Genomic DNA, 54788 nt, shown 5'->3' on the forward strand with positions numbered 1-54788 from the left:
GGGATCCTGCCACTCGGGTGACGCCCTGGACAGCACGTGCGTGTTACAGGCCACTCGCCTGCAACATTTTTGCGTCAAATGACGCGTTCTGGCACAGAATCTTGCGTGATTTGGCTCAGATCACACAGCATCTGCACATATTGCGCACGAATGGTTACTACCAGCTAGTACTTTCTTGATCAGGATTTGATCACGACGGTGCTGGTCAGCGTGTTCTGTCGACCATCAGACCCGCCACCAGGGCGGTCCAGCCGGTCTGGTGCGTCGCCCCGAGACCCTCACCGGTGTCGCCGTCGAAGTACTCGCTGAAGGTGACGTGCCTGCGCCAAAGGGGTGATTCGGAGGCCTCGACGCGTTTGCCGTCCGCCGGCCTGCGCCCGTCGTGGTCGGGCAGGAAGAGCCCGACGAGCCGGTCGCTCAGCTCGTCCGCCACCTGGCCCGCGGTCACCCAGCGTCCGGAGTGCGTCGGCATCTCGACCTGGAACATGCCGTCGTGGAACGCGCAGACCGTGCGCAACGCCTCGACCAGCAGCGCGTTGGTCGGCAGCCAGACCGGCCCGCGCCAGTTGGAGTTGCCACCGAACATCGGCGTGTGCGACTCGCCCGGCTCGTACCCCATGCGGTGGTCCTGGCCCGCGACCTTGACCTCGAGCCCCTCGCGGTGGGCGGCGCTCAGGCTGCGGATCCCGTGCGGCGACAGGAACTCCTGCTCGTCCAGCATCCGGTGCAGCACGCGCTTGAGCTTGCCCTCGTCGAGCAACGACACGAACGCGCCGCGCTCGTAGTGGAACGTGATGAACTGCCGCAGCTCAGGCCGTCGCTTCAGCAGGTGTTCGAGCCTGCTGGTGAACCCGTGCAACTCCTCCAGCACCCACGGTTCGAGGACGGCGGACGCCAGCAGCGGGATCAGCCCGACCATCGACCGCACGCGCACCGGCTCGGACTCGACCGAGCCGTCGTGGTGGCGCCTGGACACCCGGTCGTAGCAGAACCCGTCCTCGTCGTGCCAGATCCCGCCGCCGTGCGACCCGAAGTGCGTGAACGCCTCCGCGATCGACAGGAAGTGCTCGACGAACTTCGTCGCGACGTCCTCATAGGACTCGTCGTCGCGCGCCAGTTCCAAGGCGATCTGCATCAGGTGCAGGCTGTACGCGGCCATCCACGACGTGGCGTCGGACTGCTCCAGCCGCCACTCGCCGAGCATCGGCTCCGACCGGTTGACGGGCCCGATGTTGTCCATGCCGAGGAACCCGCCCTCGAACAGGTAGCTCCCGTCGGCGTCCTTGCGGTTGACCCACCACGAGAAGTTGAGCAGCAGCTTGTGGAAGACCTTGGCCAGGAACCCGCGGTCCCGGCTCCCGTCCGCGCGGTACACCTGCAACGCCGCCCAGGCGTGCACCGGCGGGTTGACGTCCCCGAACTCCCACTCGTAGGCCGGGATCTGACCGTTCGGGTGCATCATCCACTCGCGGCAGAACAGCAGCAGCTGCTCCTTCGCGAACGCGGGATCGACCAGCGTGAACGGAATCGTGTGGAACGCCAGGTCCCAGGCCGCGAACCAGGGGTACTCCCACTCGTCCGGCATGGAGATCACGTCGGCGACGTCGAGGTGCCGCCAGTGCACGTTGCGCGCCTCGGGGGTGCGTCGTGAGCTGGGTGCCTCGGGCTTGGTCGGGTCGCCGTCCAGCCAGTCCCGCGTCCGGAACCGGTAGTGCTGCTTGGTCCACATGAGACCCGCGAGCGCCCGCCGCAGCACGTGCTTCTCTTCTTGGCTCGTCTGCGGTGCGATCGCGTCGTGGAACTCGTCCGCCTCGAGCTTCCTGGCGGTCATCGTCTCCGCGAAGCTCGGCCCGAACGGGTCCAGGTGCCCGTCCCCGCCGACGAGCCTCAGCCGGATCGTCACGGTCTCGCCCGGCTCCACCGGGTCGAACGAGTACCAGGCCGCGAACTTCGTCCCGGCCGCACCGGCGTCATCGGGTCCCACGACCTGGCAGGCCGACGTGCTCCCGCCCACCACGTAGTCGCAGATGCCGTCCTTGGCCCACGGCGACGGGTTGCGCTCGGCCCCGAACAACGCCATCTCGTTGCTCTCGTTGTCCGTCATCAACATCGACGGACGGTCGTCGAGGTGCAGCGTGTACCGGCCGAGGTTGCCGTGGTCGGCCGTGACCTTGCGGCCGGCCGTGGTGCTCGCGACGAGCTGGCACGGCCGCTGGTCCCGCCCCCACGCCCACGTGTTGCGGAACCACAGTTGCGGCAACAGGTGCAGCGGCGCGTCCTCAGGACCGTGGTTGGTGGCGCTGATCTCGACGCAGATGTCGTCCGTCTCGGCCTTCGCGTACGTGACCTGCACGTCGAAGAACCGGTTCTCGTCCAGCACACCGGTGTCGCTCAGCTCGGGCTCGCGGTTCTCCCGGCCGGCGTGGCGCGCCATCTCCCGCAGCTGCCCGTACGGGAACTCCCTCTGCGGATACCGGTAGACCATCTGCATCCACGAGTGCGTGGGCGTCCCGTCGGTGATCCACCAGTGTTCCTTGACGTCCTCGCCGTGGTTGCCCTCTTCGTTGGCGAGGCCGAAGTACCGCTCCTTGAGGATCGGGTCCTTCCCGTTCCACAGGGCGAGCGCGAGGTTCATGAACCCGTGCACGTCGCAGATGCCGGCGATGCCGTCCTCGCCCCAGCGGTAGGCACGGGACCGGGCGTGGTCGAACGGGAACGAGGCCCACGCGTCACCCTCGGGCGAGTAGTCCTCGCGGACCGTCCCCCACTGGCGACCCGACAGGTACGGCCCCCACAGCCGCCACGGCGAAGTCGGTGAGTCCGACTCCGCGAGACGCGCCCGTTCCGCTTGTTCGCCCATCGCCCCAGTGTGGGACACCAGCGGGGACGCCTGGTCGGGCGCACGTCTTGTCTGAGTTTTTCCTCACTAAAAGACGGGTGGAATGGCGGCCGGGTGTGCCCTGAACGGCGCATTTCGATCGTGCCCGTACGAGCGGACGATGCACGGGTGACCGAGGACGAGGTCTTCGACGAGGCCGTCGAGGTGGCGCTGGAAGCACCACCGGGCGAGCGCGAGGCGTTGCGGGCCGTGTTGCGCGATGCCAAGCCGTGGATCGTCGCTTCCGCGCGTGCGCACCACGACCGCTACGCGAAGCTCAGGGGCAGGAACCTGCGTGCTCTGGCGCTCGCTCGCATCGCGGCGAGGCGCCCGTTCCTGTGGCGCTGCGTGCTGCTCGTCGTGGTTCCGGTGACGGATTGCGTGTTCTGGTCCCTGCTGTTCAAGTACGGGGTCAACGGCGACCCGGCGCTGCCCGTCGGCCGCAACGCCGCGATCGCCGCCGGGATCGCCGCGCTGGTGCTCGGGGTGTCGTACCTGACCGTGATCGGCAGGACGGTCGCGTGGTTCTGGGGAGTCCTCGGGCTGAGCTGCATCACCCTCACCGCCCTCATCGTGAACCTCGCCGCGGTGTTCGTGTGGCCCTGGCCCTGGGTGCTCGCCACCGCGCCGCTCGGGCTCGGGCTCATGTGGGGAGCGGGCATGCTGATCGAGGTCACCACCGCGGTCCTGCCACCGGCGATGATCGCCGGCAGGACCGCCGCGACGGACCAGGCGCTCAGGGAATGGCGGTCGGCGATGCTGTACGACGGCGTCCTGCCCGCACTGCGCGCCGAGCTGGGCGGTACCCGGATCGTGCCCGGCACCGAGCTGAGGTTCGACGACGCCCGGAACCTGCACCGGGGCGGGTCGCTGATCAGCCACCAGCCGGTGCCCGCCGGCAGGGAGCTGGCCGACCTGGTCGACTCCCTCGACGGCGGCAGCTTCGCGCTCGCCGGCCCGCGCGGCTCCGGCAAGACCAACCTGCTGAGGGCCTTCTGCCGGGGCGCCTACCGTCGCCGGGGCCAGGCCGCCGACCTGAGCGTGCTGGTCGCGGCGCCGGTCGACTACGTCCCGCGCGAGTTCGTGCTGCACCTCTACGCGCAGACCTGCCACGCGGTGCTCGCCCACCTCCGCGAGTCCGCTCCCAAGATCGTCTGGCGCCGCCGGCACGACGGACGGGTCCAGCTGGCCAAGGCGGCGCAGCGCGGTCTGCGCGACATCGCCTACGTCCAGACCCTGACCGGCGAGACGAGCGGCAAGTTCGGCTTCCGGGGAGCCGAACTCGCCTACAAGCGCGCGACCAGCCTGACCGGCCGCCCGCCGACGTATCCCGAGGTGGTGGACGACTTCCGCACGTTCGTCCGCGACGTGGCCCGCACGCTGGACCCGGTGCGCGTGGTGATCGCCATCGACGAGATCGACCGCATCGGCGCGGGTGAGCCCGCCCGCAGGTTCCTCAACGAGATCAAGGCCGTGTTCGACGTGCCCGGCTGCTACTACCTGATGTCCGTGTCCACCGAGGCCCAGCACGACTTCGAGCTCGCGGGCATGGGCCTGCGCAGCGTTTTCGACAGCTCGTTCGACGAGGTCGTCCGGGTCGACTACCTGGACTTCCAGCTGGCCCGCGGCCTGATCAGCAGGTCGGTGGAGGGGCTGCCGGAGGTGTTCGTGGCGCTCGCCTACGCGTTCTCCGGCGGGCTTGCCCGGCAGCTGAGCCGCTCGGCCCGCGCGATCGTCCGCCAGCCGCGTGGCAGTGCGCTGGCCGCCGTGACCGAGAAGCTCGTCGCCGACGAACTGGACCGCGTCTGCAAGACGACGGGCGACGCGCTGACCGCGCTGGACGACCGTGACGGCGTGACGAAACTGCTGCGCGTGCTCGCCGATCCGGACCCGGACCTGCACGTCCTGCGCGACCGCGTGCAGGGCGCCTACTCCAAGGAGCACACGGCCATCGGGGACCTCGCGGACAGGGCGGCGGCGCGCATCGCGTTCCTCGCCGCCGTCCGCGACCACTTCACCGACCTGACCGAGGTCGTCCCCGCGCAGGTCGACGCACTCGCGAGAGCGCGTCGCTACGCGGGGAGCAACCCGGCGACGGGGTTGGCGCTGCTGGAGGAGTTCAGCTCTGCTTCGACTGCGCGTCCAGCACCAGAGCGATCGCCTCGGTGACCCTGGCCGCGTGCGCGAGGTGCAGCCACTCGTCCGGCACGTGGCAGTTCGAGTCCGGTCCGATCACGCCCGTCACCACGAACTGCGCGTCCGGGTAGGCCTCGTGCAGCAGTCCCATGAACGGGATCGAGCCGCCGAGCGACACCGTCCGCCACGGCGCCCCGAAGATCTCCTTGCCCGCCTCGTCCAGGGCTTCCGACAGCCAGGGCGCGAGCTCGGGCGCGTTCCAGCCGTCGGCGGACTCGACCCGGGACAGCTCCACGGTCGCGTTGTAGGGCACGTCGGTCGTGAGCTTCGCCCGCACCGCCTCCAGCGCGGCGGTCGCGTCCGCCGTCGGCGGCAGCCGGAACGACAGCACCAGCGAGGTGAAGGGCCGCAGCACGTTGCCCGCGTCGTCCGGCAACGGCAGCCCCTCGGCGCCGGTCACCGACAACGTCGGCCGCCAGCCGGAGTTCAGCGCCAGTTCGACCTCGTCGGAGGACATCGGCTGGAGGTCGCCGACCCGGGGAACCGGGTCCCACAGCGCACCCGGCGCGGCCGCGACGGCGTCGCGAACCTCGGCGAGGCGCCCTGCCGGGATCTCGACGTGCATCTCCGGCACCAGGATCTCGCCGGTCTCCGAGTCCTCGATCCGGTCGAGCAACTGCCGCGCGATGCGGAACGACGAGGGCACGATGCCCGAGGCCATGCCGGAGTGCAGTCCGCCCTCCAGCACCCGCACGGTGGCTGTGACCTGCACCAATCCACGCAGCGACGTCGTCAGCCACATCCGGTCGTAGTCGGAGCCGCCGGAGTCCAGGCACACGACGAGCGACACCCGGCCCAGGCGGTCCGAGAGGTGCTCCAGGTAGGCGGGCAGATCGGGCGAACCCGACTCCTCGCCGGTCTCCAGCAGCACCACGCACCGCGCGTGCGAACCGCCGGCCGCGCGCACGGCCTCGATCGCGGCGATTGCGGCATAACCGGAGTAACCGTCATCAGCGGCGCCGCGTCCGTAGAGACGTCCGTCACGCAGCACCGGGGTCCACGGACCGAGCCCTTCACCCCAGCCACCCACCGGCGGCTGCTTGTCCAGGTGTCCGTAGAGCAACACGGTGTCGTCGGAGGAGTTACCGGACGCGGGCACGTCCACGACGAGGAGAGGCGTGCGTCCCGCCAGTTGGACGACGTCGAGCTGCGCGCCGGGGATCGAACGTGACTCGATCCAGAGGCGCACGTGCTCGATCGCGGCCGCCAACTCTCCGTGTTCTTCCCAGGCGGGATCGAACGCGGGAGAGATCGCCGGCACGGCGACGAGCTGAGACAGGCTCGGGACGATGTCGTCGTCCCAGAGCGTCCTGACGGTGCTGGTCACAACTGAGCGGTCCACCTCTCGATCCTGTCACGACTCCGCCTCCGCCCGCGTCCGTAGCCTCTTCCCTGAGACCTCGAACAGAGTTAACGATCGGTAACCGGGACAACGACGTCCGATAAACGGACGGCCTAGTCGGAGGACAAAAGGTCGAACTTCCGACTGTTGTCGCTGATCAGACCGTTGACTCGTGTGTTACGAAGTGGGACGGGTCTCACCAACTCGGGTGAGGCCGTGTCAGGATGTGGTCGTAAGCCACCGTCACCGTCGACGGCTGCCTCCGGCCCCACAGGGTTGGCGGCGACCGCCGACGTCGCCGCACGAGGTCGTCACGAGCGATCAGGCGGTCGGAGTAGACAGAGGAGAAGGCGCATGTCGTCCCCTGAGCAATGGACGCACCCTGAGCCGGATGCAGCGCCGGCCGCCACTGCCGCGAAACCGACGGCGGAACAGGTGATCGCAGGCTTGCGAGCGACCGACGAGGGCGGTGCCGACCTGGTGCAGCTGCTCACCCCCGAGGGCGAGCGGGTCAGCCACCCCGACTTCGACATCGACATCACGGCGGAGGAGCTGCGCGGTCTGTACCGCGACATGGTCCTGATCCGCCGCGTCGACCGCGAGGCGAACGCGTTGCAGCGCAAGGGCCAGCTCGGCATCTGGGTGCCGCTGCTCGGCCAGGAGGCCGCCCAGATCGGCGCCGGCCGCGCGATGCGTCAGACGGACATGGCGTTCCCGAGCTACCGCGAGCACGGCATCGCGTGGACCCGCGGGATCAACCCGACGGAGCTGCTCGGCATCTTCCGCGGCACGGACCAGGGCACCTGGGACCCGGTCGAGAAGCGCTTCCACCCGTACACGATCGTCATCGGCAACCAGGTCCTCAACGCGGCCGGGTACGCGATGGGCCAGAAGTTCGACGGCAAGGTCGGCGACGACGAGGGAGAAGCCACCATGTGCTTCTTCGGCGACGGCGCGACCAGCCAGGGTGACGTGCACGAGGGCTTCGTGTGGGCCGCGGTCTACGACGCGCCGCTCGTCTTCTTCTGCCAGAACAACCAGTGGGCCATCTCCGAGCCCACCGAACGCCAGTCGCGGCTGCCGCTCTACCAGCGCGCCCGCGGCTACGGCTTCCCCGGCATCCGCGTCGACGGCAACGACGTCCTCGCGACGCTCGCCGTCACGAAGTGGGCGCTGGACGAGTGCCGCCACGGCAACGGCCCGATCCTCATCGAGGCGTTCACCTACCGGATGGACGCGCACACCACCTCCGACGACCCGAGCCGCTACCGGCTGTCGGACGAGCTCGAGATGTGGAAGCTCAAGGACCCGATCGAGCGCGTGAAGGTCTACCTGGTCCGCCAGCAGTGGGCCGACCACGACTTCTTCGACGGCGTCGAGGCCGAGGCCGACAAGCTGGGCGAGGAGTTGCGCGAGTTCTGCACGAACATGCCCGACCCGCCCGCTGAACGGATCTTCAGCAACGTCTACGCCGAGGGCAGCCCCGTCCTCGACGCGCAGCGCGACGAATTCCTCGACTACGTCTCGGGTTTTGCTGGAGGTGAGCACTGATGGCTGCTCCGACCATGGACCGTTCCACGGCCGCTGCCCCGGCGTCCCCGGTGCAGACGCTCACGATCTCCAAGGCCCTGAACCTCGGGTTGCGGGCTTCGATGGAAGCCGACCCCAAGGTCATCATGATGGGCGAGGACATCGGCAAGCTCGGTGGCGTCTTCCGCATCACCGACGGCCTGCAGAAGGACTTCGGTGAGCAGCGCGTGCTCGACACGCCGCTCGCGGAGTCCGGCATCATCGGCACCGCCGTCGGCCTCGCGATCCGCGGCTACCGCCCGGTGTGCGAGATCCAGTTCGACGGCTTCATCTTTCCGGGCTTCGACCAGATCGTGTCGCAGGTCGCGAAGCTGCACTACCGCACCCAGGGCAAGATCAAGCTGCCCATGGTGATCCGCGTTCCGTTCGGTGGCGGCATCGGTGCGGTCGAGCACCACTCGGAGTCCCCGGAGTCGTACTTCGCGCACACCGCCGGCCTCAAGGTCGTCTCGTGCTCGAACCCGTCCGACGCGTACTGGATGATCCAGCAGGCGATCGACTGCGACGACCCGGTGCTGTTCTTCGAGCCGAAGCGCCGTTACTACGAGAAGGGCGAGGTCGACACCACCGCCACGCCCGGCGAGCTCTTCGAGTCGCGCGTGCTGCGTTCCGGCACGGACGCGACGCTGGTGGCGTACGGCCCGATGGTCCGCACGTCGCTCGACGCCGCCGCGGCCGCCGCGGAGGACGGCACCTCGCTCGAGGTGATCGACCTGCGCACGCTGTCGCCGCTCGACCTCGCGCCGGTCTACGACTCGGTGCGCCGCACCGGCCGTCTGATCGTCGTGTCCGAGGCGCCGTCCGAGTCCTCGATCAGCAGCGAGATTGCAGCGAAGGTCCAGCAGGAGTGCTTCTACTCCTTGCAGGCACCGGTGCTGCGGGTGACCGGTTTCGACACCCCGTACCCGCCGTCGAAGCTCGAGGAGGAGTTCCTCCCCGACCTCGACCGGGTGCTGCACGCCGTCGACCGCTCTCTCGCCTGGTAAGGGGACAACCGGAAATGCCGCAGTACAAGCAATTCCCCCTGCCCGACACGGCGGAGGGGCTGACCGAGGCCGACATCCTCACCTGGCACGTCAAGCCGGGCGACACCGTCACGGTCAACCAGATCATCGTCGAGATCGAGACGGCCAAGGCCGCCGTCGAACTGCCGTGCCCGTGGGCGGGCGTCGTGACCGAGCTGCTGGCCGAGCCGGGCCAGACCGTCGAGGTGGGCGTCCCGATCATCACGATCGACACCGACCCCGGTGGCGCGGCCGCCCCTGCCGCTCCCGTTGCGGCAGAGGCGAACGGCACCTCGTCCGGCAAGATCGGCGAGGAGATGCCGGGCGGCCGCATCGCGACGCTCGTCGGCTACGGCCCGAAGTCCGGTGCGGCGAAGCGCCGTGCCCGCAAGGACTCCGCGCCCGCCGCTGCTCCGGCCGCCGCCGTCGTGGCACCTCCGGCTCCTGCTCCTGTCGTGGCGCCGCCTGCTCCTGTCGTGGCGCCGCCTGCTCCGGTGGTCGTCGCTGCTCCGGTGCAGGCACCGGGCGGGTACGTCCCGCTGGCCAAGCCGCCGGTCCGCAAGCTGGCCAAGGACCTGGGCGTCGACCTGCACGCCCTGACGGGTTCCGGCCCCGGCGGCGTGATCACCCGCGAGGACGTCGAAACCGCCGTCTCCGCCCCGGCTGCTCCCGCCGCTGTCGCGTCCTATGTGGACAACGGCACGCGTGAACGCCGGGTCCCCATCAAGGGCGTCCGCAAGGCCACCGCCCAGGCGATGGTGGACAGCGCGTTCACCGCACCGCACGTCACCGAGTTCCTGACGGTCGACGTGACCCCGATGATGGAACTGCGCGCGCGCCTCAAGAACGCGCCGGAGTTCCGCGGCGTGAAGCTGACCCCGCTGGCGTTCTGCGCCAAGGCGGTCGTCCTCGCGGCCCGCCGCACCCCCGACGTCAACGCGACGTGGGACAGCGCCGCCAACGAGATCGTCTACAAGGACTACGTCCACCTGGGCATCGCGGCAGCCACGCCGCGCGGCCTGGTGGTCCCGAAGGTCCGCGACGCCGACCGCATGTCCCTCAAGGAACTCGCGGTGGCACTGGACGAACTCGCCACGGTCGCCCGCGACGGCAAGACGTCACCGGCCGACATGATGAACGGCACCATCACGATCACCAACGTCGGCGTCTTCGGCGTCGACACCGGCACGCCGATCCTCAACCCGGGCGAGTCCGCGATCCTCGCCCTGGGCGCGATCCGCGACATGCCGTGGGTGGTCGACGGCGAGATCAAGGTCCGCAAGATCTGCCAGCTCGCGCTGTCGTTCGACCACCGCGTGGTGGACGGCCAGCAGGGTTCGCAGTTCCTGGCCGACGTCGGCGCACTCCTGGCCGAGCCGGGCATCGCGATGACCTACTGAGAACCCGGAAACGGGGTGCCCTTCCGTCGTTTCGAACGACGGAAGGGCACCCTGTTTCCCTTGTGCGCTACTGGATCGTGCCGGTCAGCGCTTCCATCCGCCGGAACTGGCTGATGGTGCCGACCGCGGTGAGGATGCCGGCCCCGTTGCACCGGTACCCCATCCAGCCGAGGTCAGCCACGTGCGCCTCCGCGCAGGTGGTCCGGACGGTGCTGCCGAACCTGATCGCCTCGATCCGGCGGAACTGTCCGGTGGTGCCGACCCGGCCGACCCGTCCGTCTCCCATGCACAACGTGGCCTGCCAGGCCACGTCCTGGACGTGTGCCTGCATGCAGGTGTGACCGCCGGTGTTGTTGCCGAAGAACTCGACTGCCTCGAGCCTGCGGAACTGGCCCGTCGTGCCGGCGAACGCCCAGCTGCCGTCGTCGCTGCAGTCCCAGCCCATCCAGCCGAGGTCCTGGACGTGGCCGCGGAAGCAGACCACGGGGGCCGCGCTCAGCCCCAGGTCGGTCGGGGCGTTCACGGTACCGGCAGGCTCCGGGCCCACGGCGCCGATGCTGACCGGAGCGTCCCACGACTCGTCCGCCGCGCTCGCGGGTGAGGCGGGAAGCAACGTGGCGATTAGGCAGGCCGCACCCAGCGTCAATTTCAGTGCACGCGAAAAACTACCCATCAATTTCCCCCAGAAAACGTCGGGAAGCACGCCGAAGAGACCTTCTCCACGAAGGTCGCGAATCGGCTTTGCCCCCCAGGCAATCCCAACTCGATCAAAATTCCACAGGTCGAGCCGTGTCGTCACTCGGTCATTCGGGGCAATCGTCCGGGAGTCCCTCGTTCGCGTGAAGTTGATCGAGGGCTCCCTCTGCACTTGCGGGACGCCACCGGATGACGTGCGACGCTGGCTTCATGATCGAGGACAACGGCGGGTACTTCATCGGCTGGGGCACGTTGAGTTTGATCAACGCGGGCCTGGCGCAGGCCAAGGGCCGCAGCGGGCTCGCCTGGTTCCTGCTGTCGTTGCTCCTGGGGCCGATCGCGACGTTCCTGATCGTCGTCATGGGCCCGTTGGTTCCTCGCCGCGAACCTTGAGCCATTTCGCGGGCTTCGGGCTGATCTCGAACGTTCCGCCGGTCACGGCGTTGTCCCGCCACCACACGAACTGGTGCTCGGGGTCGAGGGACCTCAGGAGCACAGTGCACTCCACCAGGGTGCAGGCCTCCACGAAGAGGAATCCGAGCGAGCCCCGGTCGGCGTCGGCACCCAGCATCTCGGTGAAGTTCAGCGTGCTGTCCGTCAGGGCCGAGTGCTCGATTCGGACGGCTGCGGTGTCGACGTTCATGTCTTCCGCCTGCAGCTCACTGCTGACGAACTCGCAGCGGTCGAAGTGCAGCCGACGACTCCGCAGTTCGCTCCCGCCCAGGTCGATCGTCGTGCGGTCGAAGGTGCAGCCGACGAAATCCGAGGGCCGCCCGGCGAAGACCGCGTCGCGGAAGTTGACGACGGTTTCGGTGAACGTGGCGCCGGTGAACCGCAGTGGTCCGTGGAAGACGGTGCCGTCGAACGACGTGAGTTCACCGGTGAACTCGGCGCCGTCGAAGATCACCGGACTCTCGAACCTCAGGCCGCCGAAGTCCGCACCGTCGAACTCGAAGCCGCTGAAGTCGAAGGTCAGCGCTGACCAGGAGACCGCTTCCCGCTGTCCGTCGAGCCTGGACCGCATGGCTCGGAAGATCTTGGTCACGACCTCGGTGTCGTCCTTTGCGAGTTTGGCGGCGTCGATCAGGGTGTCCACGCACATCTGTCGCTGTGCTTCCCAGTCGTCGGCGAGGGAGGCCATCGCGGAGACGCCGGCGACGCGCAGACCGATCTGCTCACCGGCAAGCAGTTCGGCCGCGACCTTGAAGCGTTCGTAGAACAGCTTGGTGTGCTCGCGTTCCTCCTGGTTGAGAGCGTGCAGGTGCGCCGCCTCCGTGACGCGCTGCTTGCGGTAGTTCACCGCCAGCGCCACCACACCGCCGAACCCGGCCACCACGGCGAGCCCGATCTTCAGCAGGTCCAGCATCTCGGTCGTCGTGAACGCGGCCTGCTTCGGCATCGTCGGCCAGCCGAGCAGCCACAGCAGCCCGCCACCCGCCGCCGCAGCCACGAGTGCCGCGATCAGCAGCCAGCTGACGATCGACGTCCAGACCGGGGACTGCGCCTCCCGCCTGCTCCGCTGCCAAAGGCGCAACAGCAGCCACATCGCGAGCGCCCCCAGCGCCCAGTACTGCCAGGTGATCGTCCCCACACAGGTGATCGTGCCTCATTCGGGTTGACCCTCCAGCAACTGGAGGGTTCACAGTAGTTCTCGTGACGCGCTACCAGATCGGTGAGCTGGCCAGGATGACCGGACTCACCGTCCGCACCATCAGGTTCTACTCCGACTCGGGCCTCATCCCGCCCGCGGACAGGACCACCGGTGGCTACCGCACCTACGACGTCGAGGCCGTGGCGAGGCTGAAGCTGGTCCGGACGCTGCGAGACCTGGGCGTGGACCTGCCGACCGCCGGCCGCGTGCTGGCGCGGGAGGTGTCGGTGACGGACGTGGCGCGGGCACACGCGGACGCGATCGACGCGCAGATGAGGACGTTGCGGCTCAGGCGAGCCGTGCTGCGCGCCGTCGCCAAGGGAGGGGAGATGGAACTGATGAACGAACTGGCTCGGATGTCGGACGAGGAGCGCCAGCGCATCCTCGACGACTTCTTCGAGGAGGTGTTCGGGCCGTACGAGCTGGATCCGCAGTTCGAGCAGCACATGCGGTCCGTGCGCGTCGAGCTGCCGGACGACCCGTCGACCGAGCAGCTGGAGGCGTGGGTCGAGCTCGCGAAGCTCGTGCAGGACCCGGACTTCCGCGCGACCGTCAAGCGGATGTCGCAGCAGCACGAGGAACAGCGCCGCAGCGGCAAGGACATGAGCCCGCCTGGGGACAACCAGATGGAGGCGTTCAACTTCGCCATCGCCCAGGCCCGCGAGGCGCTCGACGCCGGCATCGCGCCGGAGTCCGCCGAGGCGCGGGCCGTGGTGGACCGCGTCAACGCCAACTGGGCGCGGGCGCTGGACCTGCCGAACGACGAGACCCTCGTGGCGAAGCTGCGCGAGCTCTCCGACTTCGCCGACCCGCGCGCCGAGCGCTACTGGGTGCTGATCGCGAGGATCAACGGCTGGCCCGCCATGCCGGACCACTCGCGCGAACGCGCCTGGCTGCGCGAAGCCGGCCAGCCCTTCGGCTAAACACCTCTGAACCTGCGGGAACCAGCTGGGCGCCCAGCTCGTTTCCGTGGCAACGAAGGGGGATCGTCATGTCCGCACTGTTCGAGATCTTCGGAGCCGTCCTCGGCGAGACGTTCGGCCAGTCCGAGGAGGACCGTTCACGCGGCGACGCCGATGTCCTCATCGACGGCGAGTGGCAGGAGGGCGAACTGTTCTTCGGCCCCACCAAAATCATCTGGGACGAACGCATCATCTTCAGCGACGCCGAAGGCCGCGTCGAGCAGATCGTCGACCAGGACCCGCCGCACCCGAACTTCGTGGTGCTCCGCTTCCGCCGCCCGCACGACGTGGTCCACCTGGCCGTGCACCACCGCGAACTCAAGCGCGTAGGCGCAGTCCTGACCCTGCCGCTCTAACGCAGCCCTTTGACGACGTTCCGCAGCTCGGCTTCCTTGCGGTACAACGTGGGCACCGCCTTGGTGACCTTGGACAACAACACCGTCTGCTCCACCGGCGCCACCGCGTCCCAAGTGAGCCCACCAGGCTTGGCCAACTGCTCCACCAACCCGATGGCGCTCTTCGCCGTGTCCGCGGCCACCGTCAACTCGGTCCTGCCGGCCCGCAACGACTGAGCCTCGACCACAGCCGCAGCATCGGTGATCGCCTTCACCCGCCCGGGCAACGTGCAGGGCACCTCAGGCGAGTGCAACCCCTTCCGCAACTCCACAGCGGAGTTGTTGGCCCGCTTCACCGCATCCAGGAACCGAGTGCCCTCGGCAGTGGGCACGGCCAACCCCTCACCGACCACAGCGGCGTTGACCAGACCGTCCTGTGTGGACAGCGCAGCGAGCGCCCCGTCCCACTCGACGGTCACCGGCGTCCCCTCGGGCAACAACTCGCCGAGGAACTTCCGCGACTCCGCGTACAAACACTCGTCCGCGGCAGGAGCGACAACGTTCGCGAGCTTCACGGTCACGACCCGATCGCCCTCGCGCACCTCGACCGCACCGGCGTCGACCACCCGAACCACCTGGCTGACCACTGGTCCAGGCTCGGGCCGGTCCACGAGCACCACGACGCAGGCGCTGCCTGCGGCCCCGACCAGGACCGCAGCGGCCATCAACACATCCGGGAGCACCACGATCCCCCTAACGCCGACCTACTGGGCTGATCGGCGTAGTGGAACCCCGCGTTACTCCTCGCGGTCGGCAGCTCACAGCCAGCTGATCGGAGTTGGGCCGATGGGGTGCTCGGCAACGCCCAGAGTTGCGTCCTCGGTGAGCCCGGCGATGGGGAACGACAAGCCCACAAACCCGGGAGACGAGATGTCCTGGACCTGCAACAAGTGTCGCCACACCAACCGCGACGATGACGCCGCGATCTGCGGGGGTTGCCGCAAGACCAACCCCGCTCGCAACCCCCACAACCCGCACACGCCTCAGCACCAGTCGCTGGGCAGGGTCACGTGCCCGCACTGCGGCTACTCGAACGCGAGCGGCCAGGACAAGACCTGTTACAGGTGTGACAAGCAGTTGAGATCGAAGCGCTGACGGCGTGGGCTCGCCGTGACGGCGAGCCCACGCTCAGCTCACTTGATCTGCATCCCGGAGATCATCCGCGACACCACCAGCCGCTGGATCTCCGAGGTCCCCTCGAAGATGGTGAAGATCTTGGCGTCCCGGTGCATCCGCTCAACGGGGTGCTCCCGCGTGTACCCGGCCCCACCCAGGATGTGAATGGCCCGCTCGGTGGCCCAAACCGACACCTCAGAGGCCTTGAGCTTCGACATCGACCCCTCACCGGCGGTGAACGGCACGTTGTTGCGCCCCATCCAGGCCGCCCGCCACACCAGCAGCCGCGAAGCGTCGATCTCCATCCGCATGTTGGCCAGGTCGAACGCGATCGACTGGTTCTCGATGATCTTGCGCCCGAACGCCTCGCGATCCTTCGCGTACTCCAAGGCGTAGTCGTAGGCGGCCCGAGCGACACCGACAGCCATCGCGCCGACGGTCGGACGCGTGGTCTCGAAGGTGGCCATCGCAGCCTGGCCGCCGGCCTTCAGCCCCTCCCGGGCACGGGCGAGCCGGGCCTCCAGCCGCTCGCGTCCACCCAGCACGCACCGCCCAGGCACCCGAACGTCGTCCAGGAAGACGTCGGCCGTGTGCGAAGCACGCATGCCGTGCTTCTTGATCTTCCCGGGCGACGACAGCCCGGGAGTGCCAGGGGGAACGATGAACCCGGCCTGCCCGCGCGATCCCAGGGCAGGATCGACGACAGCGGTCACGACGTGCACGTTCGCGATGCCGCCGTTGGTGGCCCAGGCCTTCTGGCCGTTCAGCACCCACTCGTCGGTCGCCTCGTCGTAACGAGCCCGCGTCCGGTACCCGGCCACGTCGGAACCCGCCTGCGGCTCGGACGCGCAGAACGCCGCCAGCTTCGGGTCCGACTCGTCGCCGAAGCACTCCGGCACCCACTCGGCGAGCTGTTCCGGCTCGCCGCCGGCGAAGATGCCGGCGACCGCGAGACCGGTGCCCATCAAGGACAACGCAATCCCGGCGTCACCCCAGAAGAGTTCCTCGGTGGCGATGGGCAGGGACAGGCCGATCGGGTCGGCGAACCAGGTCGCGAGGGCCTCGAAGCCGTAGAGGCCGATCTTCGCCGCCTCCTGGATGACCGGCCACGGCGTTTCCTCGCGCTCGTCCCACTCGGAGGCCGCCGGCCTGATCACGTCACGAGCGAAGCCGTGCACCCAGTCGCGCAGGTCGGTCTGGTCTTCGTTCAGTTCGAGCGAGAAGCCACCCACAGCGCAGAACCCTTCTCCGTCAGGCCTTCGGGATGTTGAACAGGCTCATGAACCCGGCCGCGAAGCCGAGGTCGCCCTTCACCTTCAGCTTGCCCGTCATGAACAGCACGGGGGCGGAGGCGTTGCCGGTCGCGAGCTTCAGGAAGTCGGCGGGCGTCAGCGTCACGATCGCTCGGGCCTCGCGCGTCACGCCCTTGTTGATCGAACACGTGGCGTCCTCGATCACCGCTTCGTAGACGTCTTCCAGCACGTGGAAGTGCACGACGGCACGGGTGGCGCCCGCGCGGTCCGCGCGGAAGTGGACCTCCATGCGGCGGAACACCTCGTCCAGCACCCGCACGCGCAGAGAGGCATCCGCCACGACAGCCTCGATCTGGTCCTTCGAGGCGCGCGAGATGATGCGGGCGAAGTTGGACGGGTCCATCTTCGCCAGGTCGAGGTCGGCGCCGCCGTCGGCCAGCGCGCCCAGGGCGTTCAGCAGCGCGGCGAAGTCGTCGCGGCCCAGCTTCTTCGGGTCGATGCCGCGGGCGATGACGTCGATGTCCACGTCCTTCAGCGCCGGGTCGTCGGGCGAGACCTGCTGCAACGTGCTGATCAGCTCGGCAGGACTGAGCTTCGCGATCGCCTCGGTGGTGAGGTCGAGCGTCATGCGGAACACCTCCTGGTACCTACTCGCGAGTAAGACTACTCACCAGTAGATTGAGCGGCAAGCCGATCGGATAATCTTGCTGCTCCGAACCGAGGGGTAGTGATGCGCACAGAAGGTCGAGCCAAGCGCTTGCCACGCGCCGTGCGTGAGCGGCAGATCATGGACGCCGCCGTCGACGTGTTCTCGCGGCTCGGCTTCCACTCGGCCTCGATGGACGAGATCTCCGAGGTCGCGGGCATCTCCAAGCCGATGCTCTACGCCTACCTGGGCTCGAAGGAAGAGCTGTTCGCGACGTGCATCCGGCGCGAGGCCACCCGCATGATGGAGGCCATCGCGACGGGCGTCGAGCCCGACCAGGAACCCGACGTGCAGCTGTGGAGCGGCCTGCGCGCGTTCTTCGGGTTCGTCGGGGAGAACCGGGCGAGCTGGCAGGTGTTGCACCGGCAGGCGTCGGCGCAGGGCGGTCCGTTCGCGGTGGAGCTCACGGACATGCGCGGCCGGGCGGTGTCGCTGGTCGCGGCACTGCTCACCCAGTCGACGAAGGCTCCGGCGACCAAGCTGGAGGCCGAGTCGCTGGCCGCCGCGCTGGTCGGGGCGGGCGAGTCGCTCGCGGACTGGTGGCTCGACCACCCGGAGGAACCCGCCGGGGTCGTCGCGGCCCGCCTCATGAACCTCGTCTGGATGGGCTTCGGCAACCTCGTCGACGGGAACGTCTGGCACCCGCCGTCACGACGGTGAGTTCTGGGTCGAGCCGAGCAGGTGGGGCCCCTTGCCCCACACGGCGAACTCCCAGCCGGTAGCGCCCTCCACCGCCGAGAACTCGACGCGACCGGGGATGAACAGCGGCTTCTTGAACCGGACGTCGACCGTCACGGCCTCGGGCAGCCGTCCCTCGAGCGCGGCGACGCAGCGGGCCTTCGTCCACATGCCGTGGGCGATGGCTCGTGGGAAGCCGAAGACCTTGGCGCCCAACGGGTGCAGGTGGATCGGGTTGCGGTCGCCGGACGCCGTGCCGTAGCGCCGCCCGATGTCCGCGGGCACCTTCCACACCGCGGACCCGGCCGGTCGTTCCAGCTCCTCGCCCTGGCCGCCGGAACCGCCCGAGCGGCGCAGGTAGGTCGAAACCCCCTCCCACACACCGGAAACCGACGTCACGACGTCGACCTGGGTGCCCTGCGGGTGGGGGCGCAGGTCGCGCGCGGACACCGTGATCTCCAGCCGCTCGTCCGACGTCAACGGCCGCGACTGCGTGATCCGGTTCGCCACGTGCACCAGACCCGGCAACGGGAACGGGAACCCGGCACCGGACATCAGCTTCATCTGCAGCGGGAAGCCAAGCACGTGCGGGTACGTCAACGGCAACGCGTCGCGCAACCCGAACCCGCACACCGCGTTGTAGGCGGCGAGGTGCTGCAAAGACACGTTCAGCACGGCCGACACCGGTTGGGCGGCCAGCGTTTCCCCGCGCCGGAACGACGTGAGGGCCGCGCGCAGCAACATCACGCCCCCAGCAGCATCTGGCCGCACACGCGCACGACGTTGCCGTTCACGCCACCGGAGCCCGGCGAGGCGAACCACGCCACCGTCTCCGCCACGTCGGACGGCAGCCCGCCCTGCGACAGGCTGTTCATCCGCCGCCCGACCTCGCGCGTCGCGAACGGCACCGCCGCGGTCATCTTCGTCTCGATGAAACCGGGCGCCACGGCGTTGATGGTGGCTCCGCGAGCAGCGAGAACGGGCGCGAGCGTCTGCACCATGCCGATCACGCCGGCCTTCGACGTGGCGTAGTTGGTCTGGCCGACGTTGCCCGCGATGCCCGCGATCGACGACACCCCGACGATCCGGCCGCCTTCGCGCAACACGCCGCCGTGGATCAACGCGTCGTTGACCCGTTCCTGGCAGGCGAGGTTGACCTCCAGCACCGCGTCCCACTTCGCGGCGTCCATGCGCGCCAGCGTCTTGTCGCGCGTGATGCCCGCGTTGTGCACGACGACGTCGACGCCGCCGTGCCGTTCCAGCAGGTACGAGGTCAGCCGGGCGGGATCGCCGGTGATGTCGAGCTGCAACGCCGAACCGCCCACGGCGTTCGCGACCTTCGACAGCTCGTCGCCGGCGGCGGGGACGTCCAGGCACACCACGTGCGCGCCGTCGCGGGCCAGCGTCGCCGCGATCGCCTCACCGATGCCCCGCGACGCGCCCGTGACCAGCGCGACCTTGCCCTCCAGCGTGCCGGCGGAGGCGTTGCCGGTGACGTGGACGACCTGCCCCGACACGTACGCGGACCGTCCGGACAGGAAGAACCGCAGCGTCGACTCGACGCCGTCCTCGGCACCGTCCGCGACGTGGATCAGGTTCGCCGTGCCGCCGCGGCGCAGTTCCTTGCCGACCGACCGCACGAACCCCTCGAGCGCCCGCTGCGCCACGGAGTCCGGCGACCTCCCGATGACGATCACCCGCCCGCACGGCCCGAGCTGCGTGATCGTGGGGTGGAAGAACTCGTGCAGCTGCTTCAGCTCGCCCACCGTCCTGATCTCCGACGCGTCGAACACGAGCGCGCCGTAGGGGGCTGCACCGGTTTCGAGCTGCTTCAGGAAGGGCAGCCTGTCAGCGCCGCCGACCAGCACGGATGTGGCCAAAGCGGCGTCGCGGCGCAGCGGGTGGGGGTTCGGCAGGCCGAGCCTGCGGACGAGCTGGCGGCCCAGCCCCGACGTTGCGAACTTCTGGTACCTGTCCACGCCCCACAACCTACTCGCTAGTAAGTCTACCCGCTAGTAGGTAGTATGGCGGCATGCGCGTAGCGATCATCGGCGGCAACCGCATCCCGTTCGCCCGCTCGAACGGCCCGTACGCCACCGCCTCGAACCAGGACATGTTCACGGCGGTGCTGGACGGCCTGGTCAGCCGCTTCGGCCTGCAGGGCGAACGACTCGGCGAGGTGGTCGCGGGAGCCGTGCTGAAGCACTCGCGCGACTTCAACCTCGTCCGCGAGTCGGTCCTCGGCAGCAGGCTCAGCCCCGAAACCCCCGCCTACGACCTCCAGCAGGCGTGCGGCACCGGCCTGCAGGCGATCATCGCCGTGGCCAACAAGATCGCGCTCGGCCAGATCGAGGTGGGCATCGCGGGTGGCGTCGACACCACCAGCGACGCCCCGATCGGCGTGAACGAGAACTTCCGCAAGCTCCTGCTGGAGTTCAACCGGACCCGCAAGCTCAGCGTGCTCGCCAAGCTCAGGCCCAGCCACGTCGTCCCGCACCTGCCGCGCAACGGCGAACCGCGCACCGGCATGTCGATGGGTGAACACGCGGCCATCACCGCCGCGCAGTACGAGATCACCCGCGAGGCGCAGGACGAACTCACCGCCCGAAGCCACCAGAACCTGGCGCGTGCCTACGACGAGGGCTTCTTCGACGACCTCGTCACCCCGTACCTCGGCCTGACCCGCGACCAGAACCTCCGCCCGGACAGCAGCGTCGAGAAGCTCGCCAAGCTCAAGCCGGTCTTCGGCGACACGATGACCGCCGGCAACTCGACCCCGCTCTCCGACGGTGCCTCCGCGGTCCTGCTGGCCACCGAGGAGTGGGCTGCCGCGCGCAACCTCCCGGTGCTGGCCTACCTGACGTTCGCCGAGACCGCCGCCGTCGACCACGTGCACGGTGACGAGGGCCTGCTCATGGCCCCGGTGCACGCCGCGCCGCGGATGCTCGACAAGGCGGGCTTCACGTTGCAGGACTTCGACTTCTACGAGGTGCACGAGGCGTTCGCGTCGCAGGTGCTCGCCACGCTCGAGGCCTGGGAGAAGGAACTCGGCGAGGTCGACAGGTCCAAGCTGAACGTCAACGGCTCCTCGCTGGCCGCGGGCCACCCGTTCGCCGCCACCGGTGCCCGAATCGTGGCGACCTTGGCGAAACTGTTGCACCAGAAGGGGAGTGGCCGGGGCTTCGTGTCCATCTGCGCCGCGGGCGGTCAGGGCATCACGGCGATCCTGGAGCGATGAGTTCCGGCAGCCCGCGAGGTCTGCACCTCCGAACCCGATCCGGAGAAGGATGGCGACCATGACCTTGCGGGCAGTGCTGGAGTCCCACCGCGACACCGTTCCCACCTCGGCGGCTTTGGTCCTGAAGGGCGACGACGTCGAGTTCGCGGCGGTCGGCGAGGCGCGCGAGGCGGTCTTCCCGATCGCCTCGATCGCCAAGCCGATCGTCGCCACCGCCGCCGCGCTCCTGGTCCGCGACGGCGAGATCGCGCTCGACGACCCGATCGCCCGCTGGCTGCCGGAACTCGCGGCCCCGCTGGTCGTCCGCACGCCGGCCGGCGAGATCGACGACCTGGTGCCGCTCACCCGCCCGATCACCGTCCGGCACCTGCTGGCGTCCCGTTCGGGCTGGGGCTTCACCGCGGACTTCTCGTTGCCCGCCACCACCAAACTCTTCGAGGTCGCGCACCTGCACGGCCGCCCCGACCTGCCGCCCCCCGGCGACTGGCTGAAGAGTCTGGCCACCGTCCCGCTGCTGCACCAGCCGGGAGAGGGCTGGCTGTACAACACGTCCTACGACGTCCTCGGCATCCTGATCGACCGCGCCACCGGCTCGCTCCCGTCGTTCCTCGCCGACCGCTTCTGCGCACCCCTCGGCATGACGAGCACGAGCTTCCTGAGCGACGTCCTCCCGTCCGGCGCCGGTGGTCTTCAGTCCACAGTGGACGACCTGCTGGTGTTCTTCCGCCACCTGCTCACCAGCGACCTGCTGCCGGACCTCGCCACCGACACGACGTCCGCGGCCGAACGCGCAGCAGCGCACGTCTTCCTCGAAGGGCAGGGCTGGGGCTGGGGCGGCAGCGTCGACGTCGCCCCGGTGGACCCGTGGAACGTCCCCGGCCGCTACGGCTGGGTGGGCGGCTCCGGCACGGCCGCGCACGTCGTCCCCTCGCGGAGCGCGGTCACCGTCCTGCTCACCCGAACAGCCATGACGAGTCCCACCCCGACCGCGATCATGCGCGATTTCTGGCGCTACGCGGCGGACTAAGGCTTGCCCAAGTAGACGGTCCCTCATGCACACTCAGAGTGTCGTTTCGCAACGACACTGGGGGTGGGATGCAGGACCTGCAGGTTGATCCCGTGCAAGATCCGGTGCTGGCGCGCGCACTCATGGGGACCCTCCGCGACGAGTGGCGCCCGGCCGCCGACGCGCTGAGGTCGGCCCGCGAGTGGGAGCGCCGCGCCTACATCCTGCTGGTCCTGGCGGCCGCGGCCCGCCGCCGTGCCGCGTGGCTCACCAACTGGCTCACGGCCCGCCCGGACGACAGCGACGCGGCGGCGGTGCAGCACGCCGTGGAGTCGCTCAACGGCCACTAGGGCTGCATGGCGGCGTAGAACTTCTTCGCCAGCTCACGCACGGCCGTTCGGCACTGCTCGCCCTCCGCGCCGCCGGTGAGCGCGACGGTCAGCACGGCGTTCTCGTCGAGAGCTTCCAACGCACAGGCCGAAGCTCGAGGCTCCCGCCAGCGCGCGTCCGACCCGATGCCCACGCCGCCGTCCTTCTCCCACGACGAGGTGCGGTCTGCGAAGTACCTCTTCGCGTTGTCGTTGCCGGACGTGAACCCGGTGGCGTCGTCCGTGTTCTCCCACGAGCGGATGGCGAAGACGACCGCCTGCTCGGCTGTCTTGTACGTGCAGGTCCTTGCCCAGGAGCCAGCGCCCGGCTGTTGGTCGCCGTCCGGTTGCGGGTCAGGAAGATCCGCACCCACCTGCTGCCGGACGTCCGCGCAACTCCTCGTGTTTTCGGCCGTGTACTTCACCGGTGTCGCGGAGCCGCCCGGCTTCATCGAAGGTGTGGACACCGGCGTCGACGCCGAGTCGAACTCAGGCGTCTCCACGCGTTTGGCGCTGCAGCCGGCGAAGAGAACGGCCGAAGTGACCAGGCCGACGACTGCCCTCACCCCTTCACCGCCTGTGGCCAGCCCTGGTTGGGCAGCGCCTTGTCAGTCGTCATGCTCAGCAGGTCCCGCACCTTGCTGAGCGCCTCGACGAACCGCTTGGCGATGCCGACCAGGTTGTTCAGCGACTGGGTGACGAGATTGCCGATGGCGCCCGCGAGGTCCTTGACCGAGAACACGATGCCGACGACGGTCGCGCCTTCGATCGCGGCCGTGACCAGCGCACCGAGGAACTCGGTCGCCATCTTCGACAGCTCGGTCATGTACTCGACGTTGTACTTGGCGATGTCCATCAGCCACTTGCTGACACCGTCGGCCTTGGTCGAGATCGCGTTCATCGCGTCGTTCTGCGCACTGAGCTTCTGCGAATACACGGCGGCGGCCTCGCCGGACCACCGAGCGGCCAGGTAGGTGTCACCCGGCACGTGGCTGAGCCCGTTCATCGGCTGCTGGACGTTCTCGACCCAGTTGAAGGACTGCAAGATCAGTGACACGACCGGTGTGTGGTGCTCCACCGCGGTCCTGATCAGCTTGAACAACTTCTGCATGGCTTCGCCGATGGCGTCGAGCGCCGGGTTGATGACGAGCATCGCGGGACCGAGCACGAAGCGCCAGTCGTTGATGTGGTCGACGCCGGCGTTGAACCTGTCGCCGCACTCGCGAGCTTTGTCTTCGAGCCCCTGGAAGCCGCGCTCGAACAAGTTGGTCAGTTCACCTGCACTGCTCATTGGACTGTGCTCCCGCTAGCCGTAGAACTCGCGAAGTTCGATCTCGTTGACGCTCTCGGTGCGGTCGTACTCGTCAGCGATCTTCCGTAGCACGTCGTCGATCTGGTTGAACTCGGTGACGGCTCCGCTGACGCACTTCTCGATGTACGCGCGGAACTCCTCGTACTGACCCGCTTCGAAAACAGCGTTGGCGATCCCGGCACCCAGGGTTGCGAGGTCGCCCACGAAGAACGCCGGTGCGGAGAGGTACGTGTCGCGCACGGCCTGCACGATCGGCTCTGCTCTGTCGACCTTCCCCTGCCAGAGCTTGGCCTCTTCGCGCAGGTCCTGGGTGACGATCTCGTAGCCGGCCATGTCAGTCTCCCCTGCCGAGGACGCGGAAATCGGTGTAGTAGTCGTCGTCTCCCTCGTCGCCACCGGTGCGCGGCCGCGGGGTCGGGCGCGGACGTTCACCGGGGTCGACGCCGAGACCGGCGCGCACGAAGAGACGCAGGACGTCCTCGGCCAGCACGGTGTCGGACGGGTTGTCGAGTGCTCGCGGGTCGCCGTTCAACGAGATCGGCCCGCCGCCGCGCAGCTGCATCGACAGGTAGCCGAGTGGGCTGCGGATCTCCGTGACGTCCGTCGACGCCGGTGCCTGCTCCCGGCGGCGGATCGCGTCGTACTCGGCGTCGATTGCGTCGAGCCGGGCTCGCGTGCTCGCCATCCACTCTTCGAGCGGCGTGTCCGTGGGGTCCGGTCTCTGCGTGGGAGGTGCGGGCTGGGTGTGGGCGTCTGGACCGCGGTGAGCGGACTCCACGGCGATCGAGCGCTGCACAGCCGTCACGTACGTGTTGTAGACGGTGGCGGGGAAGGCTTCCGGTCGCAGCTTTTCGAACCACCGTCCGCGAATGCGCACGTCGGTCACCATCTGGCGCCTGTCCACGACGACGGTGATGATCCCCGCCGGGTCACGGGCCTCGTACGTGTCGGCCAGCTGAAGGGCGACGCCGCCGGGATGGGTGAGTTCGGCCAGCCGCGCTCTGATCTGCGGGTTGTCCGGGACGCTCAGCTTCGCCAGCTCAATACGCCCAAGCGGCACAGTGGATACCCCCGAATTCCGTAGCGATCACTGGTACGGAACGACGATAGCGAGTCGCGGAGGGGGACGCAGACGATTTGGGTGATCAACTGATTGCTTTGGGTGAGCTAGTCCAGCAAGGTCCAAGCCGCCGTACATGTAGCCGAAACGGTGATCTGCTGCGCCTTCAGGTTCAGCTGGTCGACCATCCCCGCCGGCCCGGCCATCTCGAACGACGCCGCCCCGCTCATCATCCGCGGTGAGTAGTGCGCGCCACCCTCCGTGTCCCCGATGCGCAGCAACGGCCCGAGCCGCCGCCCCAGCGCCGACGCGTACCCCTCGGCCCGTCGCAACGCGTCGGCCACGGCCTCGCGCTGCGCCTCGCGGATCGCCTCGGTGTCGTCGACCAGGGTCCACGACGGACCGTTGATCCACGACGGCTCGGCCTGCACCAGCTCGGCGAGCAGGGCGTCGAGGCGTTCCAGGTCCTTCACCCAGATGACGTACTGCTGCGACGCGCGGCTGCCGACGCGCGTGTTGTTGTCCCAGTTGTCGTGCGCGGACAGCTGCCGCGACCGCACCTCGAACTCCTCGAGCAGCGGCTCCACGGCGGAGATGCGCTGGTTGAGCGTGCTCACCGCCTCGGCGCGATCGGCACCGAGCGCCTCGAACGTCACGTCCACCTGGGCGCGGTCGGCGGTCCGTTCGACCTCGCCGGTCCCCTTCGTCACGACTTCAGCCATGTGATCCAGCGAACCGGTACGGCCCACCATCCGCAACTATTAGGCCGTATTGTTCAATCACTAGATAAACGTAGAGAGCGGCATCCGGCCGCAATCCGAGCGATGTCTGCGCGTCTCTACGAAGGCCGCTAGAAACGCGGATACGGTGCGAGCCATGGACCCGGTGCGCAACCCGTTCGTTCCCGGTGCAGGCCAGCGGCCTCCTGAGCTCGCCGGCCGGGACAAGGAAGTCGGTGCGTTCGAGGTGGTGCTCGAACGCGTGGCCCGCGGCCGTCCCGAACGCAGCCTCGTGCTGACGGGGCTGCGGGGCGTCGGCAAGACCGTGCTGCTCGGCGAGCTGCGGTCGATGGCGCTGAAGCGCGGCTGGGGTGCGGGCAAGGTCGAGGCGCGCCCCGACGCCGACCTCAGAAGGCCGCTGTCCGCGGCACTGCACCGCGCGATCCGCGACCTCGCCGTCCGCCACCGCGCACCGGACCGCGTCGAGTCCATCCTCGGGATCCTCAAGGCGTTCGCGCTGCGGGCCGCCCCGGACGGCGCCAAGCTGCGCGACCGTTGGCAGCCCGGCATCGACGTGCCCGCGGCGAGCGGCCGCGCCGACTCCGGTGACATCGAGATCGACCTCGTCGAGCTGTTCACCGACGTCGCCGAACTCGCGCAGGACGTCGGCACGGGCGTGGCGCTGCTCATCGACGAGATGCAGGACCTCAAGCCGGACGACATCAGCGCGTTGTGCGCGGCCTGCCACGAGTTGTCGCAGCTCGGCGCGCCGCTGGTGGTGGTCGGGGCGGGGCTGCCGCACCTGCCCGCGGTGCTGTCCGCCAGCAAGTCGTACTCGGAACGCCTCTTCCGCTACGTCCGCATCGACCGGCTGAGCCGCGAGGACGCCGACCGCGCCGTGCTCGCCCCGGTCGACCGCGAGGACGCGGGCATCACCGACGAGGCACTGGACGCGCTGTTCGACGCGTCCGGCGGCTACCCCTACTTCATCCAGGCCTACGGCAAGGCCGCCTGGGACGCCGCGCCGGCCGATCCGATCACCGCGCTGGACGTCTCCGTGGCCGCTCCCGAGGCCGACGCCGAGCTGGCCGTGGGCTTCTTCGGCTCCCGGTACGAGCGTGCGACGCCCGCTGAACGCGAGTACCTCCGGTCGATGGCCGAGTTGACCGACGGAAAGGACGCGGGCGTCAACACCGCCCAGGTGGCCGACCACCTGGGTCGCAAGCCGTCGTCGCTGTCGCCCGCGCGGGACTCGCTCATCAAGAAAGGCCTGGTCTACAGCGCGGAACGGGGTCAGATCGCGTTCACCGTGCCGCACTTCGGGCGGTTCCTGCTCGGCCGTGAGGAGTGACGGCGGCCACCTACAGTTGTCCGGCCGTCCACGTTGTCAGCCGATGATTCATCGGCATGTGCCCCACCTCACCGGATAATCGCGTGCTTTCACGCGCGTGAAGGTGCATACTTGGGTTACCAACCAAACAGACCTCACAGAGGGAAGTGCAGACCGAGATGAACTTCGCAGCGAAGCTCCGCGCCCGTCGTGCCGAGGCGCGCAACCGGAAGGCCGTGGCTCGCGCGATCGACATGGCGACCACCCCGTCCATGCGTCACGAGCTGATGGCCATCGCCCAGGCTCAGGTCACCACCCTGCGCTGAATCTGAAGAAGACCCGGCACTCGCACGGCGCCCCGTTCGCGAGTGCCTCCCTACGGGAACCCCTGGAGCACCTCCCGCGCTCCAGGGGTTTCATTCTGTTAAACGTGATCCACGCCACAGTACGATGGCGTTGTAACAGCGCACGTCGGTCCGCCGATGTCACTGTTGACCTCGCGGTGCTGTCGGACCCCCGACCTGGCAGCACCGCGAGGTTTCTTGTTTGCTGGGGGACATGAAGATCGCCGTGCTCGGCACCGGCCTCATGGGTGCCCCCATCGCAGCCAACCTCGCCGCGGCCGGACACGACGTCCGGGTCTGGAACCGCACGCGTGCGAAGGCCGAACCGCTCGCCGCTCGGGGCGCCACCGTCCTCGACACACCCGCCGAGGCCGTCGAAGGCGTCGAGGTCGTGCTGACGGTCCTCAACGACGGCCCCACCGTCACCACCACCATGCAGGCCGCCGCGCCGTCACTGCCGCACGACGCGGTGTGGGTGCAGGCGTCCACGGTCGGTGTCGACGCCACGGAGGACCACATCGCGCTCGCCCGGTCGCTCGGGCTGGAGTTCGTGGACGCACCGGTGCTCGGCAGCACCAAACCGGCGGCCGAGGGCAAGCTCGTCGTGCTCGCGTCCGGCGCCGAGGGGCTCCGTCCGCGCGTGCAGCCCGTTTTCGACGTGATCGGCGCACGCACGATGTGGGTGGGCGAGGCCGGCCAGTCGTCCCGGCTGAAGCTCGTCGCGAACAGCTGGGTGCTCGCGCTGACCGCCGCGGTCGGCGAGGCCGTGTCGCTCGCGGAGGCGTCCGGGCTCGACCCGAAGCTGTTCCTGGAGGCCATGTCCGGCGGTGCGATCGACACCCCGTACCTGCAGATGAAGGGCGGCGCGATCATCGCCCGCTCGTTCGACCCGGCGTTCACCGTGGAGAACGCGCTGAAGGACGCCCGCCTCGTCGGTGAGGCCGCGGACCGGGCGAAGGTGCGCCTGGACGTCGCACAGGCCTCCGCCGAACGCCTCAAGCGCGCGGTCGACGGTGGTCACGGCGACAAGGACATGGCCGCGTCCTACTTCGCGAGCTACGAATAACCCCCGACGATCGGCGGGTCCGGCGGGGCGTGCGGGCTCAATAGTTTGGCCTGTGTGAACAGACTCGCACGCTCCCTGCTGGCGTTCGGCCTGGCATCGGCGCAGGTCGTGGCCACCGCCGCAGTCGTGTCCGCCGCACCCGACATCAAGGACCGCATCGCCGCCATCCCCGGCGTGCGGATCATCAGCGAGGGGACGTCCGGCACCGCGCGGACGTTCGTCCTCGGCATCCAGCAGCCCGCCGACCACCGCAGGTCGCGCGGGCAGCGGTTCGAACAGCGCTTCTCCTTGCTGCACAAGGCCGAGTCCAAGCCGATGGTGCTGCACACCACCGGCTACCACCTGCCCGGCTCGGTCAGCCCGTCCGAGCCCGCCCGGCTCGTCGACGGCAACCAGATCAGCGTCGAGCAGCGGTTCTTCTCGCCGTCGCGGCCCGCGCCCGCCGACTGGGACGACCTGAACATCTGGCAGGCCGCCAACGACCACCACCGGATCGTGCTGGCGTTCAAGAAGATCTACGGCGCGAAGTGGCTGTCGACGGGTGCCAGCAAGGGCGGCATGACGTCGATCTACCACCGCCGGTTCTTCCCGCGCGACGTCGACGCGACCATCGCGTACGTGGCGCCGAACGACGTGGTGAACGACCGCGACGTCTACGGGAAGTTCATCAGGGAGGTCGGCGACGACCCGTCGTGCAACCGCCGCCTGGAAGGCGTCCAGCGCCAGATCCTGGAGCACCGCGACGAGTTCGTGGCGCGCCTGGAAGCCAAGGGCTACACGTACGAGCAGTTCGGCAACGCCCACCGCGCGCTCGAGGTGCTCGTGCTCGACACGCCGTTCACGTTCTGGCAGTACGGCACGCAGTCGCAGTGCGCGCTGGTGCCGGGCGCCGGTGCGTCCGTGGACGACCTGTGGAAGTTCATCGACGCCACCGTGGGCTTCGACTTCTACACCGACGCGGGCGTGGCGCCCTACGACACCTACTACTACCAGGCGGGAACGCAGCTCGGCTGGCCCGAGGCCGACGAGTCCGCGGTGCGCGACCTGTTGCGCTACCCCGGTTCCAGCGTGCCGCGCACGATGGTCCCCGCGTCGGTCGAGTTCCCGCGCTTCGACAAGCACACCATGGCCGACATCGACCGCTGGGTGCGCCACCAGGGCTCGCGGCTGCTGTTCGTGAACGGCGAGAACGACCCGTGGAGCGCCGAACCGTTCACGCTCGGCCGCGGCACACGCGACTCGCTGTCGTTCACCGTCCCGGCCGGCAACCACGGCGCGAACATCGCCCGCCTGCCCGAAGCGGACCGTGCCGCGGCGACGGCGGCCGTCCTGCGCTGGGCCGGGGTTTCCGCCGCGCCGCGGACGTTGTCGGTGCCGGCGTCGGCCGAGGAGGGCCCCGACTCGCTCGAAGCGCTGCGGGCTCGCCGGGGCTGAGGCACGCTGGAGGCGTGCAGCCGTTGCTCGTGGTCGACGCAGCCAACGTCGTGGGGTCGGTCCCCGACGGGTGGTGGCGCGACCGGGCGGGCGCGGCTGAACGCCTCCGCGACGCGCTGCGGGGCCGGGACGAGGAGGTGGTCCTGGTCGTGGAAGGCAAGGCGCGCACCGTTCCCTCGATCCCCGACGTCCGGGTCGTCTCCGCCCCGGGAGAAGGCGACGACACGATCGTCGAGGTGGTCCGCACCGAAGGCGCGGGCCGTCCCGTGACGGTGGTGACCGCCGACCGGGAGTTGCGCGCGCGGGTGATCGCGCTGGGAGCCGAGGTGGCCGGACCCACCTCGATCCCGCGCCGTTAGAGGCGGAAGAGCCGTTCCAGCACCTGCGCCACGCCGTCCTCGGTGTTGGGCGGCGCGTGGTTGCGGCAGGCCTGCTTCACCACCGGGTGCGCGTTGCCCATCGCGTAGGCCGTGCCGGCCCACCCGAGCACCGACAGGTCGTTGGGCATGTCCCCGAACGCGACGACCTCGCTCTGCGCGATGCCCCTGGTGGTGCACAACGACTCGAGCGTCGCCGCCTTGGACACCCCGGGCGGACTGATCTCCAGCAACCCGAGCCCGCCGGAGTGCGTGACCGACACGTGCTGTCCGACGGCCTCCCTGGCGACCTCCATCATCTGGTCGCTCTCGCCGTCCGGTGCCCAGGCGAGCATCTGCACGACCTGGTGCGCCTCGTCGATGACGTGGTCGAGCAACTCCAGTGTCCGATGTGGATTGCCGGGCCCGAAACCCTGGAAACCGGGCTCCGCCAACACCTCCAGCCCGGTCTCGACCGCGATGCCGACGTTCGGGATCACCTCGGCCAGCGCCTCCGACACCTTGCGCACCACGTCGAACGGCACCGTCTGCGCGTGCGTGATCTCGCGGTTCGTCAGGTCGTAGATCATCGCCCCGTTGGAGCAGATCGCGGTTCCGGTGAGGTTCAGGTCCTGCACGAACCGCGGCGGCCGCGCCGTCACCACCACGACATCGGCGCTGACGGCGTCGAGCGTGGCGCGCGTGCGGTCGCTCAACACGCCACCGGGGTGCAGCAGCGTCCCGTCGAGGTCGGTCGCGATCAGCCTGATCATCGCCCGATTATCGGGGCCGTTGCTCGCGGGCGAGAAGACCTGAGACGGTCACCTCCGTGGTGCGGCGCACGACGTCGGCGAAGTCGACGCACATGACGGCCAGGGCCGGATCGGCGGCGTAGGCGTCGAGAACCGCCTGCGGGGGTCGGCTGCCCGGCCAGGCGGCGACCGCGATCAGCATGACCGTCTGCATCAGCGCGGCGGCGTCCTCGTCGCCCAGTTCGGGCAGGTGCCGTGCGGTGAGCCGGACGAGCCCCTGCAGGTAGCCGTGGACGGCGCGCTTGTGCCGCAACGCGGTCTCGGCGGAGATGTTGCGTTCCAGCACCGTCGACTGGGCGCTGATCAGGTCGCACAGCACCGGGCGGCGTACCAGGGAGGAGGCCAGGAGCGCGGCCAGCCGGTCTCCGCGCTCACGGGCGGAGCCGTCGCCGCCGACCTCCGCGGACTCCAGTTCGGTGATCCACTCCGCGACCTCCGCCTCCAGCAGGTCGAGCAGCACGGCCTCCCGGGACTCGAAGTAGCGCAGGACGTTGGCCTTGGCGAGGCACACCCGGCGGCTGAGCGCGGTGAGGGTCAGGTCGGCGACCGGCACCTCGGTGAGCATCGCGGCCGCGGTGGCGAGGATCTGCCGCCGCCGTTCGCCGCGCTGCTCGTCGGTCCGCGCCCGCTGGAAGCTCATGTCCCGCATGTTACAGACCGACGGTACTTTACTAAGAGACCGATGGTCCGTTATATTGGAGGCATAAGAGACCGGCAGTACTTAATGGGGAGCGGCCATGTACGAGGTTCCTGACCAGCACGGCAAGCGCATCGTCGTCACCGGAGCGAACAGCGGCACCGGCAAGGAGGCGGCCAAGCGCCTCGCCGGAGCGGGAGCCGAGGTCGTGCTCGCGGTGCGCACCGAGGCCAAGGGCGAGCAGGCGAAGGCGGAGATCCTCGCCGCCCACCCCGGCGCCGTGCTGGAGGTCCGGCGGCTCGACCTGGCCGACCAGTCGTCGGTGCGCGCGTTCGCCGAGGAGCTGACCGGGCCGGTGGACGTGCTGGTCAACAACGCGGGTGTGATGAACGTGCCCGCGCGGACCGAGACCGCCGACGGGTTCGAACTCCAGATGGCCAGCAACTTCCTCGGCCCGTTCGCGCTGACCGCGCTCCTGCTGCCGACGCTGCTGGCCGCACCCGCGCCGAGGGTCGTGACGATGGCCAGCGGCGCCGCGTACCGCGGCCGGATCGACCTCGGCGACCTGCAGTCCCGCCGCCGGTACAGCCCGACCCTGACCTACGCGCACTCGAAGCTGGCGGACCTGCTGCTGATGGTGCGGCTGGCCGACCTCGCGGCCGAGCACGGCTGGCCGCTGCTCTCGGTCGGCGCGCACCCCGGCTACACGCGCACCAACCTGATGACCTCGGGTCCGCACCTCAACGGCGGCAAGCCCGGTCTCGTCGAGTCGATCGGGTACCGGGTCGTGCCCTCGCAGGGCGTCGAGCAGGGCACCGAACCGCTGCTGTTCGCGGCGGCCGATCCCGGCGCGGTCGCCGGCGGCTACTACGGGCCGCGCTGGGCCCTCGTCGGTCCGACCAGGCCCGCCTCGATGCCCAAGGCCGCGCGGGACAAGGCGCTCGCCGCCCGCCTGTGGGCCGAGGCGGAACGGCTCACCGGCACGTCGGTGGAGGCGGTGACGCGGCGGTGAGAATTTCGGGCAGGATCGAATCATGACTCACCGCGTTGACGACATGCCGTTGCCGCTCTGGCTGCCGGAGTCCGGCTCCGGCCCCGGCATCGTCCTGATCCAGGAGATCTTCGGCCTGGACGCCTACCTCACCGGCATCGCCGAGAAGCTCGCCGCGCTCGGCTACGTCGTCGCCGTCCCCGAACTCTTCCACCGCTTCCAGCCCGGCTGGGTGGGCGAGCACGACGAGGCCGGCATCGCGAAGTCGATGGAGGTCGTCGGCAACCTCGACTTCCCGCTCGCCGTGCAGGACGTCGTGAAGTCCGTCCAGTACCTGCGCGGCCTGCCCGAGGTCACCGGCGGCGTCGGCGTGTTCGGCTTCTGCCTCGGCGGCACGCTGGCGTACTCGGCGGCCGTCGCCTCCGACCCGGACACCGCCGTCGCGTTCTACGGTTCGGGCGTGCCGGACCAGATCGGCGCGCTGGACCAGGTGTCGTGCCCGATCCAGTTCGTCTTCGGCACCGAGGACTCCTTCATCACCGAGTACCAGAAGGTCGTCGACGCGGTCGAGGACCACGACCACGCCGAGGTTCACCTGGAGCCCGCCGGGCACGCGTTCCTCAACCACCTCGGCCCGTGGTTCGACGCCGCTGCCGCCGACCGCGCGTGGGACATCTCCGTCCAGTTCCTCGCGCGCACGTTGCCCGCCTGAGGTTCATCGGCTTCACGCGATGCACGGCACCGCGAGCTGCTGCGAGAAGAACCTCTCCAGCGGCTTGCGGTGCAGTCGCCGTTCGACGGCGATCAGTTCGTCCCGCCGGTAGTGCCGCACCTGGGTGCGCGTGACGACGAACCCGTTCCTGCTCGTCGTGGGCATCTCGTCGTAGAGCAGCGCGTGTTGTCCTTGCGTCACAACGACGTCCGCGAGTCCGTCCGGGATCTCCCCGGCCCGCGTCGCGATGGTCGCGGCGAGCGCGTCCGGTCGGTTGCGCAACCGGCGGTGCGGCCACGGAACCCCGTGGTGCTCGGCCTCCAGCGTCCGGTGCAACGCCCGCGCGGCGTGCCGGATGGCCTTGATCGAGTCGCCCGCGAGCACGTGCACCCCGGGACCGTCCAACGCGGTGTCGCGCCGGAACCCTGTGCACACGATCACCTTGTCGTAGCGCAACTCGCCGGTGCCGTCGATGGAAGCGACGAACCCGTTGCCGTCCTTGACGATCCGCTGCACGGTCCGCCCCACGGTGTGCGTGAGCCGTGCCGTGGCGGCGATGTGGTCCGCCGTCTCGAACGCACTGGGCCCGCGCCCGATGATCAGCACCCGCTTCCCCGCGTACGCGGTCGGGTCGGTCGAGGCGCTCGCGTACGTCTCCGCGTGCTCGACACCGGGAATCGTGGGCAGGTGCGGCTTCTTGCCGGTGGCCACGACGACGTGCCGGGCCCCGAACGCCTTCGGATCGCTGACCTTCGTGTTGTAGCGGACGTTCAACGGCCGCGCGAAGTCCTCCAGGTACCGCACCAGGTCGTCCGCGCCGGGAAAGGACCGCTTGCTGTACCGCGCGAACGGCGGCCCGTCGAACAACGAGTTGTCGTCCGTGGAGAGCACGCGGTGCCGCGGGAACGTCCGGAAGAAGCTCGCCGGCTCCGGCCCCGCCTCGACGACCAGGTAGTCGCGCCCCGCCTCGTGCAGGAACCGCCCCATCTGCAAGCCCGCTGGACCCGCACCGATCACCAGGTACTCCACCATCACGCACCTCCCGGCGTCCTCTACGCCGAGCATGGCGAAAAGGTTCAGGCGGGCGGCCAGAGTTCCATGATGCGGTCTGGCAGCGGGTTTCGCCGAAAACCGTCTCGCTGGGCGAGACCGGGTTTTTGTCGGTGCTGCCTGCCATGATCACCCGCATGGGCACCTGGGACATCGGACACTTCGACAACGACGCCGCCGCGGACTTCTCCGGCGCGCTCGACGACGCACCGCAGAACGAGCGCGAGGCCATCATCCGCACGGCCTTGGTCACGACCATCGAGACCGAGGGCTTCCTCGACAGCTACGACGCGTGCAAGGTCATGGCCTCGGCCGCCCTGATCGCCGCGCAGCTGCCGGGCGGCACCCCGATCGTCACCTCGTACGCCCCCGACGAGCCGATGCCGGTGTTCTCGCCGGAGTTGCGTCCACTGGCGGTGCGCGCGCTCGACCGCGTCTTGGAAAAGGACTCGGAGCTGGCCGAACTGTGGGACGAGACGGAGTACGCGGAGAAGTGGCGGCAGAGCGTCGCCGAGCTGCGGGCGGTCCTTCTCACCTGATGGACGCCGGAACAGCGCCGAGGACGTGCGCGACAGGATCGTGCTGTTCGACTTCTTGACCTTCTACTGCCTGTAGGTCACCTTCTCCAAGTGCCGAACGCGCTGGCGCTGCGGAGCGCTTCGGCGAATCCGTTGCAGCGGTGACCCTCGTTGGCCAGGATGTCGAGCAGGTCGTCGACGGTGCGCGGTGCTCGTCTGTACCGAGACACCTGTCGCCGGAGCGCTGCGATCACCAGTTCAGGGGCGAGATCGAGTTGATCGAGCAGGAACTCGTCCTGGTGCAGCACTTCGATGTCAAAGCTGCTGACGGCAGCAGCCGGGAAGTCCTTCAGGTTCTCGGTGATCAGCAACTCGGCTCCGCCGCACACGGCTGCCGCGAGAACGTGCCGATCCTTGGGATCGTTCTCCATCGCCTCGACGAGGTGCTGATACCCGGTCACCTCGGCGTCGGGAAAGTGTCGTCGCATCTGCCCAAGCCTGTGAGCCACCTGGTGTTCGGAGGCGCCTCGTTTGCGCAAGTTCCGATCGAGCTCGGCCAGCACGTCGGTGGACCAGAGCGGACGATAGACGCCGCACTCGCTGATCGTCAGCAGCGTGTCGCACAGGTAGGGCTTGAGAAGGACGCACGTGTCGATGAAGACGGGAAGCACTGATCACCTGAGGTCGTCGTTCGTCGGCAACCGTTCGAACGGCGTCTCAAACGGGAGGTCGTAGAGGCCGCTGTCCTCACCGTCACGGACCATCTCGTCCAGTCCTGCGGCGCGTGCTCTGCGGGAACGGTCCTGGTAGGCGAGGAGATCCGCCAAACGGACTCGGCGATGCCTGTTGGGCTGTTCATACGGGATCTCGCCCGCTTCCAGCAGTCGCACCAAGGTCGGCCTGGAAATGCCCAGCAGGTGTGCGGCTTCGCTGGTGGTGAGAATGGTGTGCTGAGGGGCAACCGTGATCGCCAAGCCCCGCGACATCGCGAACACGACGTCCCGCAGCACGTCGAAGATCTCCGGTGGTAGCGGGAGATGAGTGCCATCGGGTGCGACGAGTGCGGCGGTCTCGTTCCCTGAGCGAGTCAGCGCGGCAACCCACGCGGACAAGCTCTCCGGCCGCGCCGGGGGCAGCACCGTTCGCTCACTCGCGCCTGCCGTCATGTGGTCATGCTAGCTCAAAACGAACAAAACGAAAGCAGTCCACCTGATGGACGCCGGAACAGCGTGACCGTCCACGGTGTTGGATACGGCCGTGACGACTGCCAAGCGCCGTGCCCGTGTCCGTGCTCCCGAACTGGCCGGACGCGGCTGGCTGAACACCGGTGGCGAGAAGGTCAGCCTCAAGGACCTGCGCGGCAAGATCGTGCTGCTCGACTTCTGGACCTTCTGCTGCATCAACTGCCTGCACGTCCTCGACGAGCTTCGCCCGCTCGAGAAGGAGTTCGAGGACGTCCTCGTCACCATCGGCGTGCATTCGCCGAAGTTCGTGCACGAGGCCGACCCCGAGGCGCTCAAGGCCGCCGTCGAGCGCTACGAGGTGCACCACCCGGTCCTGGACGACCCGGAGCTCGGCATGTGGGAGCAGTACGCCGTCAAGGCGTGGCCGACGCTGACGCTGATCGACCCCGAGGGGTACGTCGTGCACGTCGCCGCTGGTGAGGGGCACGTCGAGGCGCTCAGGACGATCATCGGCGAGCTCGTCGAGGAGCACGACGCGAAGGGCACGCTCCACCGCGGCAGCGGTCCGTACCAGGCTCCGGAACCGCAGAACACCACGCTGCGGTTCCCGGCCAAGGCGATCGTCACGCCGAGCGGCACCATCCTGGTCAGCGACTCGGCCCATCACAGCATCGTGGAGCTGGAGGCGGACGGCGAGACGGTCGTCCGCCGCATCGGCACCGGTGAACGAGGCCGGGAGGACGGCCTGAACCCGTCCTTCTCCGAGCCCGCGGGCCTCACCCTGGTCCCGAACACGCACGGCTACGACGTGGTCGTCGCGGACACGGTCAACCACCTGCTCAGAGGCCTGAACCTCGACACGGGCGAGGTCACGACCCTCGCGGGCACCGGCGAGCAGTGGCGCGACGGCGAGACGGACGGGCCGGCCGACAAGATCGAGCTGACCAGCCCGTGGGACGTCGCGTGGTGGAACGGCGGCGTCGCCATCGCCATGGCCGGCAACCACACGCTGAGCTTCTTCGACCCCGGGACGAACACCGTCGAGCGCCTCGCCGGCACGACCGTCGAGGGCATCAACGACGGGCCGGCGGACGGCGCCTTCTTCGCGCAGACCTCCGGGCTGGCCGCGGACGGCGAACGGCTCTGGATGGTCGACTCCGAGACCAGCGCGTTGCGGTACCTGGAGAACGGCGAGGTCACCACGGTCGTCGGCAAGGGGCTGTTCGCGTTCGGGCACAAGGACGGTGACGCCGGCGAGGCGTTGCTCCAGCACCCGCTGGGCGTCACGGTGCTCAAGGACCACTCGGTCGCCATCAGCGACACCTACAACAACGCGATCCGCCGGTTCGACCCCGAGACGAACACGCTCACGACCATCGCCACGGACATCGCCGAGCCGTCCGACGCCCTCGTCGTCGACGGCGAACTCGTCGTGGTCGCGAGCGCCGCGCACCGCCTCGAACGGTTCGCCGCCACGGCCGTCAAGGTCGACGGCGAGGCCCACGAGGTCAAGCGGCCGTCGACCGACATCGCCGCGGGCAGCTTCGAGCTCGCGGTCGTCTTCACGCCGCCGACCGGCACCAAGCTGGACGAGCGGTACGGGCCGTCGACCCGCCTGGAGATCACCAGCTCACCGCCCGAGCTGATCCTCGAGGGCGCGGGGGTCGGCACCGAACTGGTACGCGCGTTGCGGATCAACGATCAGGTCACGAACGGCGTGCTGCACGTCGTGGCGCAGGCCGCCAGTTGTAGTGACGATCCGGCCGACGAGCACCCCGTCTGCCGCCTGACCAGGCAGGACTGGGGTGTGCCCGTTCGAGTCGTTGCCGATGCACCTACCCGGCTCCCGCTGCTCATGGGCGGCATGGACGAGGAGGGTCGGCAAGCCACGTAGACTCCCGGGGTGCCTGATGTCAAGCTAGAGATCCAGATGCTGTACGACCGTGTCATGGTCCGCATCTCGCCGGAGGACGGCGAGCGGCGCTCCAGCGGAGGCATCGTGATCCCCGCTACGGCCCAGATGGCGAAGCGGTTGGCGTGGGGTGATGTGTTCGGAGTCGGTACCAGCGTGCGCCACGTGAAGGTCGGCGACCGGGTGATGTTCAACCCGGAAGATCAGCTTGAGGTCGAGGTGCAGGGCACCACGTATCTCGTGATGAGGGAACGCGATCTGCACGCGGTTGCGACTGAGCTCACCGAGCACGGTACTGGTCTGTACCTATGAGCCGCCGGTTCGTGATCTGCGCCTGATAGCTACACACATATGCCACCTCAGGAGAGACAGGGCAACGGGGAGAGCTGTGCCGTACGACGCTGACAAGACGAGAGCGATGCCTCCGGTGGGTCCCGGCGGCACGTCCTCGGAGCAGACGACCAAGATGTCGCCGGTCCAGGTGGACGCCTCGACCGAGGCGTGGCCGTCTGAGGAGCCGGACGCGAACGAGCCGACCGTCACCGCGGCCGTGCCCGGTGTCGGTTTCCCGGCCGGCGAGGACGCCACCGAGTACATGAGGCCGGTGGCGCCGCCCGAACCGCCGACGCAGCAGGTGCCGCCGCCGCAGATGCCCGAGGACTCCAGCGTCTACGGGCCCGTGATGATCGAACCGGGTGAGGACGAGGCGAAGCCGGGGTTCAACCGGAAGCGCGCGCTGATCGTGGCAGCGGCCGTGGTCGGCGCGTTCGGCCTGCTCTACGGCCTCGACATCCTCGTGTCGAGCGGCAACGTGCCGCGCGGCGTGACGGTGGCGGGCGTCGACGTCGGCGGCCTCAGCCACTCCGAGGCCGAGAAGAAGCTCCGCGACGAGATCGGCCCGCGCCTCGACAAGCCCGTGGCCCTCAAGGCCGGTGACGTCACGGCCGAGCTCGACCCCAAGGCGGCGGGTCTGGAGCTCGACTGGAACGCGACGATCGATCGTGCCGGCAGCCAGCCGCTCAGCCCGTTCACGCGCGTCACCTCGTTCTTCACCAGCCGCGAGGTCGGTGTCGCCACGAAGGCGGACGACACGAAGGTCTCCGGCGCGCTCGAGGCCCTGCGCCCCAAGCTCGACCACGAGCCGATCGAGGGCACCATCAAGTTCGAGGGCGCCACCCCCGTCGCCGTCGAGCCGCACGCGGGCCAGAAGCTCAAGACCGAGGACGCCACCGGCGCGGTCGTCGCCAACTGGGCGTCCGGCGGTCCCGTCGACGTCCCGATGGACTTCACCCCGGTCAAGACGACCAAGGAGGGCGTCGAGAAGGCGCTCAACGACATCGTCAAGACCGCCGTCTCCGGCCCCGTCGTCATCAAGGGCGAGGGCAAGGACGCGACGCTCACGCCGGAGATGATCGGCGCCACGCTGGCGTTCGCGCCGGCCGACGACGGCTCGCTGGCGGTCACGCCGAACAAGGACAAGCTCGCCGAGGTCACGACGCCGCAGCTCAAGGACACGATCAAGGAGGGCAAGGACGCCGAGATCGTGTTCGAGGGCGGCAAGCCCACCGTCAAGCCCTCGGTGGACGGCCTCGACCTCGACTGGGACAAGAACCTCCAGCCGTACTTCGACACGCTGAAGAAGACCGACGGCCGCGAGATCAAGTTCGAGTACAAGCACACGCCCGCGAAGGTCACCACCGAGCAGGCGAACAAGATGGGCATCAAGGAGGTCATCGGCGAGTTCTCGACCGGTGGCTTCGCCCCCGCCTCGGGCGTCAACATCCGGGTCGTGGCCGAGAAGGTCAACGGCGCGATCGTGAAGCCCAAGGAGACGTTCAGTCTCAACAAGTACACGGGTCCGCGCGGCACCGCGCAGGGCTACGTCGAGGCGGGCATCATCGAGAACGGCATCCCCGGCATGGCGGTCGGCGGTGGCATCTCGCAGTTCGCGACCACCCTCTACAACGCGTACTACTACGCGGGCATGAAGGACGCGGGCCACAAGGAGCACAGCTACTGGATCACCCGGTACCCGAAGGGCCGCGAGGCCACGGTGTTCATGGACGGCAACGGCAACAGCCTGATCGACATCGCCTTCACGAACCCGGACGACACGGGCATCGCGATCCAGACGATCTGGACCGGCTCCTCGATCACGATCAAGCTCTGGGGCACCAAGAACTACGACGTGACCGGCTCCACCAGCGGTGACTTCAACCCGACCCAGCCGCAGGAGAAGAAGGTCAGCAAGGCGGGCTGCACGCCGAGCAACGGTGCTCCCGGCTTCTCGGTGACCGACACCCGCACGATCACGGACCGCCGCACCGGCCAGTCGCGCAGCGAGTCGCGCACGGTCCGCTACGACCCGCAGTTCAAGATCATCTGTGAGCCGCCGCCCGGAGGCTGACACAAATGCTGGTTCAACAGTGGCCACGCGCGGGTATTCACCCGTTCGTGGCCACTGTTGCGCATGAGGCGAGAAGACACCCCGTCGTCCAGACGCTGGGGCGCGCGGGGATGGTTTTGTACGGGGTCGTGCACGTCCTGGTGGCGTGGCTCGCGATCCAGGTCGCGTTCGGTGACTCCGAACAGGCCGACTCGAAAGGCGCGGTGAGCGACATCGCGCAGGGCGGCGTGTGGTTGCTGTGGGCGCTGGGCATCGGCCTGGTGTTCTTCGCGCTCTGGCAGCTGCTGCTCGCGTTCGTCGGTTACACCTACATCGGCAAGAAGCGGAAGCGCATCTCGAAGCGCATCGGCTCCGCCGCCCGCGCCGTCACGGCGACCGGTATCGCGCTGGGTGCGTTCAAGTACGCCACCGGCTCCGGCGGGGGCGGTGACCAGAACCAGCAGCAGCAGGAACTCACGGCGCAGGTGCTCGCGTTGCCCGCCGGGCAGTTCCTCGTCGGCGCCGTCGCGATCGGCATCCTCGCCATCGCCGGCGTGATCATCTACAAGGGCATCAAGAAGTCCTTCGAGAAGGACCTCGACATGGGCAAGGCGCCCAAGTGGATCGAACCGGTCGGCAGGATCGGCTGGATCGGCAAGGGTGCCGCGTACGGCGTGATCGGTGTCCTCGTCGGACTGGCCGCGATCAACGCGGACCCCCAGCAGTCCGGTGGCATGGACAAGGCCCTGAAAACGTTGGCAGCACAGCCTTACGGCATGTTCCTGCTGTCCGCCGTGGCGATCGGCATCGCCGCGTTCGGCGTCTACTGCTTCGCGGCGGCCCGCGCGCTCAAGGAGTGATGCCGGTCCGCGGCCGTCTGCGCCGCCACCGTCATCGACGACAGCACCTGACCCGGCGCGACGTAGAAGACGTTGGGGCTGCTGACGTCCGGGCCCCAGCCGGGCCCGCCCCGCAACAGCAGGAGGTCGCCGGGACTCGTGGTCATCCCCTCGAACCACGAGTCCTGCGCGACCCCGGTCCGTTCCCACACGATCCTGGCCTTCGTGCCGCGCTTGGCCCTCTGGTACACCTCGGCGACCCGCGCCAGCTCCGCCTCGGGCGAGACCTCGCGCAGCTCGTCCATGTGCCGCCGGTACATGAACCACAGCTCGTCCTGGCGCACGTGCCGGTTCTTCAGGCGGCGCAGGACGACCACCGCGAGCGCCACGACACCGACGCTCGCGCACGAGATCAGCAGCTCCAGGAACACCGGCCAATCTTTGATTCCGAACGAGGAGCTGTCAACTGACAACGAAATCAGGATGCGTGATGTGAGTCGCTCACGCTGACGTCCGCCTGACGTCGAGTCCTGAGGCGAGCAGGTCCGGGTCTGCGGTCCAGCCGTCGGCCCCGAAACCCGCAGCGCTTGTGCACCTTTCCCTGTCTCTGCTCGCCCTTGTGTCTGGCAATGGGCAGTTCCGAATTCGTGCTCGGCGGGCCGCTCGTGCTCGCCGGGTGGCTTGGCCTGGACCTGCTCGTGACCGGGCCGATCTCGTTGCTCCGCCTGGTGTTCGTGCTCGGCGCCTCGTCGTTCGCGACCGGAGCACTCACGATGGCCGGCTCCTACGCCACGGCGGCGTTCAACATCGGCGCCGCACTCGGGCCGGTGCTGCTCGCCTGACAACTGAAAACGGGTCCTGTCACCTCGGGCAGGAGGTGACAGGACCCGTAGTCCGTTGTGGCGCTTAGAAAACGCTCTCGTCGATGTCCATCAGCGCGTTGTCCGTGGACTCGGCGATCTTGCGACGCGAGCTGAGCTCCGGCAGCACGTTCTTCGCGAAGAACGACGCGACGGCGATCTTGCCCTCGTAGAACGCCTTGTCCTTGGCGGACGGGGCGCCGTCGAGCTTCTGCAGCGCGACCTCGGCCTGGCGCAGCAGCAGCCAGCCGACGAGGACGTCACCCGCGGTCATCAGCAGGCGGACCGAGTTCTGGCCCACCTTGTAGAGGTTGCGGACGTCCTCCTGCGACGAGGTCAGGAAGCCGACCAGGGCGCCGAGCATGCCCTGCAGGTCCTCGAGACCCTGCTTGAGCAGCGCGCGCTCTTCCTTCAGCCGGCCGTTGCCGCCCTCGTTGTCGAGGAACGACTGGATCTCGCCGTTGATGAACGCGAGCGCCTGGCCCTTGTCGCGGATGATCTTCCGGAAGAAGAAGTCCAGCGACTGGATGGCCGTGGTGCCCTCGTACAACGAGTCGATCTTCGAGTCCCGGATGTACTGCTCGATCGGGTACTCCTGCAGGAAGCCCGAACCGCCGAGCGTCTGCAGCGACTGCGCGAGCTGCTCGTACGCGCGCTCGGAGCCGACGCCCTTGACGATCGGCAGCAGCAGGTCGTTGACCTGGGCCGCGAGCTTGGCGTCGTCGCCGCCGAGCATCACCTTGTCCTGGAACGTCGCGGTGTAGAGGTACACCGCGCGCAGGCCCTCCGCGTACGCCTTCTGCAGCATCAGGCTGCGGCGGACGTCCGGGTGGTTGGTGATCGTGACGCGCGGGGCGGTCTTGTCCGTCATGCGCGTGAGGTCGGCGGACTGGACGCGCTCCTTGGCGTAGGACAGCGCGTTCAGGTAGCCGGTCGACAGCGTCGCGATGGCCTTCGTGCCGACCATCATGCGCGCGTACTCGATGACGTCGAACATCTGCGCGATGCCGTCGTGCACCTCGCCCAGCAGCCAGCCCTTGGCGGGCGTGCCGTGCTGGCCGAACGTCAGCTCGCACGTGGTGGACGCCTTGATGCCCATCTTGTGCTCGACGTTGGTGACGAAGGCGCCGTTGCGCTCGCCCAGCTCACCGGTCTGCGGGTCGAAGTGGAACTTCGGCACGAGGAACAGCGACAGGCCCTTGGTGCCGGCCTTCGCCTCGACGCCGTCGCCCTCCGGACGCGCGAGCACCATGTGCATGATGTTCTCGGTCAGGTCCTGGTCGGCGGACGTGATGAAACGCTTCACGCCCTCGATGTGCCAGGAACCGTCGTCCTGCTTGATCGCCTTGGTGCGGCCGGCGCCGACGTCGGAACCGGCGTCCGGCTCGGTCAGCACCATGGTGGCGCCCCAGCCGCGGTCGATCATCAGCTGCGCCCAGTGCTGGTCGCGCTCGGTGCCGTTGTTGTAGACGACCGTCGCGAAGCTCGGGCCCGCGAGGTACATGTAGATCGGCGGGTTGGCGCCCAGGATCATCTCGGACGCGGCCCACGCCACCGAGGGGGGCGTGCCGAAGCCGCCCAGCGCCTCGGGCAGGAACATGCGGTACCACTCGCCGTCCCACACGGCCTTGTACGACTTCTTCAGCGACTCCGGCAGCGTGGCCGAGAAGGTCGCGGGGTCGTACTTCGGCGGGTTGCGGTCGGCGTCGGCGAAGGAGTCCGCGAGCGGACCCTCCGACAGCGTCTTCATCTCGGCCAGAACGCCGCGCGCGGTGTCCTCGTCGGACTGCTCGAACGGCCCCTTGCCGAGGTGGTCCTGCACGTTGAAGACCTCGAACAGGTTGAACTCGAGATCCCGGACGTTGCTCTTGTAGTGGCCCATCTCGTCGCTCACTCCTCAGGGTCGCGGCGCCTTCGCCTTACTGACCGGTAACAACAGAGTATTACCCGGCAGTAACCCCGGCAAGGCCGACCACCCACTGGTGGCGAAGCAGACACTCCTTCAAGCGACCTGAATCGGGCATGAGCGCCGGTCAGACGCGTATCGGGCGCTCGGGGACCATCTCGAGGAGCGCAGGGTTCGTCCGCTCGGCGAAGCCCACGCTGCGCGGCAGCATGACCGATTCGTAGGCCCGCACCCCGTCCCGGACACCGTGCCCGGCGATCGCGAGCGCCAGGTCCGCCGCGTCCTGCATCGCGAGGTTCGCGCCGACGCCCAGCGGCGGCTGGAGGTGGGCGGCGTCGCCGAGCAACGTCACGCCGGGCGTGTTCTCCCAGGTGTGCGGCACCGGCAACGAGTACAGCGGCCGGTGGATCAGGTCGCCGTGCAGGAACGCCGTGAGCGACGGGTGCCAGTCCGCGTAGAGGTCCAGCAGTTCGGCGTTGGAGGGCTTCCAATCCGCACGCGCGCGCAGGCACGCGTACGCGCGGATCTGGTTGCCGCTGTTGCGCTGCGACCAGATCATCAGGCCCTCGCCGTCGGCGACCATCGTGCCCTGGCCGGTGAGTTCCAGCAGTCCTGCGTCGTCGTCGTGCCGGATCTCGACGAACAGCACGCCGGTGTACTCCGGCTGGGCCGGTGAGACCGCCCCGCGCACCCGTGACCAGGCGCCGTCCGCGCCGACGACCAGGTCGAACGTGGCTCGCGAGCCGTCGGCGAAGGTGACCTCGCCGCCGGGTGCGGCAGAGGCGATGCCGAGTCCCCAGGTGACGGTGCCCGGCGTGAGCGAGTCGAGCAGGAGCGTGCGGAGCTGGCCCCGGTCGATCTCCGGCCGGAAGTCGCCCTCCGCCGGTTCGTGCTCGACCAGCGCGGCCGTCACGTGGTCGACCCTGCGCTGCTCCTGGCCCTCGAACCGGGCGAGTGAGCGCCACTGGTCGAACAGGCCGGCGGTGCGGACGGCGAGCTGGCCGCTGTCGGCGTGCAGGTCGATGGTGCCGCCCTGCTGACGGGCCTCCGGCGAGCTCTCCCGCTCGAAGACGGTGACGTCGTCGAAGCCCTGCAGTTGCAGGACGCGGGCGCAGGTGAGGCCGCCGATGCCGGCCCCTGCGATGGCGATGCGCGGTGTGGTCATGCCACCGATGAAAGCGTATTCGCTACAAAAGTGCAATCACTACACTTTTGAAGTGGCTCAACTCGCACGGTAGGATCGAGCGGTGACCGAGCCCGGCCGCCGTGAGCGCAAGAAGCAGCAGACCCGTCAGTCGATCGCCGACGCGGCACTGGAGCTGTTCCTGGCGCGCGGGTTCGACGACGTGGGCGTGAAGGAGGTCGCCGACCGCGCGGACGTGTCGGTGACGACGTTGTTCAAGCACTTCCCGAGCAAGGAGTCGCTGCTCTTCGACGAGGACGCGGAGATGGAGTCGTCGCTGGTCAGGGCGGTGCGGGAACGTCCTGGCGGCCAGTCGGTCCCGGAGGCGCTGAAGCAGCACTTCGTGGGTGCGGCCCGGGGTCACGCCGACCACCCGTTGTTCGCGTCGTTCGTGCGGCTGGTCGAGAGCACGCCCTCGTTGCGCGCCTACCAGCGCTCGATGTGGACGCGCCACGAGACCGCGCTCGCGCACGCCATCGCGCAGGACATCGGCGCACCGCTGGACGACGTCAGGTGCGCCGGCCTCGCCCGGTTCGCGCTGGAGTCCCGCGACGTGATCTTCGGACGGCCGGACCGCGAGCAGGCGGCGGAGGCGTTGTTCGGGCTACTCGAACGCGGCTGGGCGGCCGATCAGCAGACCTGACCGGTAGGCGAGCGACACCGCGTGCGTGCGGTCCCGTGCGCCGAGCTTGCGCAGGATGCCCTTCACGTGGGTGCGCACGGTCTCGGTCGAGACGACGAGCTCGGCGGCGACCTGCTGGTTCTCCAGACCCTCCGCGATCAGCGTGAGCACCTCGTACTCGCGCTTGGACAGCGTCGGCCGGTCCTTCGGCCGCAGGTCGGGGTGCACGTAGCCGCGCGAACGGCAGGTCTCCGCGATCACCCGCACGATCTGCTCCGGCTGGGCGCTGCGCGGCACGACGCCGCGGACACCCGCCTCTAACGCGGTCGTCACGTAGTTCGCGTGCGAGTGCGCGTCGCGGACGAGCCCGACGACGAGCAACGTCGGGTCGCGGTCGACCAGCAGCCGCGTGACGTGCCCCACGGGGTCGAGCACGGAGTCGATGAGCAGCACGTCCGGGCGGAGTTTCTGCTGGAGGCGCACGGCCGCGTGCGGATCGCCGGTCGCCCCGAGCCAGCGCAGCCCAGGAGTGCGCCTGACCAGTGCGGACAGGCCTTCGCGGTACAGCGGGACCGGATCGATCAGCGCGACGCCGGGGGCAGGCCTGGCGGGCGGGAGCATCAGCACCTCCGTTCGTGCATCCAGAGGAGTGACGCCGTTCCTCCTTCCGCGTGACGCGGAATCAGGCCGGGAATGGGGCCGGGAATGACAATCGGACAAGACGGTTCATGTTCATGAACAAGGGTCACGAATGTGATTCAAGACCGCCGAAACCCTTCCGTTACCCGGCAACCGTCTCGTAAGACCTACGTCACATATCCCGTGCGGGATGTGCCAGGTTCCGCCGCCCCCGAGGCCTGGTGCGCTCTCGCGGGCACACGTGTGTGCACGCAAGGAGGTCACATGGGCACCCTCGATTGGGTCGTGGTTGTCGGCTATTTCTTCGTGATGGTCGCGATCGGGCTCTGGTCGCGCGGGCGAGTCCAGAACATCGCCGACTTCTTCACGGCCGGCGGCAAGATGCCGTGGTGGTTGTCCGGCATCTCCCACCACATGTCGGGCTACAGCGCGGTCATGTTCGTGGCGTTCGCCTCCGAGGCGTACCGGCTCGGGCTGACCGTTTACGTGTGGTGGTCGCTGACCATCGGCATCGGCGTGGGCATCGGTGCGTTCCTGTTCGCGCCGCGGTGGAACCGGCTGCGCTCGAAGCACGACGTCAAGTCACCGCTCGAGTACCTGGCCAAGCGCTACAACCTGCCCACCCAGCAGGTCATGGCCTACGCGGGTGCGCTGCTCAAGGTCGTCGACATCGCCGCCAAGTGGGCGGCCGTCTCGATCCTGCTGCGCGGCTTCGCGGGCGTCCCGATCACCTGGGGCATCATCATCATCGGCCTGGTCACGATGGTGTACTCCGTGCTCGGCGGCCTGTGGGCCGACGCGCTCACCGACTTCGGCCAGTTCATCATCCAGGCCGCTGCGGGCTTCGCGATGCTCTTCGCCGTCGCCGGCACCCTCGGCTGGGACTTCCCGATCACGATCTGGGACAAGCTCCCGGAGAGCCACAGCGACCCGCTCGCCGGTCCGTACACCTCGACGTTCCTGATGGCGCTCTTCCTGATCAAGACCCTCGAGTACAACGGCGGCATGTGGAACCTGGCGCAGCGCTACATGGCCGCGCCGTCCGGCTTCGCGGCCAAGCGGTCCGCGCTGCTCTCGTCCGCGCTGTGGCTCGTGTGGCCGCTCGTGCTGTTCTTCCCGATGTGGGCCGCGCCGCTGATCGTGCCGGGCCTCGAAGGCGCGCAGGCGGAGAACGCCTACATCGAGATGGGCAAGCAGATGCTGCCCGCCGGCATGATCGGCCTGGTGCTGGCGGGTTTCTTCTCGCACACCATGGCCATGGTGTCGTCGGACGCGAACGTCATCGCCGCCGTGATCAACCGCGACATGCTGCCGCACATCTGGAAGAAGGTGAAGACGTTCTCGGCGGACAACCAGCTGTTGCTCGCCCGGATCACGACCTTCACCTTCATCGGCGTCAGCATGATCATCGCGATCGCGTCGGGCGGTCAGGGCTTCGTGCTCAAGGTGGTGGTCGACCTCGTCGCCGCCACGATGGGCCCGATCGCGATCCCGTTGATGCTCGGCCTGCTCCCGTGGTTCCGCAAGATCGGCTCGACCGCGGCGATCGCCTCGGTCGTCGGTGGCCTGGGGATGTGGGCGTTCCTCTACGTCTCGCAGATGAACAAGGCCGAGTGGGTCACCAAGGGCGTGCTGGTGTCGTGGCCGCTGCTGCTGTCGCTGGTGCTCTACCTGGCGATCGGTTTCCTGAAGAAGGAACCGTCCACCGAGCGCGACGCACTGCTCGACTCGCTCAACTCCGATGAGCCGGAACCGGAGAGGGTGAAGGCGTAAGCCTTTCGTTCCGCATGATCCTCGCGGCGGCGCACCCGAACAGGGTCGCCGCCGCGAGCCACACGTAGGGCATCGGCGTGCCGGTGTAGGTGCCGGCACCCGCGGCGAGCACGACGGTCGCGCCGCTCACCACGCCGATCGTCTGGCTCACCGGGAACTCGCTGCGCAGCACGGTCCACACAGCGACGGGCACGAGCAGGAAGCCGTAGGCGAACACCCGCGTCAGCAGGTTGGCGTGGTCGGTGATCTCGTACTGGAGCGCCGGCAACGCGAGCAGGGTCAGCGCCACGCCGAGGGCGAGACCCTTCAGAACGCTCTTCACGCTTTGTCCTTGCCAGGAACGCGTCATGCGGTACAGGACGCACGTGTGGCGCATCGGTTCCGTGGCGTGCGTCATCGTCACGAGACTCTCGACCGCTCCGCATGCACAGTGGATGCATGGGTAAGTGGTCTCCCGCAGACGACGCGGAACTCGCCACCGGCTGGCGGCTCTGGCTGGAGCTCAGCGACCGCGTGTGGCCGGACCCGTCGTGGGACGGCACCCCGGCCGACGCCATCCGCCAGGTCCGCGCACTGCTGACGGCGTGCGAGGAGATCCGCCTCTCCTACCTGGCCGAGACCGCTCGGCCGTCCATCGCCCTGTTGCAACTCCTGCAGTCGATGTCGTTCGTCGCGTCGTTCGCCGTCGACCTGTGGCACGACGACACACACCCGTTGGACGTGGAACGCGCCGAACTCCTGCACGGCGACCTCGCGTCGTTCGCGGAGCACGTGGCCGGAGTGCGCGCGGCCCTGGCCCGCGGGGGCGGCTGGGTGGAACTGGACCGCCGCCCGTGGGGCCTGCCGGTCGACTGACCTCGGGTCACACCTGCAGCTCGGACTCGATCCGCTTGAGCTGGTGGCGGGCCATCGCGAGGTTGGCGTTGTCGCGCTCCAGGACCAGGTAGAGGAAGAGCGAGCCGCGCGTCTTCACGCTGCTCATCAGGCGGATCAGGTGGTATTGGCGGTGCAGCGTGATGAGGATGTCCTCGATGGTGTCGTTGAGGCCCAGTGACGCCATCACCCGGAGTTTCGAGCGAATGACCTCGGTGTTGCCGGCCGCGGCCACCTCGAGGTTCAGCCAGTCGCCGCCGCCGCTCGTGCCGAGCGACATGCCGCTGTCGTAGTCGACGAGCGCGACACCGACAGCGCCGGAGATGGACATGGCTTCCTTCATTGCGATATCGATGTTCACGGGGCTCCAATTCTTTGAAACAACTGGTGGCGGAGACGACGCGGCCGCTTTCCGGTGTCGTGATGGCATGCGGACGCGTCTCCAGGTCGAAGAAATCAGTGTCGAGAGCGATGAGCCGAACATGCCGCGTTCCGGAGTCCGGCGCGCTAGGCGGCCAGAATCGCGCCGACCCGTTCGATCACGGGACGGGACTCGTGCAGCAGTCGTCCGAGGTTGAGTCCTTTGTCGCCGAGCACGACGAGCAGTGACAAACGGCCGATCGCGTACACGGCCATGTAGCCTTCGCTGCTGAAGACGACGGTTTGGCTGAGCGTGCCCATTCCGATCACCTCCGCCGACTGCCTGGCTATTCCCAGGCTGCTGGCGGCCAGTGCGGAGATGTGCGCGGGATCGACGTTCTTGGCGACGTCGGCGACGATGGGAATGCCGTCGGACGCGGCGATCATGGTGTCGGTCACTCCGGCGACGGCTTCGCGGAGTTTCCGCATTTCGGCGTTGAGGGCGTCGTAGTCCAGTTCGCTCCAGTCCTGAATGGGGAAGGGCGAACCGCTCAAGACCAACATTCCACCTCCGGCGGGTTCAGGCGATTCCCGAGTTCGACAACGCCTGCCCCGGCTGGCGCAGGGGCAGTGAACTCGGCTGGGTGGTGCCGACGTCCTGAGCAGTGGCTTTGCGGGGACGCAACCGGGAGAGCCCCCACCGTGAGAAGCCGGACGACGTCGCGGGCGCGACGACCTCCAGCAGGCCGGCACCGAGCATCCGGGACACCTCGACCGTGACGGGGTGCAACCCGCGTCCGAGCGAGAAGGCCAGGTCCCGGGCGGTCCGCCGCCCGGTGGCGAGCGCCATGATCTCCCATTGCCCCTCCGTGGCAGCCTTCTTGTCCGTGGCCACCAGCCGGTCCCGATAAGGCGACACGGCAACCGGCAGCCCGGCCACGCCTTTCATCAGAACCGCCGTTTCCGACAACAACAGGTCCACCGCGATGCCGTTCCTCGCGGGCAAAAGAGGTGAATCGGCGTTCTCGTCCAGAAAACACCGTTCAACCTCACCGGCCACGACGGCGAACGTCCCGTCACGAATGGCGCCGGCCGCACAACGCTGGATCTCGGCAGAACCGATCACCCCACGTCCGACGAGTGCCGCGTGCAACGACCGCATCTTGACACTGCTCACCAGTGCCGCGATCCAGTCGTTCTCCTTGATCCGTCCGGATCGCCGCAACAGCGTTTCGATCCCGGGCGAACCGGGACTGTCCACACCCACCACGGCGCCGTCGCGCAAATGAAACAGTCCACCCGCGTTGCCGGCAACGCGCAAAGCGCCGGTGACTCGATCCGCCTGGCACTGCGTCAGGGCGTACGCGAGGACGTCGAATGAGGTTCGATTGTCGCGTCTCAGAGGTCACTCCGGGTTAAATCGGACTTACCGAGCGGGTATGTGACGAGCTGATCATTCGATCGAGGTACACGGCCTATATCGAAAGAGCGACTGGCCGGGTTACTTCTTACCCGCAGAAACCGTCCGTGTCGCTTAAGCATCACACGATCGAGTGAAGCATTCCACGGCGCGCAGCAACCTTGTTTTCATTCTCTATCCATTGGATTCGCACAGGTGGGTCGACGGCGACCCGCTCACCGCTGGGCGGACCCGATCCGTTGCCGAACCGCCTCGACGAAGTCCTCGCCCAGCGGCGTGCCGGTCAGCGACGCGCCGCGGTAGGCCGCACACGGCACGCTGGAACCGTCGGTCAGCACGAGGTTGACGCGCTGCATCCCCAGGACGTTCTCCCGCTCGACGTCGGCGATCCGGTCCCAGGTGAGGTGGTGGTCGCGCCAAGGGTTGCGCACGACGACCTTCTCGGGAGTGAGCACCACGCACACACGCCACAGCTGCCAGATGCCGAACAACGTGCCCAGGACGTAGAGAGCGCCGCCCATGGCCACCAACGTCGAGTCGCCGAAGTTGACCGCGAGGCGCCAGGGCACCACCACCACGCCCAGAACCATGATGGCCGTGACGAACCAGCGTGGACCTCGCCGGGCAAAGGTCACGTGCTCCCCCATGCGTCCTCCCTCTCTCGCGAGAGTCACGCGGGGCGGGGCGGAAAGGTTGCCCGGTGCAGGCCGTCGGCATGGCCCGGAAAACACCGAAGCCGGTGTGCGACTGCGAAAGCAGACGCACACCGGCTTCGGGTCTGGAGCGGGTGACGGGAATCGAACCCGCCTCTACAGCTTGGGAAGCTGTCGTTCTACCAATGAACTACACCCGCGTGAGCCAAGCTCGTTGCCGATCATACACAGAGGGGCAACGAGCGGTGCGCCCGTCCGCCCCACGGCGTCGGTTAGCCTGTCCGGGTGCTGCTGAGTGACCAGGATCTGCGCAAAGAGGTCGAGTCCGGCCGTCTGCTCCTCGACCCGTTCGACGTGGAGATGCTCCAGCCGTCGAGCATCGACGTGCGGCTGGACCGGTTCTTCCGGGTCTTCAACAACACCAGGTACACGCACATCGATCCGGCGCAGCAGCAGGACGACCTGACGAGTCTCATCGAGACGCCGGCGGGCGAGCAGTTCGTGCTGCACCCCGGTGAGTTCGTGCTCGGCAGCACCTACGAGATGGTCACGCTGCCGGACGACCTGGCGGGCCGGCTCGAGGGCAAGTCGAGCCTCGGCCGGCTCGGACTGCTCACGCACTCCACGGCGGGCTTCATCGACCCCGGGTTCTCCGGCCACATCACGCTGGAGCTGTCGAACGTCGCCAACCTGCCGATCACGTTGCACCCCGGCATGAAGATCGGGCAGCTCTGCCTGTTCAAGCTCAGCAGCCCGGCGGAGCACCCGTACGGCTCGAAGCAGGCCGGCAGCCGCTACCAGGGCCAGCGCGGGCCGACGCCCAGCCGCGCGTACCTGAACTTCCATCAGACCGACACGCGCCGCTAGTCGGCGGAGAGGTCGCCGTAGCGCTCCAGCACGCGGCGGCGCAGGTCCGGGTCGGTGCGCGGGACGGGTTCCAGGAAGATCTCGTCGAGGTCGGGGAACTCGGCCCGCAGTTCGGACGACACGCGCACGCACGCGTCTTCCAGCTGGTGCGCGGTGAGCGAGTCGTCGAAGTCCAGGCGGGCGCACAGCAGCACGCGGTCGGTGCCGATGAGCATCGTCAGGACGTCCACCACGGCGTCGACCTCGGGCACCCCGGTCAGGCGCCGCCAGATCGCCTTCACCATCACCGGGTCGGCCTGGCGTCCGATCAGCAGGCCCTGGTTGGTGCGGGCCAGGGTGTACGCGACGAGCGCCAGCAGGACGCCGATCGCCAGCGACGCGAGGCCGTCCCACACCGACGAACCGGTCAGCTGGTGCAGGCCGAGGCCGGCGAACGCCAGCACCAGACCGGTCAGGGCCGCCGAGTCCTCCAGGAAGACGGTCTTCACGGTCGGGTCGTCGGACACGCGCAGGAAGTCCCAGAACCCGCGGCCGTGCGCGGCGGACTCGGAGCGGACCTGCCGGAACGCCTGCGTCCACGAGATCGACTCCAGCACGAACGCCAGGCCCAGCACGATGTAGCCGACCAACGGCCGGGTCTGTTCCTCCGGCTCGCCGAAGACAGTGCGGAAACCCTCGTAGAACGCGAACATCGCGCCCGAGGCGAAGATCGAGACCGCGGCGAGCAGCGACCAGAAGTACCGCTCCTTGCCGTAGCCGAACGGGTGCCGGCGGTCGGCGGGACGGTCCGAGCGGCGCAGGGCGGTCAGCAGCAACGCCTCGGTGAACGTGTCGGCCACCGAGTGAGCGGCTTCGGACAGGATCGCGGCCGATCCGGTCACTATGCCCGCTATGGCCTTCATGACCGCAATAGCCAGGTTGACCAGCAACGCGAGGACGACGGTCAGCGTGCTTTCGCCCGAGCCCTGCGGCTTCTCGCTCATGTCGATCAGCCTAGGCCGCCAAGGGCGAACCACCCGTTCACTACTGCATTCGAGTGACATTCGGAGCGAAGAGCAACATCCCGCACGGCCCAGGTGTCTTACATGCGGGATCTGCACCGGGGGGACGCTGATCACCAGGGGGTAAGACGGAACGGCCCGCGTCCGGGAGAGACGCGGGCCGTTCTGCATGCGGGCGCAACTACCATCGTGGGATGGGAAAGCGTGGTGCGGACGACACCGACGCCGAGGTCGAGGCGTGGAGGGCCATGGTTCCGGCGATCGATCCGGTGGTCGAGGGCGTGGTCGACCGGGTGCACCAGATCAGCAAGTACCTCGACTTCCTCGCCACGGAGATCGCCGCGCCGCACGGCCTCAACCGCGCGGACTACGAGATCCTCGCCCGGCTCTTCTGGATCGGGCCGCCGCACCGCCTCACGCCCAAGCAGCTCGCGAACGGCACGCTGAGCCCGGCCACCACGATCACGAGCAGGCTCGACCGGCTGGAGAAGGCGGGCCTCGTCGTCCGCGAACTCGACCCGGCCGACCGCCGGTCGCTACCCGCCACGCTGACGGACGAGGGCCGCGAGATCTTCCTGCGGATCGTCGCGGGGCAGGCGGAACGCGAGCGCGACCTCTTCACCGCGCTGCCCGGCGGTGACCTCGAGAACCTGCGCGACCTGCTGCGCCAGGTCATGGAGGTGCTGTCCGGCGAACTGGGCCCCGCGCACCGTCGCACCCGGCTCGCACTCGACGGCAAGGAGTAATTGCTACGAACTCGTACTATCCGATATCGTGCTAAACGAGAGGGAGGGGTGCGAGATGGGTGGCTATCCACTGTCCGAGTGATCGGGATCACGCAACGCTGGTCCCCCGGTGTTCCGGTGTCCAATGTGGAGCAATCGGGCACTGGGGGATCGGTGAAGAAGTTCTTCGCCGCTGCGCAGGACGAGACGATCACCGTCGAAGACCTGTTCTGCATCGACCGCGACGGTGACAACGCCTTCACCGCCGGTGAGAACGTCCGCGCGAACGGGCCCGGCGTGCAGATCCGCGTGCAGGGTGCCGGCGAGCTCGTCGGCACCTACCCGACCGGTCCGGACGGCCGCTACAAGGCCGTGCTGCCCGAGGGGCCGCAGTACGTCACGAGCAACCTGGAGACGGACTACTCCAGCACGAAGATCGGGCACGACGCCTCGGAGTCCAGGACGGGTCTCGCGTCGACCGGTGCGTCCGTGTTCGGCTTCCTCGGCCTCGGCGCGCTGCTGCTCGCGGGCGGTGCGGCAGCGTTCTTCGTGGCGCGTCGCCGCCGGGCCTGACCACTTAGGACCCGTCACGGTTAGTCTGCGGCATGGGCATCTTGGTGCAAGTGCTGCTGACTGCCGTGGCGGTCTGGGTGTCGACCGCCCTCCCCGGCATCGACCTGGGCGAGGGCTCCACCGGTTCGAGGATCCTCACGCTGATCGGTGTCGCGGTGATCTTCGGCCTGGTCAACGCGATCGTGAAGCCGG

59 protein-coding genes, 1 tRNA gene and 1 pseudogene (1 of these 61 only partly in view) are annotated in these 54788 nt (G+C 68.6%); 31 read left to right on the forward strand and 30 right to left on the reverse strand.

Translation table 11 applies throughout. The annotated features are described in order from the left end of the window. Positions 1-205: 205 nt before the first annotated feature. Positions 206-2860, reverse strand: coding sequence for an MGH1-like glycoside hydrolase domain-containing protein (locus QSK25_RS10075; protein ID WP_285636906.1), 2655 nt, complete (start codon positions 2858-2860; stop codon positions 206-208). A gap of 147 nt (positions 2861-3007) precedes the next feature. On the opposite strand from QSK25_RS10075, the gene QSK25_RS10080 reads away from it, so the two are divergent. After that, the gene (locus tag QSK25_RS10080; RefSeq protein ID WP_285636909.1) at positions 3008-5047 is read left to right on the forward strand and encodes a P-loop NTPase fold protein; all 2040 of its coding nucleotides are present in this window, start codon (positions 3008-3010) and stop codon (positions 5045-5047) included. Here QSK25_RS10080 and QSK25_RS10085 read toward each other — a convergent pair. Beyond that, positions 4998-6416, reverse strand: a complete 1419-nt coding sequence (locus tag QSK25_RS10085) for a M20/M25/M40 family metallo-hydrolase (RefSeq protein WP_285636913.1) — start codon at positions 6414-6416, stop codon at positions 4998-5000. The two genes, QSK25_RS10080 and QSK25_RS10085, sit on opposite strands and share 50 nt — an antisense overlap. A 354-nt stretch (positions 6417-6770) precedes the next feature. Between QSK25_RS10085 and pdhA the strand changes: the two genes are divergently transcribed. The 3 genes from pdhA to QSK25_RS10100 are packed head-to-tail and all read left to right on the forward strand — an operon-like array spanning position 6771 to position 10410. Further along, on the forward strand, positions 6771-7967 hold the full coding sequence (gene pdhA, locus QSK25_RS10090; protein WP_285636916.1) for a pyruvate dehydrogenase (acetyl-transferring) E1 component subunit alpha: 1197 nt from the start codon (positions 6771-6773) through the stop codon (positions 7965-7967). Further along, a complete protein-coding gene (locus QSK25_RS10095; protein ID WP_285636919.1) occupies positions 7967-8992 on the forward strand; it encodes an alpha-ketoacid dehydrogenase subunit beta in 1026 nt (341 codons plus the stop codon). The genes pdhA and QSK25_RS10095 overlap by 1 nt, the downstream gene beginning before the upstream one ends. Positions 8993-9006: 14 nt before the next feature. Continuing rightward, a complete protein-coding gene (locus tag QSK25_RS10100; protein ID WP_285636922.1) occupies positions 9007-10410 on the forward strand; it encodes a dihydrolipoamide acetyltransferase family protein in 1404 nt (467 codons plus the stop codon). Between the two features lie 67 nt (positions 10411-10477). Here QSK25_RS10100 and QSK25_RS10105 read toward each other — a convergent pair whose 3' ends face one another. Further along, positions 10478-10957, reverse strand: coding sequence for a hypothetical protein (locus QSK25_RS10105; RefSeq protein ID WP_285636925.1), 480 nt, complete (start codon positions 10955-10957; stop codon positions 10478-10480). A gap of 359 nt (positions 10958-11316) precedes the next feature. Here QSK25_RS10105 and QSK25_RS10110 point away from each other — a divergent pair, with 359 nt between their 5' ends. Next, a complete protein-coding gene (locus tag QSK25_RS10110) occupies positions 11317-11499 on the forward strand; it encodes a hypothetical protein (RefSeq protein ID WP_285636928.1) in 183 nt (60 codons plus the stop codon). On the opposite strand, the gene QSK25_RS10115 is transcribed toward QSK25_RS10110, so the two are convergent. After that, positions 11465-12697: a pentapeptide repeat-containing protein gene (locus QSK25_RS10115; protein WP_285636931.1), complete on the reverse strand. Its 1233-nt coding sequence runs from the start codon at positions 12695-12697 to the stop codon at positions 11465-11467. The two genes, QSK25_RS10110 and QSK25_RS10115, sit on opposite strands and share 35 nt — an antisense overlap. A 62-nt stretch (positions 12698-12759) precedes the next feature. On the opposite strand from QSK25_RS10115, the gene QSK25_RS10120 reads away from it, so the two are divergent. Then, positions 12760-13680 (forward strand): helix-turn-helix domain-containing protein, encoded by a 921-nt coding sequence (locus QSK25_RS10120; protein WP_285636934.1) that lies wholly within the window; start codon positions 12760-12762, stop codon positions 13678-13680. 68 nt (positions 13681-13748) lie between these two features. After that, a complete protein-coding gene (locus QSK25_RS10125; protein WP_285636947.1) occupies positions 13749-14075 on the forward strand; it encodes a hypothetical protein in 327 nt (108 codons plus the stop codon). Here QSK25_RS10125 and QSK25_RS10130 read toward each other — a convergent pair. The 3 genes from QSK25_RS10130 to QSK25_RS10140 all read right to left on the reverse strand — a co-directional run bounded on the left by QSK25_RS10130 (position 14072) and on the right by QSK25_RS10140 (position 17111). Then, positions 14072-14779, reverse strand: a complete 708-nt coding sequence (locus tag QSK25_RS10130) for a thermonuclease family protein (protein ID WP_285636950.1) — start codon at positions 14777-14779, stop codon at positions 14072-14074. The two genes, QSK25_RS10125 and QSK25_RS10130, sit on opposite strands and share 4 nt — an antisense overlap. Before the next feature lie 468 nt (positions 14780-15247). Beyond that, the gene (locus QSK25_RS10135; protein ID WP_053731936.1) at positions 15248-16462 is read right to left on the reverse strand and encodes an acyl-CoA dehydrogenase family protein; all 1215 of its coding nucleotides are present in this window, start codon (positions 16460-16462) and stop codon (positions 15248-15250) included. Positions 16463-16481: 19 nt separating this feature from the next. Then, positions 16482-17111 carry an SCP2 sterol-binding domain-containing protein gene (locus tag QSK25_RS10140; protein WP_285636959.1) on the reverse strand — a complete coding sequence of 210 codons (630 nt, stop codon included), beginning with the start codon at positions 17109-17111 and terminating at the stop codon, positions 16482-16484. Positions 17112-17213: 102 nt separating this feature from the next. On the opposite strand from QSK25_RS10140, the gene QSK25_RS10145 reads away from it, so the two are divergent. After that, a complete protein-coding gene (locus tag QSK25_RS10145; RefSeq protein ID WP_285636962.1) occupies positions 17214-17849 on the forward strand; it encodes a TetR/AcrR family transcriptional regulator in 636 nt (211 codons plus the stop codon). Here QSK25_RS10145 and QSK25_RS10150 read toward each other — a convergent pair. Together QSK25_RS10150 and QSK25_RS10155 are read right to left on the reverse strand one after the other, a co-directional pair. After that, positions 17838-18611: a MaoC family dehydratase gene (locus QSK25_RS10150; RefSeq protein WP_285637605.1), complete on the reverse strand. Its 774-nt coding sequence runs from the start codon at positions 18609-18611 to the stop codon at positions 17838-17840. The genes QSK25_RS10145 and QSK25_RS10150 overlap by 12 nt on opposite strands. Continuing rightward, positions 18611-19846: a 3-oxoacyl-ACP reductase gene (locus QSK25_RS10155; RefSeq protein WP_285636965.1), complete on the reverse strand. Its 1236-nt coding sequence runs from the start codon at positions 19844-19846 to the stop codon at positions 18611-18613. Before QSK25_RS10155 ends, QSK25_RS10150 begins: the two co-directional genes overlap by 1 nt. A 53-nt stretch (positions 19847-19899) precedes the next feature. Between QSK25_RS10155 and QSK25_RS10160 the strand changes: the two genes are divergently transcribed. From QSK25_RS10160 to QSK25_RS10170, 3 genes are all read left to right on the forward strand, one after another. Continuing rightward, positions 19900-21105, forward strand: a complete 1206-nt coding sequence (locus QSK25_RS10160; RefSeq protein WP_285636968.1) for an acetyl-CoA C-acetyltransferase — start codon at positions 19900-19902, stop codon at positions 21103-21105. 58 nt (positions 21106-21163) lie between these two features. Continuing rightward, entirely contained in the window at positions 21164-22132 is a 969-nt protein-coding gene (locus tag QSK25_RS10165; RefSeq protein WP_285636971.1) for a serine hydrolase domain-containing protein, read from the forward strand. Between the two features lie 68 nt (positions 22133-22200). Next, entirely contained in the window at positions 22201-22461 is a 261-nt protein-coding gene (locus QSK25_RS10170; RefSeq protein WP_285636976.1) for a hypothetical protein, read from the forward strand. Here QSK25_RS10170 and QSK25_RS10175 read toward each other — a convergent pair. The 5 genes from QSK25_RS10175 to QSK25_RS10195 form a co-directional block, all read right to left on the reverse strand. Further along, entirely contained in the window at positions 22458-23045 is a 588-nt protein-coding gene (locus QSK25_RS10175) for a hypothetical protein (RefSeq protein ID WP_285636979.1), read from the reverse strand. The genes QSK25_RS10170 and QSK25_RS10175 overlap by 4 nt on opposite strands. Further along, positions 23042-23770, reverse strand: coding sequence for a hypothetical protein (locus tag QSK25_RS10180; protein WP_285636982.1), 729 nt, complete (start codon positions 23768-23770; stop codon positions 23042-23044). The genes QSK25_RS10175 and QSK25_RS10180 overlap by 4 nt, the downstream gene beginning before the upstream one ends. A 15-nt stretch (positions 23771-23785) precedes the next feature. Beyond that, entirely contained in the window at positions 23786-24124 is a 339-nt protein-coding gene (locus QSK25_RS10185) for a hypothetical protein (protein WP_285636985.1), read from the reverse strand. Between the two features lies 1 nt (position 24125). Further along, entirely contained in the window at positions 24126-24851 is a 726-nt protein-coding gene (locus QSK25_RS10190) for a hypothetical protein (protein ID WP_285636988.1), read from the reverse strand. 107 nt (positions 24852-24958) lie between these two features. Continuing rightward, positions 24959-25573: an SIMPL domain-containing protein gene (locus QSK25_RS10195; RefSeq protein ID WP_285636991.1), complete on the reverse strand. Its 615-nt coding sequence runs from the start codon at positions 25571-25573 to the stop codon at positions 24959-24961. A gap of 154 nt (positions 25574-25727) precedes the next feature. Between QSK25_RS10195 and QSK25_RS10200 the strand changes: the two genes are divergently transcribed. From QSK25_RS10200 to QSK25_RS10220, 5 genes are all read left to right on the forward strand, one after another. Next, positions 25728-26921, forward strand: coding sequence for an ATP-binding protein (locus QSK25_RS10200; protein WP_285636994.1), 1194 nt, complete (start codon positions 25728-25730; stop codon positions 26919-26921). Positions 26922-27079: 158 nt separating this feature from the next. Next, entirely contained in the window at positions 27080-27226 is a 147-nt protein-coding gene (locus QSK25_RS10205; RefSeq protein WP_169746017.1) for a hypothetical protein, read from the forward strand. A gap of 232 nt (positions 27227-27458) precedes the next feature. Next, positions 27459-28310 carry an NAD(P)-dependent oxidoreductase gene (locus QSK25_RS10210; RefSeq protein ID WP_285637000.1) on the forward strand — a complete coding sequence of 284 codons (852 nt, stop codon included), beginning with the start codon at positions 27459-27461 and terminating at the stop codon, positions 28308-28310. Positions 28311-28364: 54 nt separating this feature from the next. After that, complete coding sequence (locus QSK25_RS10215; RefSeq protein WP_285637005.1) at positions 28365-29744, forward strand: S28 family serine protease; 1380 nt, start codon at positions 28365-28367, stop codon at positions 29742-29744. A 14-nt stretch (positions 29745-29758) separates the two neighbouring features. Beyond that, positions 29759-30103, forward strand: coding sequence for an NYN domain-containing protein (locus tag QSK25_RS10220; RefSeq protein ID WP_352235726.1), 345 nt, complete (start codon positions 29759-29761; stop codon positions 30101-30103). Here QSK25_RS10220 and QSK25_RS10225 read toward each other — a convergent pair. Both QSK25_RS10225 and QSK25_RS10230 read right to left on the reverse strand, forming a co-directional pair. Beyond that, a complete protein-coding gene (locus tag QSK25_RS10225) occupies positions 30100-30873 on the reverse strand; it encodes an HAD family hydrolase (protein WP_285637007.1) in 774 nt (257 codons plus the stop codon). The two genes, QSK25_RS10220 and QSK25_RS10225, sit on opposite strands and share 4 nt — an antisense overlap. Before the next feature lie 7 nt (positions 30874-30880). Then, a complete protein-coding gene (locus QSK25_RS10230) occupies positions 30881-31552 on the reverse strand; it encodes a TetR/AcrR family transcriptional regulator (protein ID WP_285637009.1) in 672 nt (223 codons plus the stop codon). A gap of 97 nt (positions 31553-31649) precedes the next feature. On the opposite strand from QSK25_RS10230, the gene QSK25_RS10235 reads away from it, so the two are divergent. Together QSK25_RS10235 and QSK25_RS10240 are read left to right on the forward strand one after the other, a co-directional pair. After that, positions 31650-32561, forward strand: coding sequence for an SDR family NAD(P)-dependent oxidoreductase (locus QSK25_RS10235; RefSeq protein ID WP_285637011.1), 912 nt, complete (start codon positions 31650-31652; stop codon positions 32559-32561). 22 nt (positions 32562-32583) lie between these two features. Then, complete coding sequence (locus tag QSK25_RS10240) at positions 32584-33252, forward strand: dienelactone hydrolase family protein (protein WP_285637013.1); 669 nt, start codon at positions 32584-32586, stop codon at positions 33250-33252. A 12-nt stretch (positions 33253-33264) separates the two neighbouring features. Here the strand turns inward: QSK25_RS10240 and QSK25_RS10245 are convergent, their stop codons facing one another. Next, a complete protein-coding gene (locus QSK25_RS10245; protein WP_285637015.1) occupies positions 33265-34317 on the reverse strand; it encodes an NAD(P)-binding domain-containing protein in 1053 nt (350 codons plus the stop codon). Positions 34318-34427: 110 nt separating this feature from the next. On the opposite strand from QSK25_RS10245, the gene QSK25_RS10250 reads away from it, so the two are divergent. After that, a complete protein-coding gene (locus QSK25_RS10250; RefSeq protein ID WP_285637017.1) occupies positions 34428-34841 on the forward strand; it encodes a DUF4259 domain-containing protein in 414 nt (137 codons plus the stop codon). A gap of 77 nt (positions 34842-34918) precedes the next feature. On the opposite strand, the gene QSK25_RS10255 is transcribed toward QSK25_RS10250, so the two are convergent. Then, on the reverse strand, positions 34919-35491 hold the full coding sequence (locus tag QSK25_RS10255; protein WP_285637020.1) for a PIN domain-containing protein: 573 nt from the start codon (positions 35489-35491) through the stop codon (positions 34919-34921). A gap of 3 nt (positions 35492-35494) precedes the next feature. After that, positions 35495-35986, reverse strand: coding sequence for a helix-turn-helix domain-containing protein (locus tag QSK25_RS10260; protein ID WP_285637021.1), 492 nt, complete (start codon positions 35984-35986; stop codon positions 35495-35497). A gap of 91 nt (positions 35987-36077) precedes the next feature. On the opposite strand from QSK25_RS10260, the gene QSK25_RS10265 reads away from it, so the two are divergent. From QSK25_RS10265 to QSK25_RS10280, 4 genes are all read left to right on the forward strand, one after another. After that, entirely contained in the window at positions 36078-37898 is a 1821-nt protein-coding gene (locus QSK25_RS10265) for an NHL domain-containing thioredoxin family protein (RefSeq protein ID WP_285637022.1), read from the forward strand. Positions 37899-37934: 36 nt separating this feature from the next. Then, positions 37935-38228 (forward strand): GroES family chaperonin, encoded by a 294-nt coding sequence (locus tag QSK25_RS10270; RefSeq protein WP_089919073.1) that lies wholly within the window; start codon positions 37935-37937, stop codon positions 38226-38228. Positions 38229-38565: 337 nt separating this feature from the next. Then, positions 38566-40323 carry a VanW family protein gene (locus QSK25_RS10275; RefSeq protein ID WP_502881827.1) on the forward strand — a complete coding sequence of 586 codons (1758 nt, stop codon included), beginning with the start codon at positions 38566-38568 and terminating at the stop codon, positions 40321-40323. A 110-nt stretch (positions 40324-40433) separates the two neighbouring features. Beyond that, positions 40434-41162 carry a DUF1206 domain-containing protein gene (locus QSK25_RS10280; RefSeq protein ID WP_285637023.1) on the forward strand — a complete coding sequence of 243 codons (729 nt, stop codon included), beginning with the start codon at positions 40434-40436 and terminating at the stop codon, positions 41160-41162. Here the strand turns inward: QSK25_RS10280 and QSK25_RS10285 are convergent. Then, entirely contained in the window at positions 41126-41572 is a 447-nt protein-coding gene (locus QSK25_RS10285) for a hypothetical protein (protein WP_285637024.1), read from the reverse strand. The genes QSK25_RS10280 and QSK25_RS10285 overlap by 37 nt on opposite strands. A gap of 219 nt (positions 41573-41791) precedes the next feature. Between QSK25_RS10285 and QSK25_RS10290 the strand changes: the two are divergent. Then, a pseudogene (locus QSK25_RS10290) lies at positions 41792-41980 on the forward strand (Cmx/CmrA family chloramphenicol efflux MFS transporter); the annotation flags it as partial. 67 nt (positions 41981-42047) lie between these two features. Here QSK25_RS10290 and QSK25_RS10295 read toward each other — a convergent pair. Both QSK25_RS10295 and QSK25_RS10300 read right to left on the reverse strand, forming a co-directional pair. After that, positions 42048-43883 (reverse strand): acyl-CoA dehydrogenase, encoded by a 1836-nt coding sequence (locus tag QSK25_RS10295; protein ID WP_285637612.1) that lies wholly within the window; start codon positions 43881-43883, stop codon positions 42048-42050. A gap of 151 nt (positions 43884-44034) precedes the next feature. After that, the gene (locus QSK25_RS10300) at positions 44035-45072 is read right to left on the reverse strand and encodes an FAD-dependent oxidoreductase (RefSeq protein WP_285637027.1); all 1038 of its coding nucleotides are present in this window, start codon (positions 45070-45072) and stop codon (positions 44035-44037) included. An 82-nt stretch (positions 45073-45154) separates the two neighbouring features. Here QSK25_RS10300 and QSK25_RS10305 point away from each other — a divergent pair, with 82 nt between their 5' ends. Continuing rightward, entirely contained in the window at positions 45155-45733 is a 579-nt protein-coding gene (locus tag QSK25_RS10305) for a TetR/AcrR family transcriptional regulator (RefSeq protein ID WP_285637029.1), read from the forward strand. Here QSK25_RS10305 and QSK25_RS10310 read toward each other — a convergent pair. Beyond that, positions 45695-46333 carry a response regulator transcription factor gene (locus tag QSK25_RS10310; RefSeq protein WP_285637031.1) on the reverse strand — a complete coding sequence of 213 codons (639 nt, stop codon included), beginning with the start codon at positions 46331-46333 and terminating at the stop codon, positions 45695-45697. The two genes, QSK25_RS10305 and QSK25_RS10310, sit on opposite strands and share 39 nt — an antisense overlap. Before the next feature lie 282 nt (positions 46334-46615). Here QSK25_RS10310 and QSK25_RS10315 point away from each other — a divergent pair, with 282 nt between their 5' ends. Beyond that, a complete protein-coding gene (locus QSK25_RS10315) occupies positions 46616-48124 on the forward strand; it encodes a sodium:solute symporter family protein (RefSeq protein WP_285637034.1) in 1509 nt (502 codons plus the stop codon). On the opposite strand, the gene QSK25_RS10320 is transcribed toward QSK25_RS10315, so the two are convergent. After that, entirely contained in the window at positions 48084-48446 is a 363-nt protein-coding gene (locus QSK25_RS10320; protein ID WP_285637036.1) for a hypothetical protein, read from the reverse strand. The two genes, QSK25_RS10315 and QSK25_RS10320, sit on opposite strands and share 41 nt — an antisense overlap. 116 nt (positions 48447-48562) lie before the next feature. Here QSK25_RS10320 and QSK25_RS10325 point away from each other — a divergent pair, with 116 nt between their 5' ends. Continuing rightward, complete coding sequence (locus QSK25_RS10325; RefSeq protein WP_285637038.1) at positions 48563-48979, forward strand: hypothetical protein; 417 nt, start codon at positions 48563-48565, stop codon at positions 48977-48979. Between the two features lie 7 nt (positions 48980-48986). Here the strand turns inward: QSK25_RS10325 and QSK25_RS10330 are convergent, their stop codons facing one another. The 5 genes from QSK25_RS10330 to QSK25_RS10350 all read right to left on the reverse strand — a co-directional run bounded on the left by QSK25_RS10330 (position 48987) and on the right by QSK25_RS10350 (position 51630). Continuing rightward, positions 48987-49358, reverse strand: coding sequence for a hypothetical protein (locus tag QSK25_RS10330; RefSeq protein ID WP_285637039.1), 372 nt, complete (start codon positions 49356-49358; stop codon positions 48987-48989). A gap of 146 nt (positions 49359-49504) precedes the next feature. After that, on the reverse strand, positions 49505-49921 hold the full coding sequence (locus QSK25_RS10335) for a roadblock/LC7 domain-containing protein (protein WP_285637040.1): 417 nt from the start codon (positions 49919-49921) through the stop codon (positions 49505-49507). A gap of 16 nt (positions 49922-49937) precedes the next feature. Next, complete coding sequence (locus QSK25_RS10340; RefSeq protein ID WP_285637041.1) at positions 49938-50642, reverse strand: hypothetical protein; 705 nt, start codon at positions 50640-50642, stop codon at positions 49938-49940. Between the two features lie 350 nt (positions 50643-50992). Next, on the reverse strand, positions 50993-51424 hold the full coding sequence (locus tag QSK25_RS10345; RefSeq protein ID WP_285637042.1) for a PH domain-containing protein: 432 nt from the start codon (positions 51422-51424) through the stop codon (positions 50993-50995). 132 nt (positions 51425-51556) lie between these two features. Beyond that, a tRNA-Gly gene (locus QSK25_RS10350) sits at positions 51557-51630 on the reverse strand. Positions 51631-51715: 85 nt separating this feature from the next. Here QSK25_RS10350 and dcd point away from each other — a divergent pair. Further along, positions 51716-52297 carry a dCTP deaminase gene (dcd, locus tag QSK25_RS10355; RefSeq protein ID WP_285637043.1) on the forward strand — a complete coding sequence of 194 codons (582 nt, stop codon included), beginning with the start codon at positions 51716-51718 and terminating at the stop codon, positions 52295-52297. Here dcd and QSK25_RS10360 read toward each other — a convergent pair. Next, a complete protein-coding gene (locus tag QSK25_RS10360) occupies positions 52294-53280 on the reverse strand; it encodes a cation diffusion facilitator family transporter (protein WP_285637044.1) in 987 nt (328 codons plus the stop codon). The two genes, dcd and QSK25_RS10360, sit on opposite strands and share 4 nt — an antisense overlap. A 212-nt stretch (positions 53281-53492) precedes the next feature. Between QSK25_RS10360 and QSK25_RS10365 the strand changes: the two genes are divergently transcribed. The 3 genes from QSK25_RS10365 to QSK25_RS10375 form a co-directional block, all read left to right on the forward strand. Then, positions 53493-54044, forward strand: coding sequence for a MarR family winged helix-turn-helix transcriptional regulator (locus tag QSK25_RS10365; RefSeq protein ID WP_285637045.1), 552 nt, complete (start codon positions 53493-53495; stop codon positions 54042-54044). Between the two features lie 153 nt (positions 54045-54197). Then, positions 54198-54596: an LPXTG cell wall anchor domain-containing protein gene (locus QSK25_RS10370; RefSeq protein WP_285637046.1), complete on the forward strand. Its 399-nt coding sequence runs from the start codon at positions 54198-54200 to the stop codon at positions 54594-54596. Positions 54597-54628: 32 nt separating this feature from the next. After that, positions 54629-54788: the start of a phage holin family protein gene (locus tag QSK25_RS10375; RefSeq protein WP_285637047.1), read on the forward strand. Its footprint extends 221 nt past the window's final position; only the first 160 of its 381 coding nucleotides appear in the window; it begins with the start codon at positions 54629-54631; its stop codon lies off the right edge, out of view.

This window comes from Lentzea sp. NBRC 102530 (assembly GCF_030269365.1).
In the GTDB taxonomy this organism is placed as follows: Bacteria; Actinomycetota; Actinomycetes; order Mycobacteriales; family Pseudonocardiaceae; genus Lentzea.

Excerpts from the sequence above, each read along its gene's own strand:
- QSK25_RS10075 (WP_285636906.1), bottom strand. The coding sequence starts at position 2,860 with ATGGGCGAACAAGCGGAACGGGCGCGTCTCGCGGAGTCGGACTCACCG.
- pdhA (WP_285636916.1), top strand. The coding sequence starts at position 6,771 with ATGTCGTCCCCTGAGCAATGGACGCACCCTGAGCCGGATGCAGCGCCG.
- QSK25_RS10095 (WP_285636919.1), top strand. The coding sequence starts at position 7,967 with ATGGCTGCTCCGACCATGGACCGTTCCACGGCCGCTGCCCCGGCGTCC.
- QSK25_RS10100 (WP_285636922.1), top strand. The coding sequence starts at position 9,007 with ATGCCGCAGTACAAGCAATTCCCCCTGCCCGACACGGCGGAGGGGCTG.
- QSK25_RS10110 (WP_285636928.1), top strand. The coding sequence starts at position 11,317 with ATGATCGAGGACAACGGCGGGTACTTCATCGGCTGGGGCACGTTGAGT.
- QSK25_RS10125 (WP_285636947.1), top strand. The coding sequence starts at position 13,749 with ATGTCCGCACTGTTCGAGATCTTCGGAGCCGTCCTCGGCGAGACGTTC.
- QSK25_RS10130 (WP_285636950.1), bottom strand. The coding sequence starts at position 14,779 with ATGGCCGCTGCGGTCCTGGTCGGGGCCGCAGGCAGCGCCTGCGTCGTG.
- QSK25_RS10140 (WP_285636959.1), bottom strand. The coding sequence starts at position 17,111 with ATGACGCTCGACCTCACCACCGAGGCGATCGCGAAGCTCAGTCCTGCC.
- QSK25_RS10145 (WP_285636962.1), top strand. The coding sequence starts at position 17,214 with ATGCGCACAGAAGGTCGAGCCAAGCGCTTGCCACGCGCCGTGCGTGAG.
- QSK25_RS10150 (WP_285637605.1), bottom strand. The coding sequence starts at position 18,611 with ATGTTGCTGCGCGCGGCCCTCACGTCGTTCCGGCGCGGGGAAACGCTG.
- QSK25_RS10160 (WP_285636968.1), top strand. The coding sequence starts at position 19,900 with ATGCGCGTAGCGATCATCGGCGGCAACCGCATCCCGTTCGCCCGCTCG.
- QSK25_RS10165 (WP_285636971.1), top strand. The coding sequence starts at position 21,164 with ATGACCTTGCGGGCAGTGCTGGAGTCCCACCGCGACACCGTTCCCACC.
- QSK25_RS10170 (WP_285636976.1), top strand. The coding sequence starts at position 22,201 with ATGCAGGACCTGCAGGTTGATCCCGTGCAAGATCCGGTGCTGGCGCGC.
- QSK25_RS10180 (WP_285636982.1), bottom strand. The coding sequence starts at position 23,770 with ATGAGCAGTGCAGGTGAACTGACCAACTTGTTCGAGCGCGGCTTCCAG.
- QSK25_RS10185 (WP_285636985.1), bottom strand. The coding sequence starts at position 24,124 with ATGGCCGGCTACGAGATCGTCACCCAGGACCTGCGCGAAGAGGCCAAG.
- QSK25_RS10195 (WP_285636991.1), bottom strand. The coding sequence starts at position 25,573 with ATGGCTGAAGTCGTGACGAAGGGGACCGGCGAGGTCGAACGGACCGCC.
- QSK25_RS10200 (WP_285636994.1), top strand. The coding sequence starts at position 25,728 with ATGGACCCGGTGCGCAACCCGTTCGTTCCCGGTGCAGGCCAGCGGCCT.
- QSK25_RS10205 (WP_169746017.1), top strand. The coding sequence starts at position 27,080 with ATGAACTTCGCAGCGAAGCTCCGCGCCCGTCGTGCCGAGGCGCGCAAC.
- QSK25_RS10210 (WP_285637000.1), top strand. The coding sequence starts at position 27,459 with ATGAAGATCGCCGTGCTCGGCACCGGCCTCATGGGTGCCCCCATCGCA.
- QSK25_RS10225 (WP_285637007.1), bottom strand. The coding sequence starts at position 30,873 with ATGATCAGGCTGATCGCGACCGACCTCGACGGGACGCTGCTGCACCCC.
- QSK25_RS10230 (WP_285637009.1), bottom strand. The coding sequence starts at position 31,552 with ATGAGCTTCCAGCGGGCGCGGACCGACGAGCAGCGCGGCGAACGGCGG.
- QSK25_RS10235 (WP_285637011.1), top strand. The coding sequence starts at position 31,650 with ATGTACGAGGTTCCTGACCAGCACGGCAAGCGCATCGTCGTCACCGGA.
- QSK25_RS10240 (WP_285637013.1), top strand. The coding sequence starts at position 32,584 with ATGACTCACCGCGTTGACGACATGCCGTTGCCGCTCTGGCTGCCGGAG.
- QSK25_RS10245 (WP_285637015.1), bottom strand. The coding sequence starts at position 34,317 with ATGCTCGGCGTAGAGGACGCCGGGAGGTGCGTGATGGTGGAGTACCTG.
- QSK25_RS10250 (WP_285637017.1), top strand. The coding sequence starts at position 34,428 with ATGATCACCCGCATGGGCACCTGGGACATCGGACACTTCGACAACGAC.
- QSK25_RS10260 (WP_285637021.1), bottom strand. The coding sequence starts at position 35,986 with ATGACGGCAGGCGCGAGTGAGCGAACGGTGCTGCCCCCGGCGCGGCCG.
- QSK25_RS10270 (WP_089919073.1), top strand. The coding sequence starts at position 37,935 with ATGCTGTACGACCGTGTCATGGTCCGCATCTCGCCGGAGGACGGCGAG.
- QSK25_RS10275 (WP_502881827.1), top strand. The coding sequence starts at position 38,566 with ATGCCCGAGGACTCCAGCGTCTACGGGCCCGTGATGATCGAACCGGGT.
- QSK25_RS10280 (WP_285637023.1), top strand. The coding sequence starts at position 40,434 with ATGGTTTTGTACGGGGTCGTGCACGTCCTGGTGGCGTGGCTCGCGATC.
- QSK25_RS10295 (WP_285637612.1), bottom strand. The coding sequence starts at position 43,883 with ATGGGCCACTACAAGAGCAACGTCCGGGATCTCGAGTTCAACCTGTTC.
- QSK25_RS10300 (WP_285637027.1), bottom strand. The coding sequence starts at position 45,072 with ATGACCACACCGCGCATCGCCATCGCAGGGGCCGGCATCGGCGGCCTC.
- QSK25_RS10310 (WP_285637031.1), bottom strand. The coding sequence starts at position 46,333 with ATGCTCCCGCCCGCCAGGCCTGCCCCCGGCGTCGCGCTGATCGATCCG.
- QSK25_RS10315 (WP_285637034.1), top strand. The coding sequence starts at position 46,616 with ATGGGCACCCTCGATTGGGTCGTGGTTGTCGGCTATTTCTTCGTGATG.
- QSK25_RS10325 (WP_285637038.1), top strand. The coding sequence starts at position 48,563 with ATGGGTAAGTGGTCTCCCGCAGACGACGCGGAACTCGCCACCGGCTGG.
- QSK25_RS10335 (WP_285637040.1), bottom strand. The coding sequence starts at position 49,921 with ATGTTGGTCTTGAGCGGTTCGCCCTTCCCCATTCAGGACTGGAGCGAA.
- QSK25_RS10345 (WP_285637042.1), bottom strand. The coding sequence starts at position 51,424 with ATGGGGGAGCACGTGACCTTTGCCCGGCGAGGTCCACGCTGGTTCGTC.
- QSK25_RS10360 (WP_285637044.1), bottom strand. The coding sequence starts at position 53,280 with ATGAGCGAGAAGCCGCAGGGCTCGGGCGAAAGCACGCTGACCGTCGTC.
- QSK25_RS10365 (WP_285637045.1), top strand. The coding sequence starts at position 53,493 with ATGGGAAAGCGTGGTGCGGACGACACCGACGCCGAGGTCGAGGCGTGG.